Here is a 57671-nt window from a genome sequence, read left to right as displayed (position 1 = left end):
CACCTGAGCGAAACCCTTCAGAATAAGATGCATATACCATTAGCTCATCATTAGCTTCGTAAGCAACGTTAATCATTGGAGTTATTTCTTGGGTATCTGCCTTATTTAAACCAAGGGGCAGAAGAAGCGTACCTGGAGTGAGACCAATATTGCTGCTTATTACTACTTGAGTTGGATCAAACGTTTTTTCTTCATCTGAATATCTCAGACCTACGGTCGCGTCTAATTTTTCAGTAACGCTATAGGTAGCTTGTGCATAAATGGCTGAACTAGTCGTGGTAAAATCATTATCACTGTCAAAGTTAGCAATCGCAAAATTAAGATTATTTCGGTTATTACCTTTTTCATCAAAATAGTATATCCCTGCAACCCAATTCAATTTTTCATCTTTTGTTGCGCCCAAGAGTTGGATTTCTTGAGTAAACTGAGACGCTTCAAAAGAATCAAAGAAATGCACAATTGTTAACGGTGAACCATCAGAGTCTTTAGCAAACTCTGCGTCTAAATCGCGGTAAGCTGTGATAGATTTTAACTGCAAATTGTCGTGAATATCCCAAGTAATCTGCAAATTAGAACCCCAAGCGGTAGTATCAGAATATGTAGGGGCAGTGCCTAAATTCTCGCCTTCGCTCACGTATTGGTTGTTGTAACAAATAGGATCAGTAGAAGTAAAACCACCCGGGAAACCGCATGTTGCGCCTTGTAATACATTGTCATAAAATCCGGCAAACGATCCAGCAACCATCGTACCTGAGTCAGTCAATTGAAATGCTGGGCCATTCTCATTTTCGGTACTGTGGTCAAGCGTTAGCATTACTTCTACGTCATCGGACGCTTCCCACAGAAGTGAACCCCGCAAAGCCACCTTGTCATCATCACCTAAATCACCTCCAGCAGGGCGCTTGACATAACCATCTTGGGTTGCGGTTAGAGCAGAGAAGTTACCAAATAAAGTATCGCTAAGAGCACCATTTACAGATACCTTGAGCTTAGCCAATGAATCAGTACCGACCGTGGCGTCAATATAGCCCTCAAATGAATCTGTTGGTTTTTTGCTATAAATCGCAACTGCTCCACCTACACTATTTCGACCAAATAACGTGCCTTGAGGACCTCGTAATACTTCAACACGATCAACATCAAGTAAATCAACAAGGGCACCAACAGTTCTGGCAATGTATACACCATCGATATAAAAGCCAACACCGTTGTCGATTGTGCCTAAAAAGTCACGCTGACCAACACCGCGAATGTACACCGACGCTACAGATGATGAGCCTCCAGCGCCAGGACTATTTTGATAAGTAAGGTTAGGTGTTACGCTGCCCACTTCTGAAATATTTTCAATTCCTCTGGCCTCGAGACCATCTCCAGAAAAAGCGGTCACCGACAAAGGAGCTTCTTGCAAACTCTCCTCTCTTTTCCTTGCTGTTACTTGTATTCTTTCCATCATCGCATCAATTCCAGATTTCTTTTCTGCACTGGCAGTATCTGAAGTACTTTCTTGAGCATGAACAGGTGCCAATGCAATAGCAGACATTACTGCTATTATTGCAGTGTAACGCATATTAAATATGGTTCGATTTATTATGTTTGGTTTACCATTGTTATTCATATTCTATGCTCCGTTTATTATGTTTTTTTATTATGTTTCTGGTGCTCCCAGACAATTTGTATGATTTTTTACGTTATCTGTCAAGTAATATTTCACTAATACTTTGCTATATTTTTGAACAACAGAGCTTTTTAAATTCATTTCATTACATTTATAAAATATTCAAAAAGGTAATGAAGGTGTCTAATCACCGTCAGATATAATATGGAAATAAATGAAGAAGTACTGGTAGACCAAATGAGTCCAAACCAGCTGCAAAAAATTTTGGATTCCAGCATTATCTGTTTAATGGTTGCCGAAAATATAAACTGTCAAATTAACTAATAGCGGTGAAAAAGCGATTATTAAAGTAACCAAAACTTCCAAAGATTTGTTGACAGTCTATAGACTGATTTTTAGATGAAGCGTTTACGCGTTCTCAATTGAACATTGCAAAATGTTTTTTAAATCTAGCTGGGTTTTCATCTTTACTGGGACTATAAACTAAAAATACTAACATCGATTTTATTGATAAAGCACACAAAAAAATGCGCTGCCGACAGCAGGAAATCTGATTCTTTATTCGTTATGGAAAATTCGGAAACATGTCTAATGACGTTATTAAAGAATCAATAATGGCTGAATTGTGAAATACAATTCGGCCTATCAGCGGCCATATGAATCCTCTTAATTGCTACCAATTTTAACTAATTTATCATGTTCTCTTTTTATGACATAACTTCTTATATCTTCGGAATCATTTTCACTAAACACCGGCTTAAATGACACCATTCCCTTAGAAGATAAAACACCATCGATCACAACCTGATGCCAAGCACCTGTATATAAATTGAAAGGACTGTAACGGAGGTCAGGTAGAACAGCTCCTGAAACAGCTGTGTCGCCGTGACAGTTAAAACAAAATTGTTGATATAAAACGCGACTATGAGCCACTGCTGCTAACGAAACAACTTGTGGTGGTTGATTTAAAGTACGCTTTACTGAGAGATGTTTTTTCAGCGCCGCTGAATACGCCCTTCGATAGGGCCAACACGAAATTAATCGAGTACCTCTTAGAAGACAAAGTATGCTAGGTAAGGCTGACAATGACATAGCGATGTTAAACTATGTATCAATCAGCAAATTTTAGCCTAAATCGTTTTGCATTTCTGCATGCTGCATCATACGCGACCAACATATTCTAAATATCGTGTTCAGCTACAAATCGGGCAACGAAGTAAACGTGAAAGAGACCAGTCGGAAGACACAGGGAAAAAGGAATAGTAAAAACACTTTATCAACCTTGTGTTTTCTGATCCTAGTCATTTGCGTGATAAATTATTAGAAGCAGCCACTTGGCTTACCGCAGAGGAAGTCAGTAGACGTGCTGGTTCAACGAATATAAATGCCTCAGCCCTGCCTAACCGGTGGTAAAAAAGTAAGAGGATTTTTGCTATTACCAATGGTAATAAAGATCTATTCCCAAAATATATTTTCGGGGACGATGGCAAACCTCTACAGATAGTTTCAAGCGTACTAAAATGCTTTCATGATAAAAAATCAAAACGGCATTATGGTTTGCTAGTAAAAATATATGGTTGGGCGGCAACGCGCCGCAAGATATGTTGCTTAATAACGCTTCGGCTGTAACCAACGCAGCTGAAAAAGAAGTGGCTGATAATGTCTTAGGGTAACTTCACTTCATCGTTTATAACTCTGGCTGCGGCCCCTCGTCCATTAAATGAACAAATATATTGATGCGCACTGTGCTGTTATCAGAATCAGCTTTTTGATATTCCTAGGGCCTATTTTATAAACCCTTGGTCAAAAAGGTTTCACCATTATGTGCATCGAGGTTGCAGACATTTCTGCAACGTTAATATTCTTTTAATCGTCTAATGTTCTGAATTTTTAAACGCAGCTTCATCCACAGTAGCCGCGTAATCAGAACCACACCATGCAAGACCGTCACTCAATAATAAAGATTTTTGGTCATACTGAAAATTAATTACGCATTGCGCCCATCCTCTTGGGATTGTTCGGCTTGAGTTTTTTTAACTTCTGCAGCTCTAGTGTTTTGCGACCCCTTCAAAATCCCATCTAATGAGACACTAAATTGTTTAGATTTGATAATATAATTCAGAGTGCCTTTAAAAAATAGCACGCCATTGCTTTTAGTGCGCCTCAATATTTAGTCCGCTCTAATAAAGTTATCATCTCGTCTCGCCTACTACTAAAGATTCCCGGAAACGCAGCAGAAGTGCAAGCTATAACGCTTCAAACCTCTTGAGCATAAGCATGAAATGCTTGTTCAAATTTTCGTTCCCAAACTTGCCAGCGCGATAATCAAGCCTCGTGAAATAGTCTCTACCAAGATCGCCAAGATAAACTTATGGGCCATGGCCTCAGCTAAAAGTTGCTCAACCCATGCCTGAGCAAATAACTACGTTTTCTCAGTATTTAGCGCTTGTTAATATTCGGTTTGCATTAGGCGCAAAAATTCACGTAGGGTTATGTAGAAAGCGGTTAATTAACAGCGTTATTCATGCTCTATCAGCCACAACTGGACTTGATACTTTTGAACTCACTCACAATCACACCTTTGCCGTCATGCCACTAAAGACGATGCCAAAAAGCACTGCCGCAGCGCTTCATGATGGTACAGTGTTAACTCAGTAAGATATTGATTACTCGTTTGACCTTATTAAAAACTTTACACCAAGCAAAACGTCTATGTTAATAGATAAAGATAGAGTAATTGAGCTAGACGCGATTGTGGGGTCAGTGAAGCGCAGCTATCAAAAACAAAATTTGATGTTCCTCACGTTCGTGAATTTTAGCAAGGTCTTAATGATGCTGTTTGGTAAAAAATAAAAATGACTGTCTCGGATGGTGCCTATAGATTTTCAAGGCTAGCAACATTTGCATTTCAGTCAATAACAATTTAGGCCCTGAGTATTCACTTCTTCAATTTAAACGAACTACACAGCTTAAAATCGGTCAAATCTATACACCGAAGGGTTGACGAGCGGTGAAGCGTTAGTCACAAGATCTGCAGCAAGTGCTCCTGCGGCAGGGCCTGTACCAAAACCATGCCCAGAGAACCCAATAGCTACTGTTAAGCCGTCTACCGCATCTATTCTATCAATCACAGGGTTTGAGTCGGGCGTAATGTCCATAAGACCTGCCCATGTTTCTGCTATTTCTACCTCTTCAAACAATGGCCATACTTCCCGAAGGTTGGTCAATGCTTCGTCAACGATGCTTTGATTTGCATCGGGGTTAAGCGTTCTTACTTTTTCAAATGGTGAAATTTGATCATTTCTCCACTTTCGCTTAAGAGCCAGATCATCCAAAAAGTATCGACTTAAAGACACATCTAAGGCACCACCTTGGGTACGTAACTGCTTCAGGTAGCGGTGTCCCACTAATAAATGGTCTAACGATAATGGAGCCTCTAGCCTAGCACGCTGAGTAATAATATAACCACCATCATCGTGTTTTCTAAATGAGAAGTTAGGCCCGCCAATTGCTATATCTGTTGGGCCGTCGAGAGGTTTTGTGCGAAGTGCCGAGCAAATTAGCGGCAGCGTAGGATAACTTATGCCTAAGTTGCCTAAAAAGCGGCGTGACCATACTCCCCCTGCAAGCAGCACTTGTTCACAACGAATTTCACCTTGCTCGGTCATTACGCCACTCACTTTGCCACCGGCGGTAATTACGCTCCTTACCGCACAATTTTGAATTATTTTAGCGCCTCTATTAATTGCTGCATTAGCAATAGCGGTTGCAGCCAAATGAGGCTCCGCTTTTCCATCAGATGGGGTATAAACACCCCCAGCCCAGCTGCCTGCCCCGCGCGGTGCATACTCATTTATTTCTTGAGCACTGAGCATTTTTGAACCCAATGATAATGATTTAACCGATTCTAACCATGCTTCATGCGTTGCCAGCTGTGCTTCATTTTGCGCTAAAAACATTATGCCTGTCTGCTTATAGCCGACGTCTTTGCCTACTCGTTTAGCCATGTCAGCCCAAAGTTGATCAGCCGCTATAGCCAACGGAATATCATCAATGTGACGACTAGTTTTGCGTATCCAGCCTAAGTTTCGTGAAGATTGTTCACCTGCAATATGCCCTTTTTCAAGCAGTACTACAGGAATATTGCGCTCTGCTAAACTTAAGGCTGCCGACACACCCACAATGCCACCACCAATGATAACAACTGTTGTGGCCGCAGGTAGTGTGCTTTCGGTGTTGATTAACTGTAGTGTTTTAGTCATAGCATTCCTAATCTATTTACAAAGATATGTCTTTAGCGTTTCAAGCTCGTTCTATGCTTTTGTTGTGTTTATATATGTTGTTTTTGCTTGCGCCGCTCCACGATAAGCCGTGACTTCAATTTCTACTTTGTAAACCGTTGAACCAAGCGGCGGACAGATAACTGTGCTCGCAGGGTCAATGCCCTTAAACTTGTGCCCAACAAAAGTCATAACCGCATGCACATCATCTGGTGATTGTATAAAAACACGAGACACTATTACGTCTGACAACGAGGAATCTACTGCCGCTAGCGCCTTTTCACAATTTCTAAACACTTGTTCGGTTTGCTCTAATGCGTCTTCTGGAATTTCACCGGTGTCTGGATTACGGCCTGCCGTGTTAGAAACATAAATCCAGTTATCAACCGCTACCGCTCTCGAATAGCTGCCAATCTCTTCAAACTTAGAACCTGTTTTTAATTTTAATAGTTGAGTCACTGTATGTTACCTCGTGTTGACTATTGATAATAACGCGCCTAACAAAATGCGGGGTCATCCCAAAGGTTTAACTTTACGCCAATCCCTTTTTCAAGCGCATTTCTATATACAACGGTTGCCCATGCTACATCTTCGACCGGCATGCCACCCACTGATAGCATAATAATTTCTTCATCATTTTGACGACCGAGTGTCGCACCCGCTACAATTTCACCAAGGTCTTCTAGACTGCTCAAACTCAGTAGATTTTCATCTACCATGTCCATGAACCGTATCCCAATTAATGGAATATGATTGTGCGCGGGCTTGGGCACTTCTTCATGCCACGCTTCATATAGGCCTGTATTGTCTAGTACTTTGCGTATATCCGCTTGTTCCATGCCCTCATCTAAGCGGCATGATGCAGGCATTGCCAAGTATGCGCCTGGTTTTACCCACGCCCTTTCCACTATTGGATAAGTGTTAGCGTCGCCCGTTTCACCAGAGTTACAATAAGTAACAATATCTGAACCGCGAACCACCTCTTCAATGGTGTCGACTATATGGACATTACAGATTTGTGGAAACGTCTTGCCCAACCAATTAGTAAAATCATCCAGACTTCTTTGCCCACGACCTTTAATTTGTATCGTATCAATTTTAGAGCAGACTGCCATAAATGCGGCAACCGACGTTTTGGCCATGACACCAGGCCCCAACAGGCCTATTACTTTAGAGTCTTTGCGCGCAAGATAACGCGCCCCTACCCCAGGAATGGCACCTGTACGGTAGGCCGACAGCAAATTAGCCGACATATAGGCTAATGGCGCAGCAGTGTCTGGATCACTCAAAGTAAACATTAAAATAGAGCGCGGTAGTCCTTTTTCGCGGTTTGCTACATTTGAGCCATACCACTTAACACCGCAGGTTTGAAAGCTTCCTCCAAGATAAGCAGGCATCGCCATTAAACGTCTATCAGCGGTAGGCTTTGGCATTTTAGGAAAAGGTGACACTTCAGGGAACGTAATCATTGCTCCATGAGAATCGCTGTTTGGACCTGCCATGCGGTAATCACCTTTTTCCAAAAGAATAAACATTTCTTCCATAGTATCGATACACTGATGCATATCGGTAACGCCTGCTTTTATCATGTCTTGTTCAGACAAATAAATGAAGTCTATCTTATTGTTATTTGACATAGTTTTACCTATTACTTGGTTCTTAAATATTGTTGTAACGGATGCGTTTAAACGAACTTTTTAGTGCTTAAAAAAAGCGATTCTTGCTCGTGATTTTAAAAATATTAGAACACTTCATAGTCCGATGTATTGAACTTTTGCGACATATGTTAAAATTCGAGTGAGTTATTTAGTTGAATGTAACGTATTAAATGGTAATTCTCCCTCAAACGAGAGGCCGTACATTGGTCACCCTCTCTGTCAGACTACTTCTCGTGTTTAAAATTTAACCTCTAAAGTTAATGCGAGGCTGAGGAGTAACAATGCAACATTATCCATCCGAAAGAAAAAAGTCGGCGCTGAAGAAGATGCGGCCACCTAGTAATATATCTATTACAAAACTTTCATAAGATATGGGGGGAAGTCGAGAACGAATGATCCTCGGCGCATTGTGCTAGTGGGCCAAATGAGTTGTGGAGTTAGGATATTAGATGGCTGCCAAGCCCTGCAAAGGGTTTCTACTTTCACTTATATTTAATATTGGATGTGTTTAGTTGAGAAATTGTGGGCTGGGAAATACATGTTTAAGAGTCGGCAGCTCACGCCGCCACACTTATTCGGCGTACCCATTTACGTAAAAATATACGGTACAAACTCTTGTTATTACATTCGGATAACGGTCGACCAATGAAAGGCTCTTTGATGCTGGAAACGTTATGTCAAATAGGCATTGCAACGTCATTTAGTCGCCCTAGGGTCAGCAAGGAAAATGCTTATTTTGAGTCGATATTTAAACGTGTAAATACAGACCTGATTACCCTTACAAACGTTTTTTAAACATAGGTGAGGCATGTGTTTCTATGCCTAACTCTGTCACCACGGCTTCGCCTATCTCTTGATACAACTTCTATACACCATAGTAATATAGTGTGTCTAGGCATCGACCTAATGCATCATCATTAATGTGGCCTCTGAAAAGAGAGCAATAGATCGAAGTTGGGGATCTGTGTCAAGATATTTTTAAAAAATAGATAAACCGCTTATTTAATAAGCGAATTCAATTAAAAATAGGGGGGCGAAATGACAGATGAAGAACCACCTACAACTGGATTATTATTATGGCTAAAGTTACGTGTAATAATGACTGCTTCAGAAATATTGTCAATGCCTCTTGCCTCAGGGCCAACGCCAGAAAATGCGGCGAGTGATAAAGGTGCATCTTGTAGACTCTCTTCCCTTTTTTTTGCTGTTACCTCAATAACCTCCATCATTACGCTCACCCCCTAATTTCTTTTTCTCTGAAGTTCCCGCGTTCTCTTCAGTCTCTTGAGCATAACTAAGGAATGGTAATATCTTATAAATAACAACAAGTTATGATAATAATTATATAGTGACCAACCGCCTTTTATTTGTTTTTTCTGACCGACGTATTCATCTGCTAGATCCAATAGTGAATGTGACAGTTCCTCCTAAATTTACATGATATTTCACATAATTAGTCAATTAAGTGTTTTTGGATATTATTCCTAATAACTGATATAAAAATTCACCAAACGAAATAACTTTGACAAATAAACCCAATTATAGGTATATTATATTTAAATGATTTATTACGTAATTAATTAAATATTAATACTATATTACTCGGCACGCTTGCATGCAATGACAAGTAATATATACAGAATACGAATGTTCTTGTACATGTTATAAAAGTGGGGGAATAAAAATGACAGATACTGAGTTTGATTTCATTATTGCAGGTGCGGGATCAGCCGGATGCGCTGTTGCTGCACGTCTTATCCAAGCAAATGCAGGTACAGTTCTTCTTTTAGAAGCAGGTCCGAAAGACAGTAGCTTGTTCCATAAGATTCCGGCAACCGTTCTTCAGGTTTTTCAAAAGAAATCTTGGGCATACAAAACATTGCCTCAAACCGAATGTGGAAATCGTGAAATGCTTGTTTCTCAAGGTAAAGTCCTTGGCGGAGGAAGCTCAGTAAACGGGATGATTTATTTGCGTGGTCAAAAACAAGACTATGACGATTGGAAAAACGATTGGGGTTGCAATGGTTGGAGTTACGACGATGTTTTGCCTTTCTTTAAACGCGGCGAAGCAAACGAAAGCATGGGTGATAAGTTTCATGGTGAAACGGGCGCCGTTCCTGTTAGTGAAAATAGGTATCGCCACCCGTTAACATCTGCCTGCATTCGAGCCTGTCAACAAATGGGTCTGACTTATACGAACGACTTTAATGGTGCTTCTCAGGAAGGTGTAGGGTTTTATCAGACCACAACTAAAAATGGGGCTCGCGCTAGCTCATCAAAAACGTATTTAGAATCTGTCATAAAAAGCCCAAAGTTAACGGTGTTAACCGATACGCTTGTACACAAGGTTACGATGGATGATAACGTTGCTAGTGGTGTTGAGTTCTCGGTCAAAGGTGGAAATTTCACCAGAGCTAAAGCACGAAAAGAGGTGATTGTTTCTTCGGGCACATTTGGTAGTCCGAAAGTATTGATGCTCTCGGGCATAGGACCTAAAAAACACCTTGACGAAATGGGTATTAAGATACTTGTTGATCTTCCTGTAGGCGAGAATTTACACGACCATATGCACATGTCAATAAATGCGACAACAAAAGAAGACATCAGTATTTTTGGCGAAGACAAAGGTTTCTCCGCTATAAAGCACATGATTCAGTGGCTAGGGTTTAGATCGGGCTTAATGACCAGTAATATTCTAGAAGGGGGTGCGTTTATTGACAGCGAAAATGTTGGGCGCCCTGATGTTCAGTTTCATTTTTTACCGTTATTAGATAATTTTGATAATACGCCCGGAGAAAAGCCAGCAGCTGAAGGACATGGCGTTTCGATAAAGGTAGGTCATCTACGATCAAAATCACGAGGCGCTGTTCGTTTGAAATCAACAAATCCTGAAGATTTGGTTGAAATTGATGCGAAAATACTGTCACATCCCGATGACTTAAAAAATCAAATACGTGCGGTACAAACTGCTTTAAAAGCAATGGAACAACCGGCGTTAAAGCGAATTATTAAGAAAGTAGTTGAACCTTGTAATGTGTCCATTGATGATTATAAAGGATTAGAGAGTTTTGTTCGAAAAAACATCAAAACAGTTTACCACCCAGGCGGCACATGTAAAATGGGCACCAACCCCAAGGATTCGGTAACAGATCTTGAGCTTAGAGTACACGGTGCTAAAAACCTGAGGGTAATTGATTTATCTATTTGCCCACAAATTCCAAGTGGTAACACTAATGCGGTTGCTATGATGATTGGAGAACGTGGCGCTGACCTTATTATCAACTCACTTTCTTAAGGTAATTGGCCGTATATTTATTTTCATGCCTATGCAGATAAACCGTTAAGTCAATACCCGATTGTAGTGAATGTACAGAGGTTGCGTGCCTAGTCGAATGCGGAGTGATTTTTCTTCCTTTTAATAATGTGTAAGTTTCTTTTGCTCCATTTACCGCACATTTGAGCCGCTGCGCAACTCCGAAACGTGAAATGTGCCCACCATCATGATTCCAGAATAGCTAACACTCTTTGGTGTTAGCTATTTGGCTAGGATCCTCTACCGCGACATAATTTAAGAAGGCACGTATCGCTGACTTTTTTGTGACCAACATAGTGTGACAGTCCTGCTATACGACAATCTATATCGACTTCAGTATGATACTGGGCAACGACGCGGCGGCAAATAAAGGTATATCTAAAATCATATAATGTGGGATAGCGGCCATTAGATTTGATTGACAGCCCTACAACTTTTTGTATCCGTCCAAAAGCGTATGCCGCTGTACGCATGTCAAGAGCACGATCGTTATTCAATTGAAAAAGGATACCGCCGAACCTTTTACATTAATATTGTCGTGATAAACGACATAGGATTTCAATGCATTGACTGTTCATATAGACAACGGCACTAAGCAGTGTCGCCAACCTTTACTTTTTTGGATAACAATTTCGCCAAGGTCCAATCTTACTTCTTGATTTTGTGAGCGAACGGCTTCGCCGGGTCGCAAACCCGTTGATACAAGCAGTCCAAAAAGAACTTGAACTGTGACGGATGTCAAGCCACCTTTAGGGCAAAGTTCAAGCGCACCATTCATTAATTCATCAATTTCGATGTCATAAAAGATATAAAGTGGCAACCGTTTCTGACATGCTCCAAGAAAGCGAGTAGGAAGTGCAATCATGTCATGTCCGCGCATAACTAAATAACGCGAAAATGGTCTCAAGGTTTCAAAGCGTTCAGCAACTGGTGTTTTCGACGTTGATTTCGACGTTGATTTCGTAAAATCAACCCATCGCAGTGCAAGGCTCATGTTCAGGGAAGTACTAGATACTGAGATATTGATGTATTGATTAATCATGGGGCACTCCTGCTTAGTGAAAGAATAACCATTACGTTGAGCGCTTTTAGTCTAAATTGCAGGGTTATTGAGGGTTGTAGGAGAGCAATACAGGGGCACTTAACATAACGGGGAAGTGCACATAATTCCTATTATGTTGTTATCAACATAATAGGAAGAACGCCATGTTCCACAACACCCTGCATGTTGGGGTTATCGGAGATGTCGTTACGTCCTTGATTGCCACGGCAAGTGAAGCCGGTATTAATATTTCAGGTTACATAAGATAAGGAATATTTAATTGCTTACCCATTTTGCTTAGATTTAAATTTCGAACCAAGCTGACACTACTAATAAACATCAGCTTGGATCTATAGCTTACTCAATACCAGATATACTTTTAAGACCATTTTTAAGCGTTCTAATTTCATCTTCTGAGAGCTTACTCAGTAAACCTTTTTCATGATGTTTCGCGATGGTAACGAGCTTTGACTGTAAAGCCCCACCCTTCGTCGTTAACGTAACGGTATCGTTGCTATATTTTACTACACCCGCTTCGCTCAGCATTTCCAAAGATTGCTTCAATTCTTCAATAGGTTGCATCACTAACTTACTTAAATCCACGAAAGGAAGTGACAATGATTTATCCAACAACGTGAGTATTCGCCAGTCTTCAGGCGTCACATTACACCCTTCTATTAGCGCAGGATAAAGCTCTTTTCTATAAAGCGAGATGGTTGAATTAAGTTGATACAACAGAAAGTCATTTAAAAACTCGCTTCCCGTACTCACACTCGAATATGAATCTAAGTTTGGATGCTGAGACGCAATCGAATAGCTACCACGTGAGAAAACGAGGGGGGTCTTAGATTGGTTATGAGAATAACTAATCACTTCACCCACTATAATAAGATGGTCGCCACCCTCATAAACGTTCCACGTCTTACACTCAAATTGAGCGCCGCAACCTTCTAGTAAAGGCACGCCGCCTGTTCCAGCTATATACGACACATCTTTAAATTTATCTTCTCCACGTCCTGCAAATCGGTTCGAAGTAGCAACCTGAGATTCGCTTAACACGTTAACCGCAAAATATTCGGCGTTTTCGAATATTTCTGCACTGTATGCGTTTTTATCAACGCTCCATAGTATTAAAGCGGGATCCATAGACACACTGTTAAAACTGCTTGCTGTGCATCCTATAGGGTCGCCATCATCGTCGAGTGTTGTGATAACAGTCACACCAGTAGGAAAGTGGCCTAAGGCATTTCTAAAATCTCTCACATCAAATTCAGCATTCTTTTTCATAATATTGTCCTAATAATTTTTAACGTCCTGCCTTGTTAGCAGGCAAAGTGCCAATACCCCAGTGTGCTTTGGGATATTCGGTAATTAACACACGAATATTTTGTTCCGGTGCCCCTATAGACACTGTTACCGCTTCAGAAACCGCTTTAATTAGTGCTTCTTTTTGCTCTACTGTGCGCCCTTCCATCATATTTACATTAATAATCGGCATGGTGTGTTCCTTATTATTTTATTAAACAAATTTGCCTGACAACGTGCCTAAATCTTGATAACGAACGGTAAAATTGTCGCCTTTTTTAACCGGTACAGCCGCTGTGATAGCACCGATCATGACGAAAGAGCCCGCCGGTAATTCTTCACCGCGTTCGCCAAGCATATTAGCTAACATAGCTACAGATGCGGCTGGGTGTCCTAATACAGCAGCGCCTGCGCCGACTTCAACTACAGTGCCGTTTATTTCCATTACCACACCTAGATTTTTCAGATCTAACTGCGACGCTTGCTTCATTTGGCCTCCAGTTACAAAGCGAGTAGAAGAGCTGTTGTCAGCAATTACGCTTTTCAAATCAAATTTGAAATCTTTATATCGTGAATCAATGACCTCTATTGCGGGCATTACAAAATCGGTTGCCGCAAGCACATCTGCAATATGAACACCGGGTCCTTTTAGCGCTTTTTTAGTCACAAAAGCCAATTCAGCTTCAATTTTAGGGTGAATTAATTCATCAATTCTTATTTCACCGCCATCAGGCACACTGAAATAGTCTGCTAGAAATCCGTAACATGGGTTTTCAACACCCATTTGTTTCATTTTGGCCCACGATGTCAGCCCCATTTTCATACCGACTATTTTTGTACCGCGGGCTTCTTTACGACGTCTAATTTCCCATTGAATGTCAAACGCATCTTCATACGTCATATCAGGATAATCATCCGTGATTTTGGTTACTTCATATGCTTGTAACTCTGCATTTTCCAAATGTTCAGCAAGCTCGTTGACTTGCTCTTTCGTTAAATTACCCATTTCTACAATCCTATTTATTTGCTGCTAGTTGCTTGCTTAACGTTATAGCTACATCTTCAATCATGTCTTCTTGACCACCAACGGTCCCAAGTCTGCCAAGCTCCACTAAAATGTCTCTGGCTGATACACCATACTTTTTTGCTGCACGTTGGGCGAATAGTAAGAATGAGCTGTAAACGCCAGCGTAGCCTAACGTTAAAGCTTCGCGGTCGACCCTAATTGGATGATCCATCATGGGCACAACAAGATCTTCTGCTACATCCATGATGCTGAATAAATCTACGTCACTTTTTACGTTCATACGCTCTAATACGGCAACGAACACTTCCAATGGTGTATTGCCTGCGCCAGCACCTAAACCGGCAACAGAGCCATCTATGCGAGACGCGCCGGCTTCAATGGCGGCCAGAGAGTTTGCAATAGCCATGCCCATGTTGTGATGACCATGAAAACCAATTTCAACATCCTTTGGCAGTTCACGGCGCAATAAGCCAATCTTCTGTGTTACTTCAGTGGGTAACATATAGCCAGCTGAATCAGTGCAATAAACACAGTTCGCGCCATAGCTAACCATTTTCTTAGCTTGTTCAAGTATGGTTGATGCAGAGGTCATGTGAGCCATCATCAAAAACCCCACCGTATCCATGTTAAGTTTGCGAGCTAAGCCTATATGTTGTTCAGCCACATCAGCTTCGGTACAGTGAGTCGCTACGCGTATAGTAGATACACCTAAATCTTTTGCCATGCGCAGATGATCTACCGTCCCAATACCGGGAATAAGTAAAGCAGACACTTTGGCTTGTTTCATGTTTGGGATTACAGCGTTTAAATAGTCTTCATCAGAATGAGCGGGAAAACCATAGTTCACAGAAGAACCGCCTAATCCATCCCCATGTGTTACCTCAATTAAAGGAATACCAGCTTGGTCTAGTCCCTGTGCTATAGAAACCATTTGATCAATACTGATTTGATGTTGCTTGGCATGCATGCCATCTCTAAGACTCATGTCATGTAAAATCACTCTTTTTCCAGATAAATTCATTTTGTGATTCTCCTTTTAAGCGCGCGATGGCAATTGAAGACTGCCAGATGCCGACTCTTCAGCAAACATTTCAGCTGTTCGTAAGGCCGCGGCTGTCATGATATCTAAGTTACCTGAGTACTTAGGCAGAAAATCGCCAAGCCCTTCTACTTCTAAAAAAACTGAAACTCGATTGCCATCAAATACCGGGCCATTCTTAATCCGATAACCAGGAACGTACTTCTGCACTTCCTTAACCATGTTAAGAATCGATTCAGTGATCGCTTTTTCATCAGGCTTATCTTTAGTCAAACAATGCACAGTATCTCGCATCATTAAAGGAGGCTCCGCTGGGTTGATGATAATAATGGCTTTGCCTTTGTCAGCCCCGCCAATTTCTTCAACGGCATTTGCAGTTGTACGTGTAAACTCATCAATGTTTTTACGAGTCCCCGGTCCTGCTGATTTAGACGAAACAGTAGCAATGATTTCACCATATGCGACATCTTGTATTTGTGATACCGCGGCAACAATGGGAATGGTCGCTTGACCGCCACAGGTAACCATATTCACGTTCATCTCTAGCTTTTTAACATGTTCTTTTAAGTTCACTGGCGGAATACAAAATGGTCCAATTGCTGCTGGTGTTAAATCAATCATGAGCACACCTAGTGCATTTAGTTTGCGGCTATTTTCTGCGTGTATGTATGCAGATGTAGCGTCAAAAGCGATACGAATATCGTCAGCTATAATATGTGCTAACACCCCATCGACGCCAGTTGAGCAGGTTTTAACACCCATTTCTCTGGCGCGTTTTAAACCTTCTGAGGTTTCATCTATTCCTACCATCCAAACTGGTTCAATCCACTCTGAGCGCTTCATTTTCATTAACAAGTCGGTACCGATATTACCCGGCCCGATGATGGCGGCTTTTAATTTATTGTTCATAATTTAATTTACCTATAGTCATTTGAAAACGCTCGGTTATACGAACCGTGCCGAAACACTGCCAATTCCGCCAATAGAGACACGCATGGAGTCCCCGGCTTTTACCGGTTCCAATGGGACAAGCGAGCCTGACATTATGACTTCACCCGCTTTTAAGGCAATACCATATTTACCTAGGGTGTTTGCCAGCCAAACTACACAATTCACTGGACTATTTAATGCCGCTGCACCTGCCCCGGTTGATATAATGGCGCCATTTTTTTCTACCACCATTCCACAAGTAGCAAGGTCTACGTCACGCGGGTTAACCGCACGATCTCCAAGTACAAACACACCGCAAGATGCATTGTCTGCTATCGTATCCTGAATTTTTATTCTCCAATCCTCGATACGGGAATCGACCACCTCAATTGCTGCCATAACGAAGTCTGTGGCAGCCAATACATCAGCAGCCGTTACGCCAGGGCCTAATAGATCCTGCTTTAAGATAAAGGCGACTTCACCCTCGGCTTTGGGCTGAATTAATTGGCCAGTAATAGGCACATCTCCGCCTTCACTAAAGACCATTTTGTCTGTTAAAAAACCGAAATCCGGCTGTCCAACTTTCAACATGTCCATAACCGCTTTTGAGGTCACGCCAATTTTTTTACCAATAACTCGTTCGCCATCCGCAAGACGTAACTTATTTAAATATTGTGACACTTTATAAGCGTCATCGATCGTTATTTCAGGGTATGTTTCTGTCAGTGGTTTAATGCACTGGCGCGTGCGTAAAGCCTTGTATAGCTGTTCACCACATTTTTTTATAATTTCGTCATTCATAGTTAATTCTCTACATTTTAATACATATGTTTTTTAGTTCGGTATAAAACTCAAGGGAATGAAGGCCACCTTCACGACCGATCCCCGACTGCTTTGCTCCGCCAAAAGCCGTGCGTAAATCTCGCAAAAACCAAGAGTTGACCCATACAATCCCCACATCTAATTGTTGAGAAACACGAATAGCTTTAGACGTAGTTTCAGTCCATACCGCTGCGGCTAAGCCGTAAACGGTTGCATTAGCCATGTCAATAACTTCATGTTCAGTATCAAAAACTTGTATGTGACAACAGGGGCCAAAAATCTCCTCTTTTACCGTTCGAGAGTTTTCGTTCAATCCAGTCCAAATTGTAGGTTCAATCCATGCTCCTTGGTTTAACGCATCACCCATATCAGGCACACCGCCTCCAAGTATGACATTCGCACCTTCGTCTACCGCCAACTTATAATAACTAAGAACTTTGTCTTTATGTTCTAAGCTAACTAAGGGCCCCATGTTAACGCCGTCGTCGTCGGGTACCCCTATCTTAAGTCCCTCGACATTATCTTTAAGGCGACGAACAAATTCGTCAAAAATAGGACGTTCAACATAAACACGTTCAGTACCTAAGCAGACTTGCCCACAATTGGCAAAAGCTGAACGCATGGTACCCTCAATGGCTTTGTCCATATCACAATCAGCAAAAACGATTGCGGGATTTTTACCTCCACATTCAAGCGAAATATTACGTAAGCCAACAGACGCAGCACGCATGATGGCTTCGCCTGTGCTGGTTTCTCCTGTAAAGGTAATACCATTTACATCAGGATGCTGGGTTAGATATTCTCCTGCAGAATCTTGACCAAAACCATGTACCACATTGAATACGCCTGGTGGAACACCACATTCATTCATTACTTCGCCCAATAACGTGGTCGTTGCGGGCGTTTCTTCGGAAGGCTTAACAACAACAGTATTACCACAAGCCAACGCCGGTCCTACTTTCCAGGTCATCAGTAACAGCGGCAGATTCCAAGGGGATATAACCGCTATTACACCTTTCGGTTTACGATAGCCAAGATTTAACGCACCTGTCCCGTCGGGCGTATCCATATTAAATGATTCGGTTGCCTCATTTATTAAGGTATCTGACAGAGTTTTGAAATTCGCTGCACCTCTAGGAATATCAATATGTGACGCTAGCGATCGAGGCTTGCCAGTATCTAAACACTCAGCCACAAGAAACTCTTCAAACCTTTCATTGATACGATCAGCAACTTTATGTAATAACGCCAATCGACTAGCTTGGGTTAATTTAGCCCAAGGCCCCGTCAACGCTGCCTTAGCAGCACTAACTGCTGCGTTGATTTCAGGTTTGCCCCCCTCATGTACCAAACCCAGTAGACTATTGTCTACGGGATTGCGGTTTTCGAAGGTTTTTCCGCTCTCGGAACCACAATAGACACCATTAATAAAGTGTTTGAATTCAGTCACATTACAACTCCATAAATTAAGTTAGTACTTCTAGATATGTAGGGTGAATTACCAGTTCGTGGTAAAAAATAGCCTTACCTAAATCTTCAGCTTTCCAGGTAACTGGGGGATGATCGGGATAATGATAATCGCCGCCACAAAACACTTCATTGCGGTTTCCTGAGCGGTCAAAGAAGTAAACTGTTTGTCCGCTCGTTAATCCATGACGCGTTGGACCAATATCCTTTTTAGTTTCAGTCATGGTAAGTAAATCTGCCGCCTTGAGCAGGTCTTGCCATGTTTCTAAGTGAAAAGATACATGATGAAGTTTTCCAAAATCAGGACATTCAACAAAAGCGATGTCATGCGCTTTCATACTGCAACTCATAAACGCACCAGCGATCGTGTTGTCAGGTGTCACAACTTGCTCAGATAAATCAAAACCGAGTACCTCACTGAATAACATTTTTGTTGCGGGCACATTTGGACCCATTAATAAACAGTGATCGAATCGCTCAGCTTTCATTCCCGTTAAGTTTAGAGGCCAAGGATCTGGGTTTATTTTGGCTAAACCCCACTTTCCAGTTTGTTCTTTTTCAGCATATAATTCGAAAGTATGACCTGTGGGTGTAACGAAACATACACGCCGTCCACAAGAATCAAGCTCTCCAGCTTCATGTTCAAATACTTCACAACCGTAGTCTATTAGGTCGTTTTTTAAGCCATTAAGTACTTTTTCATTCAATACCTTGAAGCCTATAAAATCCAAACCGGGAGTGTCAGACTCAACTAATACTACCGAATATTTATCTACTTCTGTCCAACCCTTTAAATAAACACGTCCTTTATCATCACGATCAACTTCAATTAAACCGATCAGATCTCGATAATGTTTTAATGCTTCTTCCATATCCATTACTCTAAGTTGAATATGTCCTGGTCTTATTACACCTTTACGCATTTTTGTCTCTCCCAAGTACTGTTTTTTGGTTAGGGTCGACTAAACACATTAGGCGACCAGACGTTGTGGTTAATTGCTTTACGTTAAGCTTTAACTCGGCATATAGTTAAGTCACTCGCGGGTAAAATCCGACACGCTAAAGCGATCCCCTTAGCCTCTTCTTCTATTGAAACTTTTGCCCGGCTCATGACTTTCGTTTCGTAGTCACCCTTAAGCACGATTACTTTACAAACTCCGCAACCTCCAGAACAACAACCTACCGGTAAGAAAGTGTTACCAGTTCTTGTCATCGCTATAAGAACGGTCTGCCCTTCAGGGCAGTTAAAACTTTTTCCGTCTATATTTATGCGATAAATCATCATTCTTTCTTTTATGCAATGCCTTAAAGGTCAATGACCAAGCGGCTGGATTTAGCGCGTGAGCAACATAGCGCCATTTGATCATTGTCTGCTTTTTCTTCGTCTGTTAGAAAGTGATCTCGGTGTTCTGGCTCACCTTCCAACACGTCGGTAATACAGGTGCCGCAGACCCCTTCTTCACACGACATATTAACTTTTATGCCAGCCTTGCGTAACGCTCTGGCTATCGTTTCATCACTTCCAACCATCACTGTTACATCGCTTTGTTCGCAATAGACCTCAAAACTTTCGCCTGTTTTATCTACCTGAGCATTAAAGTACTCAGAGTGAATTTGCGCAGGTAAATAACCCATTTCACTTGCACTACTGATTACCCAATCCATAAAACCTGTCGGGCCACAGACATAGATGTGTGTATTCACGTCAACAGGTTTGAATGTTGTTTGCGGAGAAAACAACTGTGACTTACCTTCATCGTCATGATGAAACACAACACGCTTACCGAACGTGTCAACTAATTCTTGTTCAAAAGCGCCAGCTCCTTTGGTACGAGTACAATAATGAAGTTCAAAGTCTTCATTTTTCCGTAACAGCGTATATGCCATTGCTATCATCGGTGTAATACCGATGCCGCCGCCTGCAAGTATGCTTTTTTGTGCGTTTTCATTAAGAGGAAAATGGTTACGTGGAAAACTAATACTGATGATTTGTTGTTCGGAAAATTCTGCATGAAGTTTTACCGATCCCCCTCTTGATTTGGGATCACGAAGCACACCAATTCTATATATATCGCTTGATACTGGATCGCTACACAATGAATATTGACGTATAAGATCATCACCTATATGCACGTCAATATGCGCACCAGCAGAAAAGGGGGGTAAAGGTTTACCGTCTGCTGAGACCAATTCGATTACCGCAACGCCAGCACCCTGCTCTGTGCGCGATTTAACAATAACGTCAACTAGTTCATTGTTCATATATATCTCCTAACCATGCTTAACGCATGTATATTCCGCCATTAATATCCCAAGTAGCACCCGTTACGGTATTAGCTTCTTCTGCAGCAAGCATCACAACCATAGAGCCAATAAACGTGGGGTTACTCATCGCCTTCACGGGGATCATGTTATTAATAATATTTTCGAGTTTGTCTGCAGGAACCTTTTCTCTAATAGATGGCACATCAACAGGCCCAGGGGCTATTGCGTTAACGGTTACCCCAGCATCGGCAAACTGTCTAGCGAATATTTTGGTCAGCGTCATAATGCCGGCCTTTGAGGATGCATAATGCGCTCCTGAAGCAGTCCCGCCCATTTGTCCAGCTAGCGATGCTAGGTTCACAATCCGTCCAAAACCCTTATCTGCAAAGTATTGTCCAAATACCTGGCAGCCTAGAAAATTACCTCTTAAGTTTATGTCTAATACTTGGCTAAATTCTTCAGGCATGATTTCCATCACTGGAGTAGTAGGTGTAATCGCAGCATTATTGACTAATAAATCACAATGCCCGAAGGTTTCGATCGTAAAAGCAAGTGCTGCAGTGAAGTCATCTTTGCTCATAACATCAAGCTTGATACTTTCGACGTTTTCAGCACTATTATCAAGGCACTGAGCCGCTTGTTTGGCTGCAGTAGCATCGATATCGCTGACCACTACCGAATAACCAGCTTTGAGTAACGATTCACAGATCACATAGCCCAATCCTTGCGCTGCCCCAGTAACCAATGCTACTTTTGTCTTATCAATTCTCATATCTGCACCTAGAATAAGTAGCTAACAGTTGTTAGGTACTGACTGGAGTTCATTATTTTGACTATTTTTTCAGCAATTTTAAAACTGTCTCCGTCCCTAACTAATTTAAACTGCAGGTTTGCTGGATAGCAGCGAATACCGTTTTTATTGTTTTCATACAGACTATATGCACAACGAACGCGCACCAATCCGTCTACGTCGTCAAGGATGCGAAATCTGGACGTTGTCCTCACCGTTTTTTCACTTAATTGAGTTGAAACTGCATATCCACTAGTTAAACGCTCTATGCGTAATATCCGCATCTCGTGGTCGTCATAAGCCACGTTCAAACTATTTGCATAGTCAGTCGCATTATGGTCAACAGGAACGATATATAAACCTGATTCGAGCCAAAGCTCTAACCATTGGAGGTAATCCTTATTATCAAGGATATCCGCTTCGATATTCAAAAAGGCGGTCACGTCGGCTAGCAATTGAGTATCTAGTTTCATTTCTCTGACTCCTTAGTGTTCACTTGGCGTAGCCATTAACTTTTTATATTGCTGATAAGCAGCACGCATACCCGTCTCGGAACATACAGCCCCTCTGACATTACCATCCGCTGAAGTAGAAAGTTTTGACATACCGCGATTAAGCATTATCCAACCATCGGAACCAGCCATCGAACCCGCCTGAACACGCTCCCATGCCTCGCCATCATCTGGAGTACCGAAGCCCATAGGTCCTTGAAAATGTTCGTGTATACGAATCCGCTTTTGATTGAATACTTCTGGTGCACCTTCGCCTCCAAGCGCGATATGATGGATCTCTGTTTCATTAGCACTAATGGGTACTAAATTTCTAAAAAATGCCATTGAACAAGCTATATTGGGAAAAATATTTAAGTTAAATCCACCACCACCAACCGCTCTTACCAGTCGTCGTACTTCAAGATCTGAGTGCCCTTCATTGGCCAACTGCTTTGCTAAATCCGAATAACGTGCTGGAATTGGCTCGTCTAGATTGTCCTCTAAATCGACCAACTCTGGAATCATCACCATCACACTGTGCCCATGACCAAGATCTTCAACGAAACCGTCACCATCTAAAAAATCAAATACTTCGGCAGCTTGTTCATCAACTGAGGCGATGAATGACTTGTGTACAATAGGGAAATGATATGAGTCAGTTGTATTTTCTAATTGAATCTTCCAGTTTCCAGGAAATCTAAATCTCTGGTCACCCAACGCTTTCAAAGGATAGCCGCCTCCCTGCTTAACAAAAAGGTCAATCCATTTTTTCGCGCCTCCTAAAAAATCATCTAAGGGCTCAAGATCTTTTTTCAAAGTCGCAAAAATCATTCCTTTATATGATTCAGTCCGTACCTTAATCAAACCAAATTCTGCTTTATCAAGAATGTTTTCATATTCTTCTGGCTTAGGTACTGCACGCAAACTTCCGTCAAGCCCGTATCCCCAGCCATGATAAGGGCATGTAAACGCTTTTGTTTTACCGCTTTTGCCTTCGCACACAGTAGCCCCGCGATGACGACATCGGTTAAGCATCACATGAATTTTTTTCTTGCGATCGCGCACAACGATCACAGGCTGTCGTCCGATAGTGGCTGTTTTGTATGAACCAGCATCTGGCAACTCACTTTCATGGGCTAACCAAACCCATGTGTTGTTGAATATTTTTTCTAACTCTTCTTCGAATATATTTTTATCTGAATACAGTGACTTATGAACACGATCGTCTAGCACCAAGTCCGCGATGCTGTTTATACTTTTTACTTTAGTTTCAGTTTTCATTCTAAATCCTATTTAGGTATCGGCAATGCTGCACTGTTATCCCAAGGTACGCTCATTGGTCGGCTAAACTTATTTTCGGTTTTAAAGTGGGTAATTTGCCAAAATTTGCCCGACAGCCTAAATTTGGCCGTAATTAGAGCGCAACTTAACTGTGACCTACCGTCAATAAAATCCGATGGTTGCATTAGAATCCAACTTCCTTTAGCTTCATTTCCATCTACTGTTATAACTTCATTACTCAACAAATGTACATTGAGCGAAAAGTGACCAGGCGCTTTAATGTATTTGGCAAACATCTCTTCAATCGCATTAAAGCCCACATGGCGACCAAAGGTCTTAGAATAGCGTTTACCCTTGCCTTCCCAGATAGCATCTTCAGTGAACAACTGCATGAGAGATTCAAGTTCAAAGCCGGGTCCTAAATCGTTACAAAGGCCCATGTAATTGCTCATACATGCGCTTACGTGCTTTTCAGTTTCTAGCGCGCTCAGACGTTCTTGTAATACTTCTAAATTGAGTAGTGAAGTCATATGTATTTCCTTAAATTAACTAGGCACAACCAGCTCACGGCCTATACGTGCTTCAACTTTCGCGTATTTCCATAAAGAATAGGTACCATCACCAACAGGCGTTGAGCGGAAGAAATCACAACTTGCAATGACTGTTTCAATGTCGGGAACATCGGCCATAATGTAGGCTGTCCACGGCGCGGCTGCTGAAGGGCCAACCATAATTCGATCATCGTCCATGATGCCTAATACATTTACCCCTGGTAGATCTGAAATGCCTTTCATCATGGCACTGAATGCTTGCCAAACATCCTTCATGACATCTTTAGGTGAATCCATAAAATTTTGATTAATACCAATACAAAACAGCACACGATGGGTCGTTAATTTGGTCATTTTTTTTCCTTAATATGTTCAATTAATATTTACAAATAGCCAGGGAAAGGTTGATGTCCAAACATCATTGCCCCTGCATTTTGGTATGTGACTTCGCCCATGAAAGCATGTTGAGTTACTAAATTTGCGTCACGGAAACAGCGAGAAAGTGGATGATTTAAATAGGCCCCTTCCATGCCTGACAATTGGTATGCAATGCGAGTAGCGTCAGAGCACTCTCTGGCTACATTAGTAGTCGCTAATCTAACCATACTAATTTGGTGACGAGTGGGCACTGAACCTTCCATAATCGCAGCCCACACCTCATCAGTTGCTTCATAAAAGAAGGCTCGGGCAGAACGCAATTTTGCTTCTGCCTTTGCTATTTCAATTTGAGCGTAATGTCGTTCACCTAAGTTTGGTGCACCTGTAACAGATTTTCTCCCTTTGGCTGAATTGACCACTACATTAATAGCTTCACGTGCAACCCCCAATGCAGTTACAGAAAGTACCTGCGCAGCAAACGATAGTGCAGGATATTTAAAGAATGGTGAATCAATAGTAGGTGCTCCCCCTCTTAAAAAAGTCCATTCTTCAGGTACAAAGGTATCTTTAACCACTAAGTCAAAGCTCCCAGTACCCACCATTCCGTGCACTTTCCATGTTTGTTCTATTGTTACTTTGTCAGCCGGAAGAACAGCCATTTTGGGTAACTTTGTGCCATCATCAGGCATAATTCCAACACCTAAAAGTGACGCGCCCATGCAGCCACTACCCCACTGCCAGCGACCATTGACTATATATCCACCTTCGACTTTTTCTGCCTTTTGTGGCGGAAAGACGCCTCCGGCAAAAACAATATCAGGTGATTTGCCCCATACTTTATTTAGTGTTTCTTTAGGCAAAGCTGCAAGATAAGCAGGATTCATTCCAAAACTAGCAACCCAACCAGCAGAGCCATCTGCTGCTGCAATAGCTTCAATTACCTTTAAAAATTGACTCGGTGTTTTACCACCACCACCAAAACTTTCAGGAACAAAAGAACGGTAAATACCGATTTCTTTAAATTTTTCAATAATGTCTTGCGAGATGTACCGCTGCTCTTCAAACTCAGTCCTACGTTTTCTTATGTCAACAAGCAAATTGTCGAACTTGATTTCGCCTCCCCAAAGACTTTTATCTACTGCATTTATATTCATAGTTATTCTCCAATCCTAGGCGTAAATTTTATGTGCATCGCTAATTCTTTTGGCGATATAGCAAATGGTTTCGTCGCTTCCCTTGGCGCCAACAATCTGGATAGCAGAAGGTTTCCCGAGACTATTAGAAAGGGGAATTGTTATCGCTGGGTGGCCAGATAGGTTAAATGGACGAGTTAGTGAGCTGATTTGCAAATCAGTTTTACCATCAAGAGCATCTTGTCTCTTAAGAGGAAAAGAAGGTAATGTTGGCAGCGCAAGTGCATCGACATCGTTTAGTGCTGAATCCACTTCATGGCTAAATGTTTTACGAACAGCTTTAGCTTCAGAAACAATATTTGGATGAATACCATGGGCTGCACGTAATCTATTTACTATATCGGCGCCAAGCATGTCACTATCTATTAAATGTCCATAAGCTTGCCACATTTCAAAATTCATCAGTTTTAGTGCTGCATCAAAGGCTTTAGTAAAGCTTGGTAGCGTTATATGCGTTAGCTCAATAAAGTCTTTCTCTAGTGCAGCATTGACCACGTTTTGAATAGGCTGCGCCGCATCAACCGATATACTCGCTAGTTTTATTGTTTTCAGAGCCGCAATAGGGCTAAAGCTTTTGTCTAATCTGCACATGGCCTCTATTAAGGTATCAGCTGAGCGAGTCAAAGGACCGACACAATCCAAGCTTGACTCTTCAGGCATAACACCTTTACGGCTTATGCGTCCAAATGTAGGTTTCAGCCCAAATACGCCGCAACACGCCGCCGGTACGCGTATAGAGCCGCCGGTATCAGTCCCTATGCTAAAATCAACGCTGCCTTGCGCAACTGCGACAGCACAACCACTTGACGAGCCGCCCGTGATATAATCAGGGAAGAGACTATTAATTGGCGTTCCCTGATATTCATTAACACCAGTCATTCCAAACGCTAGCTCATGCATCGTTAGTTTGCCAACAATCGTTACATTTGAATCCAACAGCGTTTTTATAAAATCAGCATGACATTGAGCAACAGGATTTAACCTAAAAGCTTTACTTCCCGCTTGTGTTACGAATCCAGCAACGTCGATGTTATCCTTTACACCCGCTATTAAATCTCCATCACCCAATTTGAATTGTTCTGTAAAAATCGTCATGTATACGTATAACCTAGTAACCACTACCTAAGATTCTAGTTTAATTGCTTTTACATGATTTATCAAGTTAATTGTAAAGTTAAGGCGCTTTTTTTCGAAGGGCAATTGTATTTCGATAACACTTAAAAGAAATTACCCAATTAACATTAAGCTTTATTCTCTTGAAAACTTAAAAATAAAAGTGAAGCTGGTGCGTTGTATAACTTAGTTTGCACGCATGCTTTTGATTTTCGTTTTTATACATTAGATTTATTAAAGCAAGTAGTAATGAACTTAATAAATTAAGACCTTAATCGAGCGATTTCGAATTCCAGCAATTTTCTTTTTATTGGTTAATGAGGGTTTGGTAGTAATTATTCTGTTAGGATTGCGTAAACATTTAGAAAGGCGGTAGAAAGATTATTGCATGGCGAACTTTAATGACACCTTGAGAAAATCTTACTCTGAGTGACAGTGACATTGCTACTCATGCCTTAGCAAAAAAACCACTATTACAATAGCAACATACAAGATGCAGTTGTTAAAGCGGTCGAGCAATCAATGCGACTTTTTAATAATAGTTAGAAGATTTAAGCGTCGAGCAAATAGAAATCTTAAACAATACTTTGCAACACCTCTTCCATAATTTGTCTAAACATTACATATCACACTTTTCTTGCTAGAATCCAAGCGAGAAGCGCGACTCAAATTTATTGGAGCGCTGTTCAGCCAAATTGAATAAAACCTTGATTACACCAACATTTGCCTTGCTAGCAGCTTTTGGCTTTGATTTCTTGATTCAAAATCATGCGTTGCAATAACTATCTCTTAAATCTATCAATATTCTGAAAATTTTTTAATTGACTGGCGCATTCATGAAGTGTTCCAAAGGTCACCGCATTAATTAAACTTTGATAGTAGCTTTGATCTGATACTGATACTGATACTGACAATTACTTAACTTTTCTCAATGCTTTTTCAGAGCTAAGCCTAGGCTGTCGAGTTCCATGGCTAAAAGCCATAACCTTCCAATTGTCACCGCCAATATAAAACTGACCGACTAACGATAGAGTAAAATTGACCTACCTGAGGTGCTGTTAATAAAAGAAAAGTTGATTTTGAGCGAACTGCCGGCGCCACTAAGGTTAACTAATATAGTTGCACCAATAAACCATTGCGCATTGCCAATTGAAATCTTCCAACATCCTTTAAGCACGCGGGACCAGCTCATTGAGGTGGCGTTATGAACTTGCAAATGGACAGAATACACAGTGCCTGTGAAACACATCGAAGAATATGACTTTACGTTCGCCACCAGTGCACCTAAAAAGCAGGTTCAAGAACTCAACCGGTTGGCTTTTATCGAACGTACTGAAAATATCGTACGGCTTGGGCCAAGTGGTTTGGGTAAGTCACATAGCCTGAAGTTATGCTTACCAAGCAATACAAAGAGGGATAAAGAGAGGGATAAAGAGAGGGATAAAGAGAGGGATAAAGACACACTTCATCACTGCTACTGATTTGATGCTGCAACTGGCAACGGTGAAGAAACAGGAACGCTTGGAAAACTAAATTAAACGCAGTTTACTGGGTCCTAAGTTATTAGTTATTACTGAAATCGGCTACTTACCCTTCGGGCGTTAAGAGGCCAATCTGTTCTTTAATGTGATGTTCAGATAACCAATATCGAGAGGAGCCCCATTGGCCGCAAGTTTGTGCCAACTGTTGACTTAATAAACCCGCCTGCTGCGGCACTACTGTGGCCAGTTACACTCGGGACTAATCAACCACAGTCAGTTTGAATGTCCTTTTTATTTCCTGATGCGAGCACGTTTAACTATTTCAAATTCAAGCTCAAAACGTGATATTTACTGCCTTGGATACTTGAATTTCTCCACTCAACTTTATGTTTTCTAACATGCACCCAAAGTTAATATTAGCTTATAAAACTTAGGCTCAAGTAAGCAAGAACTATTGTATAGGAATAGCTTATGTATTACTTTACTTGTTACGTGATTTATTAAATTTGGCTAACGCCTTTAAAATAAGTGGAATTGTATGTCTGAAGTTAATGTAAACAGCCGTTCGGCTATTGTTTCAGCGATGATTTTAGGAACCGTAGGCGTTCTATCTTTCATTGTTCAGCCAGGGCTTGTTCAAGGTTTCGTCACAGAATTAGGCCTATCCGAGGCACAAGCGAATGGCTTAGCTTTCTCGGAAATGATCGGGGTAGCATTAGCGACAGTCGTTATTGTTGTGTTAGGCCGATTTGTGAACTGGCGATTGCTCTTAACGATCGGACTTTTGCTTTCCACGTTTGGAAACTTAGTCTCTTCTCTTATGGGAACGGAAAGTGAACTCAACGTCGTTCGATTTGTGACGGGGTTAGGTGAGGGAGTTATAATATCACTCAGTTTTACTTTTATTGGCCTCACCACAAGAACAGATCGAAACTTAGCTTTGTATTTAGTTTTACTCTTGTCTTATGGTGCACTTGGGCTTTGGGTAATGCCGTCAATTTTATCAGACTTTGGAATTAGTGCTATTTTTGCAGCTTGGGCCGTCATTAGTGGTCTGGCCCTGCTCATAGTGAAATATGTGCCGAAGTCGTCAAACGATTCTGTCAAGGTGTCACCTGAAAGCGTTCAAATGCATTGGGGACTAATTGCGGTTGCAGTTTTTGGATGCCTTGTCTTTAATACCGCGATTGGTCTTGCTTGGGCCAATTTGTTTCTGATAGGCATGGAAATCCGTGCTGACGAACAATCCATCGCAAATGCTCTATTAGTTTCACAATTTGTGGCCATTCCCGGTGCCTTACTGGCATTTTTACTTGCAGGGAAAATTTCTCGTTGGGTCCTTATGACATTTGGTATACTCGCTGCAGCAGCTTCGATTGCCATGCTCCTTGGGAAACCAGAATACATCATATTCTTGGTAGCGATAAGTGCCTTCAATTTTATATGGAATTTGGTTCTTCCTTTTATCATCAGCGCTATCAGCGATATGGATATGAAAGGACGTGCCATGTCTGTTGCTATTGCATGTCAACTTATCGGTATCGGCTTTGGCCCCGGCATAGCATCTATAATACTTGAAGACCGTGCTGGATTTGAAGGTGTAAAAATACTCACGGTTCTACTGCTACTTTCCAGCTTAGTCATTTTTGCTATTCCAGTATCCGTTCATTATAAAGTATTGAAGGAGTTAAAAGCAAAAAGCATCTAGATAAATCTGAAACAATTTTAGTATGTGCGTCGCGATTAATTCGGTAATTAGTGCCGATATAATTGAAGCGACCCATCATCTAAATTACAATCATTTTTTAGAGCCTGTCAGAACAAGAAGCCAATAATGTCATAAAGCAAACTCAATACCAATTGTACTCTTAATGTTATAGCAACTGGCTTCGATCAATTTATCTTTAACTAACAAAAATTGGTTTGCTGAGCTTTGCCAATGAAAAACTGAAGACAATGTGCCTTAATTTGCGAATAGCATCCAAAATAAAGAATCGGACATCTTGGAAAAAGTATAAATTGTACAGGAAACTTTATTAAAGCAATTTCTGGAACATCAATAATCGCTTGTTATATTTAATGTAGTGCAATCTCATAATTCTGCTAATGGTGTGCCGGAGAGGGTCAACGAGTTAGAGCCGACCAATAGTGATTCAATCTAACAAGCAACCAGCATTAATAAATTAGTCGAGTTATTCTGCGATTTTGATGATTTTTTGCAACGTATTTATTCCTCAGTTACACTCGGTTTCTTATTGTCATGCTTAGAGTAATTCTGCCTGTGTGTGCATATTTCACCGCACTTGAGGGTTAGCCTACAGGTATCGAATTAATTGACTCTACATGCATAAAAGGGTGCCACAAAATTCGTATCCCAAGACATCGCAACATGAACAGCTTTATACCTTATCTACTCGCTGGATTGGTGACTTATTGCTTAAAACAAAAAAAGCCTCGCCTTAATTTAACTGATGTAAAGCGTAACGCTATGGTAGTTGTTTAAGCAGATCTCAGGTTACTTATACTTGTAGTTGCCTTAAATCACTGAGTAACAAAATCAGCGGTTATTTTATTCGAAAATAAAAAAGGTAAAAGAGAGTAATTAAATTTCGTTTTACATGAATTATCACGTATAGTCCGCAACTTGATTTTATTATATGAGCAACGTTATGAGTAAAACCAACAATCAATTCGATAAATTCAAACCTGCATCGGCCGATTTTGAATTCCAACAATTCCCATTCTATTGGTTAATGAGAGTAGGAAGTGTCTACTCACTAAGAATGGAGAAATCACTTAAAAAAGGCAGTATTAATATTACAGCATGGCGTATTTTAATGATTTTGAGAGAGAACGGCACCTTAAGTGTAAGTGACATTGCCACCCATGCTGTGGCAAAAACACCCACCATTACTAGAGCTACCTATAAACTTCAAAAGGAAGGTCATGTAACTATTTCAACTAGCGAAAAAGATGGCAGAATATCAATGGTTCAATTGACAGAAAGTGGACAAGAAACTATTGCTAAAGTTACAGAGCAATCAGAAAGACTTTTTGAAAGTATTTATGTTGATTTTACCACCGAAGAAATAGATACCTTAAATGATACCTTGCAAAGACTATTTTATAATTTAGCAGAATATTAACCTCAAAATGCTGCAACAAGAATCTACAACGAATGCTTATCTTTTTATCTAGTGAAAACCGATGTATTTTTAATAAAATAGAAGAATCATTGAAAAATAGAACAGGCAAGCACTTGATAAAAAACCTAACGCTTTGAGCATTACTTTAGGTGCTCTTTGACACGCTCAATTAAAAACTGAGAGTCCTTACTTTTTTTATCTTTTGCATAGAAATAAAAAGTATAAATTTTCATTCCCTGCGATTTGCAAAATATTAAGGCTCACCTTGTTATAAGTTAGGTTGTGCATTTGTAGCATATCAAACTCTCTGAACTTGATGGCAAATTAGTTGATATTTTAATACCAGCATACTTGTGAGTGCTTAGTGAATAATGGGATAAACCGCACTGTCAAATTATTGAAAGCCCTTTATCGCTCTCCATCGCGGGTCATTACTGATGCAATTTGGCCGCACCATCGATTTACACTTAGCTTGTAAAATATTGAAGACTTATTACCTACCAGAGGGATCTGTCTATGTTACGAAAACCCGTAATTACAGGATAATCCGGGAGTGGGCATTTAATGAATAGACTGAGCCTAAATATAATTTATCAACTCGGTAAGTATGTCCAAGGTTATGCCAGACTTACTGCACCATATTGCCTGTTAATTCGTGTACGCAATAGCAATATTTCAGCCCATAGATGCGGGTATCGCCATCAGGCTTCTATCGTCCGTTGGTTTTGTTATTTTAGGCGACGTTGAGTCTTTTAGAAACGTAATCGTCGCTCTGTAGGAATAGTAAATCTACCCTGCTATACGATAAACCCACTTTTGGAGAATTATGAACATTTTTCGATGGTATCAACCCATCTTAACAGCTCCGTAGCGCCTAATATGAGAATGACTTTGTCTGACAAATAAACAAAATGTAATTTAGCGTTACTTGCCATACCATCGTCCTTAACTTTGATTGACTATGATGCAAGCATAATTTTTATGCATGGTTTCGAACAATAAGATTGATAAAAACATGCTGTCCCAACTGTTAGAAATATCATAAAACACTCCAGTAGACTGTATTTGAACTCCTGCAAAATTTGTTGAATTTTCAAGTGAATTATGTAATTATTTTCACGCATGTTTTGGAAGTAGGAGTCAAGTACTTGCCGATTGTTTCAGACGCTGAAAAAAGCTTTAATGTTTATGCTAATCAACCTTGGTTTGTTGTTTGCGCTGCTAAAAAGTTCTCAATGATGGCATCAGACGACTCTTCTATCTCGCACTTCTACAGTTTCGAAGTTGACCCTAGCAAATCGCTAACCTTAGCTATTCCTGATGGTTGCATTGATATTTTTTTTGACTGTGACGCCACTAACCCATCGGCGGCAGTCTATGGTTCACTACTGGAGGTGAATTCTGTCAACTTGTCGAAAGGACACTTATATGTGGGTGTGCGATTCGCGAGCGGTCTAGTGCCTGACTTCCTAAACGTTTCTGCTAATGAGTTAGTTAACCACAATTTTAATTTCCTTGACATTGTCCCAAATGCAGAAAAGTTCCTTGAACAGATGGCATGCAATGACAATTCAACAACCAAAATGGCATTAATTAAGCAATTTTTACGAAGAAAAACGACTCCCCGCGTGTCGTCACAATTAACTATGCCGATAATTAACAAAATTTGCCAAGAAAAAGGAAATGTTCGTGTTAAAGATTTAGAAGCACTAACAGGTTTCACGACTAGGACGTTACAACGAGCATTTTTAGGCGATGTTGGCATGTCACCAAAAGTTTTCAGCAGAATAGTGAGGTGCCAGTCCGCTGCTTACAGAATTAAGCAAGATAAAATTAGTTTATCTGATCTGGCATTTGAATTAGGTTTCAGTGATCAATCGCATTTTCTTCGGGAATTTAAGCGGCTTGTAAACGCCACACCATTAGAATACCAGAAATTCGTTCGAGAAGAGTCTTACTTCAATAAAATACGCTTGTATTGACCGAGATTTAATTTCCGCTCCCCTATTATAAATTAGATAATTTAAAAAAGTTTGGATATCCCGACTGTTTTAAACTTTGTACACCTTTATCGCTACCACATTTTTGATACCTTCGAGAGCACGTTTTTGGCTGTAGTAATCTAACTATTTTAAACTACTTTGATTTCGTGACCTGCGCTATTGTGGTACGCGACAGAAAACGAGTCGTGCATTAAGCTAAATTTTGCCCACAACTCGACAAATACTGCTAAGCCATTTTAGCGACCCGTTGGCGAGTTATAAAACCTCCATAGCAAGAGAATATGTGGCCATTACATAACTTGTATGGCCGTGAAGTAAACTTTTTGTCAGTCTAAGGAACTGCTACAGGTCATTACAAGTCGGCCTGTAGGCTCATAAATACCTGCATCAAAACTATTAGAAACGATAATTAGCTTTGAGTTACAGTGCTCTTTAGCAAAAATTACTATTACGTCAAAACAGTCAAGATAACCGCTTAGACAGTTTCTGAAGGCAACTAAGCATTTAGATTACTGCCTCTGTCAGTTTCTTAGTCAATAATCGACACATCCTCAGTATTTACAAGCAAGTAGCGTTATTGATGCAATGTAATTGTTACAACTTTAGTACCATTATAAAAGATTGGTGCAGCACGATTACCACTGTGTACATACCAATCTACAAATACAATTTCATTTCATGAAGGTTATCTATTGGGTGCTCTGCACCAATTACTGCGTTATTAAGTGAACACAAGCCCACCCGCGCATGAGCAAATGCGAAGTGCCCTTGCGACATAACTAAAGCGTATCCGCTGTATTTTTATCGACGTTACTACAGTCGGTTGCAAAATCAAACGTAAGAGACTGTTGCGGACTATCTAGCGCTTGAACGGGCTAAGAATTTATTTTCTCCGTCCAACGATTCGTAGCCTATTAATTAGCAGCAGCATTCGTCTTTTTAATTTTGAAGAGGAAAATTCGAGTAAACAAACTTTTAGAGAAAGTGAGGCTTACTTAAGCTCGAAGTCGTCTATAATTCGACTCTCCAAGCCTTAATTCTGCGCAACCTCTAAATTTTTAGTCAGGCTTGCCGTTGTCACACTTGTTGCCTCGCCGATTGTATTTTACCAAATACAGTTCTTTGTAGTCCGGGCAAGACCCGCCCCCTTGAATATTAATAGAGTCAAGCACTGTGCATTTAGACGATATTGGCGACCACTCGATTGCTTAATCTTACAGCCGAGAAAGCGGCCACGGATATTGGAGATTATTGAGTACTTTGTGCTTTCTTCCTCGCATTAATTTTCCAATCTAGCGGTTTGTATTAAAGATCCTATACAAACATTAACTTTATTTACTAATCTAGAAAATCAATATCAATCAGCAGAAACCCGATGCGTAAAAGCCCTCCAAAAACCCAGCCCTGTTGAGTCATTCATTGAATATACGATATTTTACTCACAGATTTTTAGCGAAAAGCTTTGACAATTCGGCACAAGTGTAGATATATTATTATATTCACGTGATTTGTAAAGCAAGTAACAAACCAAAATTCAGATTGAATTTCATACGTGATGTATAAAAATTTTGATGTCAGTTAACTATTAATAAAAACCTAAAAGTTTAGTTCTCAAAGTAAAGGATAAACATGAAACACAATAAATTAGGGCTCGCAGTAGTCGCGGCGATATCTGTAGGAACATCCTGCGAATCATTGGCTCAAGTAAAAGAAGAATCCGTTTTTGAAATTATTAGTGTTACGGCAAAGAAGAAGTTGCAAAATGTACAGGATATTAGTGTCTCTGTAACCGCGTTTTCCGGTAATGCACTACGCGAATTGAACATGACTGACAGTGTAGACATTGCTTCTCAAACCCCCGGATTAAATATTGGCACTCCCGTCGGGGAAGGCAATAACCCTTCAATTTCACTTCGCGGTGTCGGCCTTAATGACTTTAATGATAACAACGAAGGACCAATAGCTATTTATCGCGATGAAGTTTATCAATCAGCAATGCCAGGTTTAACGTTCCAATTATTTGATTTGGAGCGCGTAGAGGTATTGCGCGGTCCACAAGGTACTTTGTATGGACGAAACGCAACAGGTGGCTTAGTACACTTTATTTCCAATACACCTTCTGGAGATACGGAAATTTTAGCCGACTTAACATTGGGACAGTATGGTCAGGTTAAGACAGAAGCTGCAATAGGTGGCAGCTTGTCTGATTCTATACAAGGCAGAGTATCAGTTGCTACGAACAATCATGACGGTTATGTGGAAAATAGAATAGGTCCTGATGCAAACGAAGCGAACAGCAAAGCATACAGGTTACAGTTGAATTTCGACCTTAATAGCGATTTTTCTGCCTTGGTCAATTTTCATGGTGGTAAATCTGACACCAATGCACCTCAATATCAGCATCGAGCAAGTGATGACGGCATGGGAGGCACAAGTTCCGATTTTTACGGTTACGCAGACAATGACGGCGATAATTTTGCAGGCGCATATAATAGAGAAGGCTTGCTAAAAATAGATTCTACTGGCGCATCATTAAAATTGAATTGGGAGCAAGATAGTTTTACATTTGCATCGATCACTGCATTTGAAAATGTTGAAAAAACGCATGAAGAAGACGCTGATGTAGGTCCGTTTAATGGTTTAATTCCTATTTTTGCATCAGAAAATAAGCAGCTTAGCCAAGAATTAAGATTAAGTGGCACAACTGATTCATTCAATTGGATCGCGGGTGTATATTACTTTGAAAATGAGGTAATCGGTCGCTTAGATTTAGATATTAATTACCCTGGACCACTCATCGATGCAATCACAGGGGCACCGGAAGGGAGTTTTGGTACTGAGCTTGTGCCATTTGTTAACTATGATATCGATTATGTTCAAGACACAAAATCATATGGACTATTTGGGCAAGTTGAAAAACCACTTAATAATAAACTGACCTTAACTGCCGGATTACGCTACACCACAGAAGAACGAACCATGCAATATCAAAACCTTGCCACCACCAAGCCTGATGCTGTCGTTAACTCTTGCCTAATACCTGCTGGTGATGTTTGCGGATTGGTCGGTGATGCAAGTTACCCAGGCTCAAATTTCTATTTTGATTTTACTAATCAAAATCCTGCAGCCGCAGAGCTAACGACCATTGACGATGATAATATATCTGGACAAATTGGAGTCGATTATAAATTCAATAAGGAAACGTTAGTATTCTTTAATATATCAAATGGTTTCAAAAGCGGTGGTTTTAACGGCGGCTTTCTCGATTACACCGATGGTGTTACAGAAGCAGACGTGCCCTTTGAATCAGAAGAACTTACAAGTTACGAAGGCGGTATAAAAGCAACTTTGGCAGATGGCGATGTGAGAATAAACACAAGCATTTTTTATTATGATTATGACAATTATCAAGCTTTAACATTCGCTGGCTTAAGTCAATTTATCAATAACTCCGATGCCAAGCTGAAGGGCATTGATGCTGAAGTAACATGGAGCGATGGCGACAAATGGGACATTAAATTGGGTGCTAGTCTACTCGACACAGAAATTGATAGTGTTGTTGTTCGAGGTGTTGGCAATGTGGAAGGAACTGAAATGGTACTTGCACCTAAATATACCCTTAATGGCATATTTAGATATCAAGCTACCGAATCAATATCCATTCAATTAGATTTTAACCATCAAGGCGAACAATTTTTCGACATAACTAACAGCGAAGTATCAACGGAAGAATCTTATACCGTTTTTAACGCACGCTTAGGTTACCGAGTAGATGACAATTGGAAAGTATCCGCTTTTGTAAAAAACTTAAGCGACGAGGAGTATCGCGTGTACTCTTTCGATTTTACTCAAAATGCAGGTTTTATTCAGGAATTTTATGCTAGACCTAGATGGGTAGGTATTAACGTTCAGTATAATTTTTATTAATGATCAAAGATTGAATATCTAATTTAGAGGTATATATGCAACAGTTTACAATGATGATTGATGGTCAAAAAATAACGTCAGAAAAAACGTTTGAAGTAATTAACCCTGCACTTGGATTGCCCTTTGCAAAATGCGCCGAAGGTAGCCCCGAAAGTGTAGATATGGCCGTAAAGTCTGCTAGAAAGGCATTCCCTGAATGGAGTCAATCATCGCAGCAAAGCAGAATAGAAAAAATGCTGGAAATAGCCTCATTGCTTGAGCAGAATATGCCAGAGCTGATGCAGTTAATTACCCAAGAAAATGGTAAGCCCCTAAATGGCTATAAAGGTATTGGATCGGGTATGGAAGTTGGTGGATCAATTGCGTGGACGCAAGCAACCACTAGTTTTTCATTACCTCCCAAAATTATTCAAGATAATGACGAAGCAAAAATTGAAGTACACCGCAAACCTTTAGGTGTTGTAGCCTCAATTACACCTTGGAATTGGCCATTATTGATCGCAATCTGGCACATTATGCCGGCGCTACGAACAGGCAACACAGTAATCGTCAAACCCTCTCCTTACACACCTCTTGCGACAATCCGATTTGTTGAGTTGGCTAACACGGTTCTGCCACCCGGTGTGTTGAACTTAGTGACCGGTGGTGCCGACGTAGGAAATGCCATATCATCTCATCCTGATATAAATAAAATCGTATTTACTGGTTCAACCGCTACCGGCAAGCAAATTATGAGCTTAGCGTCAGGTAACCTAAAGCGGTTGACGCTTGAGTTAGGCGGCAATGACGCAGGCATCGTTTTACCCGATGTAGATGTTAAAAAGATAGCTGATGAGTTATTTTTATCTTGTTTTCACAATAATGGGCAAACATGCGCATGTTTAAAACGGCTATACGTGCATGAATCAGTTTATAGCGACGTTTGCGAAGCACTCGTTAAAATAGCCAAAAGCATTGTCGTAGGCAATGGTATGGTTGAAGGTGTTGAAATTGGGCCTTTACAAAATAAAGCACAATTGAATAAAGTTATTGAACTCACTAATGATGCCATTGCTAGTGGTGGTAAATTATTGGTCGGTGGAAAACAGCGTGAGGGTGAGGGTTACTTTTTCCCACCAACCATCATTTCAGATATCGCAGACGGCGTTCGTTTGGTCGATGAAGAGCAATTTGGGCCAGTTCTTCCTATTATTAAGTATTCTAATGTTGACGAAGTCATCGCTATAGCGAATAAAAATCAAAATGGATTAGGTGGTTCAATTTGGTCGTCAAACATTCCATTAGCAACTGAATTGGCTAGCAAAATGGAGACAGGATCTGTATGGATAAACGAGCATGGCACTGTTCAGCCTGATGCACCATTTGGCGGCGTTAAGCAATCAGGAATTGGCGTTGAATTCGGTACACTTGGGCTGGAAGAATACACTTCGGTTCAAACTATAAAAACAAGCCGCCGCTAGGATAGCGATATTATACTCGTCAAAATCAAGCGTCGTAGAATACTTTTGAGTCGTGTTCTGCTCCGCTCTTTTTTTAGGTGTTCAGCACAGTTAATTATGCTCAGCGTTGACCAACGTGACATGGCGGGTCCAATAACATGTTCGTTTGTACCCGTGTCAAAGCCAAATCCGTCATTACCGCCAATGTCGATGAGAACGACTAAAACCTTCCATGAGTCGTCGCGGGAATTGCCATGATAATGCGGTCGCTGAAAGCTTCTTTGCGACATTTAAAAAGCGCGTGACAACAAAAAAGATATATTCGACTGGGGAGGAAGCGACGACAGAGATATTTTACTTTATAGAAATGTTTTACAATCCTAAAAAACGCCATTCGCATACAGGCGGAGCATCACCTGCTAAATTCGAGGAAGCGTATTTTCTGGAACAATAAACTGTCTAGTAAATGCTGGGAAGTCCATACGTTGGCTGAATAAGTTGGTGGGGCTAATAAATCGCCGTGATCTATTTTGACGAATTTGCTAATGTAAAAGTACCGGGTCTCATTAATTTTTGCTGTCTGTTTTATCTCGCGACTTAAACGCTTTCTTATTAATTTCAGCAATATCAAAGAAAGCTTCGTTAGCTACTAATACACTCATCGAATAATGTGTGATTTTCCAGTTATCTTGCTCCTTTACAACCACACCTGTTCCTCTGAAGCGGCCCCACTTTTCGGATACAATAATTTCATCAAACCACGCAAAGTCTTGGCTTTGTGTCATATTAATATGACGCTCTACTGATTTGTATGTCCAACCAACACCTTCCTTAAAACGCTCTTTGACATAGGCATCTAGGGTTTTCGGACGAGTCCATCGCTCCCAGTCATCAGTACCCATAAACACGCCACTTTGTGTAAACGCACCTAAATAACCGGTTAAATCTGCTCGGCGAGCAGAGTCATGCAGACCATCAACTAATTCACCAATCATTTGTTTTTCGGAACTCAAATTAGCCTTGTCATTATCTATCGAACTTAAGACACTGCTCGCCCATGATGCAAGAAATAGTGTAAAAAGAAGCCCAATCATAAAACGCTGCATAAAATTAAATCCTATTGTTGAATAACAAGATTGCTAACGCTAGTCCGTCTAGCTAATCCATAAAAAAAGTAATGTCTAGTCTGTATCCCCTAAAGGCAACTGGTTGCTTAGCGGTAAAATAATACACGAATTATTTTAGTGAAACGCCCTCTGTTTCATTTAAAAATAAGGTCGCAATTAAGGTTAAAATAAAGAACATTGAAATGAAAGCGACGGTAAAGTTAAAAGTACTGCTGGCTAAAATAGAGCCTATAGCTATTGGTGCAATAGAATTAGCTATCCTTTGAGATACTATACCTACTGCAGTGCCATTTCCTCTATTTCGAGTGTCGTATACTTCACCTAGCCAAGTATTCCATACTCCCCATGCGCCGAGGCTGAAAAATGACAAGGTGAAATTCCAAATGTACAGTTCATTTACACTAACGGACCTAGCTAAGCCGAAACCTGCCACAGCAGCCATAAATACATAAATTACCATTATTTTTTTTCTACCATACTTACCTGTTAAGTAACTTGCAGACATATAACCGGGGAACATAAATAACGCAGATATTGCTAAAAAACCTAAGCCTTCTGGTGTACTGAGTCCTTTTTTACTGAGTAAGACTGGCATCCAACTTGCCATGGCCCAATACCCCCAAGAAAAGCAAAAGTTAATGGTTATTTGCAGAAACGTAGTTTTAGCAACAGTCCCTTTAAATAAGTCAAACAAACTACCAGCGGAATTTGCGTGTTGTTGCTCTAATTTAACTTTAGGTTGATTAAATTGTCCGTTACAAAGGATGTTGATAGATTGAGATGCGCCATTAACGTCATTCTTTTCTGCCAACCAGTAAGGAGATTCCGGAACAAATTTCCAAATAATAATGGACCAAAGTGAGGTCAGTGCGCCCATACCAATAATGACTCTCCAGCCCATGGAGTCTAGTGCATAGGTAATTCCAATAGCAATTAACACACCCACCGGCCAACCAGCTGATAAATAAACGGTTGCCTTTCCTCTGGATGCTACTGGTACTAACTCTTCAAAATAAGGAAAAGTGATCACTAGACTGCCAACCATCACCATGCCGCACAAAAAGCGGGTAGCCCATAACATTTCATATGAAGTCGCAAATGCACTGATAAGCGGAAATATCCCATATAGCCCGATGCTTAATATTAACGCTTTTTTACGCCCTATCTGTCCCATTAACCTACCCCAAAATAACGCACCGGGTATCATGCCTAAAAATAAAGCAGAGATAAGCGATCCAATTTGGGTGGGCGACAGCCCAAATTCCTTTGCTATAGCGCCACTGTTATATATTAAAATCATCATTTCCCATGATTCCATGGCAAAGGCCATAAATAGGCAAATGCCTATCTGCAAGTGCACACGGTTAAAACGTATTTTTGTGAACCACTCTCCAACCGTATACTGTATTTTACTGTCAGTGATTTCTGCTAACATATTACCTTCTTGTTGGTGTCACTCTTCTTGGAGCGTGCACAAAGAGTTAAGCCTAATTAACTAAATCGAACGATTCAATACTTATAGCGGGATTAAGCATCTCTTGATTCCCAGCCATTTCGTATAATTTTTTCACGACTTCAACGCCTCTTACCACTTCGCCAAAACAAGCAAAGCCCTGTTTATCTGGGTGTCTGTTACCAGTGTAATCAAGGGTTGGTTCGTCGCGCATGCAAATGAAAAAGCTTTTATACACTTCTCCCGGTTTGAACCTAGCTACTGATACACACCACTTCTTATGCGTTAACCCACTAATAGAGGTGTTTTCATGTTTAATATAACTGCGTAACTCGTCTAATTTTTTGTTGCTACCTAGTTGTATAACCTTTATCCGGGGTTCAGCTTTTTGGTTTTTATCTGTTAAAACACGAAAAAGTTTGCCATCTGCTAATTCTCCATTGGATACAAGCTGAATAAAGTAGGCACAAGTTATTGGTGCCTGTTTTATTTTTAACTTAATGGAGAAGCTTCCAGCACAGGTTTTTACTTCTAAGTATTGGAAAATTGACATGCTTAGCCAATTCCATATACTTCTTTAGCGCGTTCAGCGCTAATGTAGCCATTTTTAATATCTTGCAATACAGTCTGAACTGGCCGTTCATTGGGGTTGCCATAACCTCCCCCATTGGCGGTGAATACCTCAATGACGTCACCTTTATTTAAAGCTAGTGCAGTACAAATCCTAAATCGTGTCTTTTTACCGTCTTTTTTAACCACATTAATATAATTATGGGAACCTCTTAATCCCCCTTCCATGCCCCATGGTCCTACACAAGATCTAACGTAGGCCATTGTGATCCACCAATTGTCAGCAAGAATTCTATAGTATAATTTGATACCTTTTCCGCCGATTAACTTCCCTTCACCGCCCGATTCATCGTTCAGTTCCATACGTTCAATCATTATGCCGTTTCTTTGCTCAGACACTTCTGCAGGCACATTGAAGGTATCACCATGATAACCAGTATAAAGTGCATTCACGCCATCTCTGCTATTACTGGCACCCCAACCGCCGATTTGAGGTTCAACTATACTCAATGCGACGCCTGTGTCTGGGTGTGGTCCACCAAGAAAAGTACCACATATAGACGCATAATGACCTGCTGGTAAGGATTCAGGCACAGCCGCAGCCAATGCTTTCCACAACAGATCAAAGACCATAATACTGGTTTCATAGTAAACACTCATCGCTGACGGATATTTTGCGGCGAACATAGAATTTTCATCTACCAGTAGCCTGACCGGTTTAAAAGTACCCGCATTTGCAAACGTTTGTGGACTGGCAATAGCTTTAAATATCATTTGCACATCAACCATGGTTGCGTCAAATGACGCGTTTAGTGCGTTAGCTTGTTGTGGTGGATTACCAGTCAAATCCACTAGAAATTCATCTTTGGATATAGTTATTGTGACTTGAATATCTAACTCGTCGTCAGTCACTTCACTGGCATAGTAAACCCCTTCAGGGAGTCTATGTAAGGCATCTCTGGATATTTTCTCGGCTAGTTCAATATAGTCAGCAATGGCATAACTTAAGGTATCTGCACCATATTTCTTTGCTAAGCCAAGGAACCTCTTTTCACCAGCACGCATCGAGGCTATGCCAGCCCAGAAGTCACCAAGCGTTATCTCTGGTTGGCGGCTGTTAATCTGCATGATGTCGACCACAGCCTGATTTATATTCCCTTTTTCCATCACTTTGATACAAGGTAACTGCAATCCCTCTTGATAAATCTCCGTGGCTTCTGCGCTAATACTGCCAGGGAATGCGCCACCCACATCGACCCAGTGCGCCTTATTGGCTAACCATCCGATACGTGCACCTTCAAAAAATACAGGTAATATTAAGACCACATCGTTCAAATGGCTGACCCCGCCTTTATGCGGAATGTTAGTAATGAAGATATCACCCTGATGTACAACCGAATCATCAAATTTAGCCATCACTGATTGTACTCCGGGTTCTAACATACCAATAAATCCTGGAATACCCGACCCTGAACTGGCAAGTTGACCATGGTGATCAAACATAGCCACACCAAAGTCTAGCACTTCATAAATTACTGAACTCATCGCCGTTTTTCGCATGGTAATGAACATTTCATCAGTGATCGCCTTCATTGAACTTTGGATGATTTCAATAGTAATAGGGTCAATTTTTTTACTGTTTATTTTAGTCATGGTTGACGGCCTCTTTTTCTATATGCAAGTTTCCGTAGTCATCAACAAGAACCTGCTGATGCGGCAGCACGACTGTCGTACTGCCAGACTCTTCAATGATCGCTGGACCAGAAAAAGTCGCCCCAGCGAATAACACATCTCTATTGTAGATGGGTGTATTGAGTATGCCGGCACTATCAAAATCAACTTTTCGTATGTCTTTAATAGCGTCATCGATGTTGCCTGTTGACGTAATTTTAGCCAATGAAGGGCGATCTACTTTTGCATAGGCTGTCACTTTATAACTCACCAATTCGATAGCGTTAGTTAATTCATAGGTATATTTTTTGTTGTATTCATAATTAAAATCTGTTTTGAGTTTAAGCAGATATTCACTGGATACTTCGCTTCCTTCAACACTCACTTGCACCGTATGCTCTTGACCTGAGTAACGCATTTCTAATAGTTGTTCGAAGTAAATATCTTGCTTTACAATTCCCTCTTTCTGATAAGCTTCCATGGCTTCTTGTTGCATCGCGCTTAACGTATTTGAAATTGAATCAGCATGTTCAATACTAAATGTGACTGGTTGGGTGCGTATGTAGTCACGGCGTAAATCCGACATCAACATACCCCAAGCAGAAAAAACCGATGCATTGGCAGGAATGATCACTTTAGGTATATTTAGCTCAACTGCTAACGTACTAGCATGCATTGAACCTCCACCTCCAAAAGCAAGAAGTGCGAAGTCTCTAGGATCATATCCTTTATTAATTGAAATTAATTTGAGCGCATTGCACATATTATGATTAGCTAGCTTAATAACTCCTCTGGCTGCTTCCATTGCAGTTAAACTGAGTTTATTGCCCAACTGTTCAAATGCATCATGTACCGCTTTCATGTCGGCGGTAATTTCACCACCAATAAAGTAGTTAGGATTAATCCTACCGAGCATCAAGTTTGCGTCTGTCGTAGTGGGTTCGGTGCCGCCATTACCATAGGCAACAGGGCCAGGAAATGCGCCAGCACTTTGTGGACCTACATGCATCTTCCCATACTCATCCACCCAACCGATGGACCCCCCGCCATTACCAATTTCAACAATATCGACAACCGGCGTCATGACAGGATAACCCGCTGAAAAACCGTCTTTTTCGATCATATATTGGTTAGTAATATTGACTCGTCCTTGATCGATCAGTGAGCATTTAGCCGTGGTACCACCGATATCAAAAGCAATGATGTTATTTTCATTGATCAGTTTACCCAATGCTGCAGCACCTAAGACGCCGCTAGCAGGGCCTGATTCGACGATTGATATGGGGGTTTTTTTAACTGAGTCTACGGTGTCTATTCCACCGTTTGATTGCATCACGTAAAAGGAACCACTGAATTCACGCTCATGCAAAGCGGCTTGCATTTTTGATAGGTACTTTTCAGCAATTGGTTGAACGTAAGCGCAAAGCGCCGCTGTATTAGTTCGTTCGTATTCTCTCCATTCTCTGGATATTTGGTGAGAGGCAACTAAAGCGACTTCCGGCCAAATCTCGTTGATAAATGACACTACTAATTCTTCATGCTTAGGATTAATGTAGCTGTGTAAAAAGCACACTGCTATCGCTTCCACGCCTTCTTCTTTGAACGCTTCCAATATTGGATATAAGTCCTGTACATCAATTGCCGTCAGCACATTTCCTTTATAATCCATGCGTTCTTTGATTTCGTGACGCAAATATCTGGGAATAAAAGGAGTGGGTTTCTGATATTGTAAATTGAAGAAATCAGGCCTATTGCCTCGGGCTATTTCCAATATATCTCGAAAACCATGGGTCGTAATTAATCCTGTTTTTACTCCCTTGCGCTCGGTTAAAGCATTAATCACCACCGTTGAACCATGTGCAAAAAATGCCAACTCACTTAAGTTTACATTAGCTTTGTCAAAGGAATTCATTACCCCCTTTTGATACTCAGACGGGGTCGTATGAACTTTGACTGCTTTGATATTTGTGGCTAAGCCATTTTTTTCGTCTACTGTGTAATAAACGAGGTCTGTAAAGGTTCCACCAATGTCACTTGCCGCGCGTATTGACTTCATATATGTACCTGTTTTAAAACGTGGATTAAGTATAAATGCTCAAAAGGGCTATTTGAGTTGAATAGCCCCAAGCAAATTAATCTATAAAGTTGTATCTGAAGTCCAAGCGCCATATCGCAGGAGGCGCAGCGAATGCGAAGCCACCAGAAACATATTCAGCGTTATACTCTTCATCAAACAAGTTGTTTACTGAGGCTTTGAGTGTCCATTGACCTTCAACGTCTTCGAGTCCGACTTGAAGGTTGACTAGATTAACGGTATCTCTTTCGGTTAGATTGGTAGGGTCCCAGAATTGTTTACCACGTGATTCATAGTCTAAGCGGGTAAAGAAATCTAAATTAGACGTCGCATTGGTACGATATTGTAATCCAGCATTTAGAGTTGAATCAGGCACATAAGGTGCCTTATTGCCAACAGCTGTTGTGTCAAGAGTGTATTTTTTGACTTCACTGTCAGCAAACGCGTAGCCAACATACCCGGTAAGCTCATCTGTGAAAGCGTAAGTTGCTTCTAGTTCACCACCCGCAATATCAACTTCTTCTATGCCAACCAATACCTGTGCCCCCAAGGCACCTACAAATACAAAGAAGGGTGCATTTTCAACATCAGTGTTAAATAATGCACCCGCTGTTTTTAAATCACCAGCTAAAAAGTCTGCTTTAAAGCCAATCTCTATCGTCTCCGTTATTTCTTTGTCAAGCACATCTGGAATCCCGCTTAAGCCCAGCGTTTCTGCGGCAATACCTACGCCGTTTTGATTGAACTGACCACTTCTAAAACCCTCACCCCAAGAGGTATAAACAGCCGCATCGTTGCTTAACATATAACGCAGGGTAACTTTTGGTTGGAAGTGAGAAAACGTCGCCTTGTTAACAACACCCGCTTGACCAATAGCGAATGCAAGATTGCCGTTTGTGTCATAGCCACCTTGTTGCGGGTCTACCGTTTGTTCTCTTTCATCGTGGTCATATCTGCCAGCAAACGCAAATTCAAGCTCTTGGGTTATATCGTATGCAAAGTTAAAATACCCAGCGTAGGCTGTATTTTGATTATCATCAGCAGCATAAGTGCCCGTTGGATTTACTCCTCCGCCTAAAACGGGTGTGGTAAGAATGGGTATGATGCCATTGCCGAAATCAAGACCGGTGCTGGAAGCAATAAAACGATCGGTCGTTAGGTAATAAGCACCAACCATCCATCTGAAGGCCTGATCATCATTGGATACAAAACGGACATCTTGACTAACGCTAGACACATCGATACTTTGTGTTTGCGTTCCATCAAAAAAAGACATACCCGGATTTGATGTGGTATTGGCAGTGTAAGGGAACTGATCACCCCCATTTGATTGTTCGATAGTATCGTAGGCTGATACAGTTTTTAAGGTCCCTAAATCAGTTACGTAGTTTACTCGTAGAGATAATTGACTCATTTCCCGTTCATCAAAACCTAGGTTATTAGCCGACAATCTTCTTTGTACTACGTTTGAATCATTTGGCCCGGTAAAGCCGTTTACTTCGCCTGTGTTAGGATCGGTGGTGACGCCTTGAAAAGTATATTGTAAGGCATCAGCCGTGGTATCTGTATAGCTGGCGCGAAGATCAATTTGCAAATCATCACTGGCGATGAAGCTGAGATGACCGCGAAGATTCAACTCTTTCTTATAACCAACCTTTTGGCCTGTAGCCACATTGTCAAAGATACCATCACTATCATAGTGGCGACCAGATACCCGAAATAATATATCCTCACTGATAGGGCCAGTTAACGAACCTTCAACTTTATATTCATTGCCCCTGCCTATGCCTGCCTCTAAATAACCTTCCATAACATCAGTTGGCTTTGCCGTATTAATAATAATGGCACCTTGCGTAGCATTTCGTCCATAAAGTGCACCTTGTGGTCCACGCAGTACTTCAATACTGGCAAGGTCAAATAAGCCTTGGTCAAAACTACGAGCATTGGTTTGTAATACGCCATCCACAATAACTGCGACCGGAGGCTCGCCATTACGCACTTGTGACACACCGCGAATAGTAATGAAGTTTGTACCTGAATCTTGTGAGTTAGCCATCGTTATACCGGGTGTCAAGCCAATAAAGTCATCAACGACCTTAATTCCAGCATCAGAAATTTCTTGTGCTGAAAAATACTTGGTGGAAAGTGGTATTTCGATAATCGTCTCTTTTCTACCCCTACCCTCCACAATAATTCGTTCAATAACCTCGTCCTCAGCTTCTGGGCTCATGTCTTGATTTTGCTCTTGTGCCACGGCACTAGCCGATAACGCAATGAATGAAGCAGTTACTGCGAGAAATATTAATGTTTTACGCCTGAGGAAATGTAGATTAGTTAGCATGCCTTTTCTCTCTTTTATAATTTATTATATTTAGTTGTTCGAACTCTATGACGTATGATCGACTTAAAGCAGTGTGTCGGATATTCAGAGTATTACAATCAAGGCTAGGTCAATACAACTACCCTTATGGGGGGGTAGTAAAAGGTAGGGGTAATTAATGAATGACAAAAGGTTTGCTAAAAGACCTCTATTGATGTGTAATAAATCCTAAAAACAAAAGGCTCTAACGCAAATTTCATGATTAAAAAGGCCAATCTTAATTCTAGCCCTGCTCCTTGGTTTTTTGCGACAAAGTTGTCCCCGCCAAAAACTAATAGCACGCTAATGCAAAGAGAATTCGCATTGTCCCGCGTGGAAGAAGCCAGCGAATATCCCTTAGGGTTGATAACCGCTCCCGCTGGATTTGGTAAATCTTCAGTGCTGACCCAATGGTATCAGTCATCTTTGAGTAAGGGGAATATTGTCGGTTGGGTGTCTCTGGATTATGCTGATTCAGACATACGACGATTTGCCAGTTACTTTATTATGGCACTCGATAGAGCAGGTGTGGAGATGGGTGCACTTACCTTTGCTGCTGAACAATGTTTAGTCGAACTTTCAATCAATTCAGTGCTATCAAAAATTATTCACGCACTGGCGAATATCAACCAAAATATCTTCCTCATCTTTGATGATTATTATCAAGCTGAAAGTAGTGAGGTCAATAATTTTGTTTCTTCATTATTAGAATACGCCCCTGACAAACTTCATATCATTCTCAGTTCTCGCTCTCAACCTGATATACAAGTGGGCTCTAAAGTAGTCAATGGCACCGCATTTGAGGTGGAAAAGCAGTCTTTGTGTTTTAGTTTAGAAGAAATAAAAGATTATGTTGGTGATGAATATGGTGATAACTGCGCTGAGAAATTACTAGCTCAGACAGAAGGATGGGCGGTAGCTATTCAATTAGCAATAGTTGCAAATAAAGGAAATAAGGAAATTATTAACCTCTTTAGTGGTAAGCAACAGTATATTGTGAACTACTTTACTGAGCAAATTCTCGACCAGTCAACAGATTTAGAGAGAAGGTTTTTACTTTATACTTCCATATTAGACAAGTTCAATGTGAGCTTAGCCAAAGCCGTCTGTGATATTGATGATGTACCCAAACTTATTTATGATTCAAAAAACATTCAATCACTGGTTGTAACTTTAGATAAAGAAGAGACATGGTTTCGGTATCATCATTTATTTTCTGACCTATTGTTTAAGAAATTAAAGAGAGACAGTGAGGCAACGGTTTACGCTTTGCATCGCAAAGCGTCATTATGGTTTGAACATGCCAACCAAATTGATGAAGCAGTTAAACATGCGAGACTTTCTGGAGATGTCGATCGCGCCGTGGCACTTTTTCTTAAGGCCGGAGGATGGGAGCTCGTATTGTATGGTGGTGTCAGCCTAATGCGTACCTTGTTGCGTAACTTTTCAGTTAACGATTTTGAGCGTCATCCACAAGTCAGATTGGCCTACATTTATCTAATGATGAAAGATGGAGATATTCAGGGAGCAGATGCACAACTACAGAAGATCCATATAATTGATGAAAAGGTCGGTTTAGATGCTGCGCTGCAAAGGGATTTTTATGTTATTCATTCACTTTTAAGAATATATAAAGATGATAACAAGTCAGCCGATTCAATCGCTAAATTGGAAAGCTTGGCTAACAACTTAAATACAACCGACGTTTTAGGGCGTGCAGTATTGAGAGCATCCTTGACCTTGGCTGCGCTTGCTTGTGGTAAATTTTCAATCGCAAAAATCGCTGCTAAAGCGGGACTTAATGAGATGCGCCAAGCTGACTCTATTCTCGGTGTAAATTACCTTTTTATTCATTTAGGCCAAATTGAATTGCACCAAGCCAATTTAGATGTAGCGCAAGCTTATTTAACCGAGGCTGGTAACATGGCAGAAATTAACTTTGGTATCGATAGCCGCTTAAAAACTAATTGTGATATTAACTTACAAGCATTAAATTTTTGGCAGGAACCCAATCAGTTAAATGCAGATAAAATGCTAGAGTTGCTCTCCAATGCATGTGATACAGATGGCTGGTTTGAAATTTATGCTTCTGGATTCACCTCTATCCTTGAGTTTTTGAGGATTTACCAAGGAAAAGAACTTGCTTGGAAAGCGATTAGCTTGATTACATTAACTGTGCGCAAGAGGCAAATCCAAAGATTAGCCCAACTCGAATTATCACTGCGTCTAACCGCAGCGCTTATCAGTCGTGATGCCAATAAGATAATGTTAGTAATGGAAACAATTTCTGAAGGCGATATATTTTTAGAAAATGAAGATCATAGTTATAGTTGGCTACCCTTTTGTGAGACAACGCTTGCCTTAGGCATAGCATACTTAGATGGCTATAAGAGCAAAAATATTGAAGACCGAATAGAAACGTCGATAAAAATAGCACGTCGTATTGGCGCCATTCTTTATTTAATAAGACTACTGGTTTTAAAAGGTACGTTAGCCTATTCAAAAAACGCGGTTGAAGCCGGTGTTAAATGTATTTTAGAAGCAGCACAGCTTGCAGCTAATCAATCAATTAAGACGCCCTTTTTTATGTCACCTATTGCCGTGGAACTCATGCAGACTAGCATTGAGTTAAATGCAGCTAATCCAAGCAAATTACTTGAAACAAACTTTCTTAAAAACTGTTTTGAGTCGAGGAAAAATCTTAATGTAACTATCACTGCGGTGCCTCAACACAGTTTATTAAGCAAAAGAGAAATGGAAGTAATGAGCCAGCTTGCTGCGGGCAAAGCAAATAAAGAAATTGCTAGAAATCTTGATATGACAGGCAACACAGTTAAATTCCATCTAAAGAACATCTTTGCAAAGCTCGCGGTAGATAAACGAATTAATGCGGTTAATAGAGCGCGTTATTTGAATTTGATTTGATTGCCTTTGTGTCAGCGGTATAACTTAGCCCGGTACTGTCAAGTCACCGAATTTCTGGCACCAGTGTCTGATGATTTCGTAACTGACGGCAATCTCTCTTGCTGCCAGCAATTCTTCGATGTCACGAAAGCTAAGTGTAAATCGATGATATAGCCAAACGGCGTGACTGATAATTTGGGATGGATAGCGATATCCGACATAAATAGTAGTAATTTCATGCCCTGATTATCGCATGTTTCTGAGACTACTCGTTAACTTGACAGTACCAGAATTATGTATGAACGACTTTGAACGTAAACAATTGATCGAAAAAAGTTGGAATTTGCACAATATTGTTAAAAGTAGTTACTTAAGCAATACATGCCGCGCAAATAAGTGGCTATTTGTGAGAGTCGCCACTTAGACTGTCACTAAACTTAGGGGATACTTTAACGAAATTTTTCGATCAGAAAATCGACCATTGCACGCACCTTTCTGGGCACAAACTTGCGATGAGGGTATATGGCAAACATACCAAATTCTAGGGTTTTATGGCTGCCCATAACTCGCACTAGCTCGCCGGACCGAAGTTGCTCTTCAATAACAAATTCGGGTATCAAGCCAATTCCGCCGCTTGCCAATACCACTTCTTTAACTGCTCTTGGACTGTTTGCTGAAATGTGTGATTTAACATGTGCAACCGACGGCTCTCCATCTTTATTCATTAATGGCCAGTTAAACCCAATTCTAAAGTTACTATCGATAATGGTGGTGTGTTGCTCCAACTCTTGCGCATTAGTTGGATGTCCATGGGCTTCAAGATAAGCTGGTGAAGCGCACATGATTAAAGGAAACGATGTGATTTTGCGGGCAATAAGATTTGAATCGTCAACGCCACCGATCCTGATCACCAGATCAATGCCTTCCTCAAGCATATCAATAATTTTATCGGACAAATGCAAATCAACACTCAAATCAGGATACCGATTGATTAATTCAGGTAATAAAGGAGCAAGGTTAGATTCGCCAAAGGTCACCGGCGCGCTAATCCTCAATTGACCACGAGGTGAGGTTTCATGTTCTGCTAAGTTATCGACTAATTCAGAATAGTCATCAAATAACGGTACGACTCGCTCATAGTAATTTTTACCGGCCTCAGTAATAGATATTTTTCTTGTTGAGCGATTGAATAAACGCACGCCAAGCTGCTCTTCCACGATCCCCACATACTTACTGACCAGCGCTTTTGAAATAGACAGCCGGTCGCCTGCTGCAGTAAAAGAGCCCGCTTCTACCACTGCAATAATCGTTTTAATACCCAGAATCGTATCCATAATTGTCAATGTATCATTGACATTAATTCTATATCAACCCTCTTTTTCAATAAATTTAGAAGCGTAATATGCATTCCGTACTCGGGACAATGTTGAAACGAGTTAATTGGAGGCCACATGCACCCTGTGGAAATATATACCGGACCCGGCTGCGGGTACTGCGAACATACACTCGCTTTGTTGACCAGCCGACACATACCGTTTGTCGAATACGACGTCTATCAAGACTCTAGTGCGCTGCAAGAACTGCACACTCATACGGCAAACCAAACTTACCCACAAGTTTTTATTAATAATCGCTCAGTGAGTGGTTTTGAAGAACTTTTAAACATTGATTTTAACAACCTTAAATAAACAAAAGGACAACACTATGAACACTATTAAATTGCACGGTTTTCCACTTTCTGGCCATTCTCACCGCGCCGAATTATTTGCCTCTGTATTAGGGCTAAATATCGAAGTGATTGAAGTCGCTCTAAAACAAGGCGCCCATAAACAACCTGAATTTTTAGCGAAAAACATATTTGGTCAAGTGCCCGTTCTAGAGATCGATGGCAGGTTCATCAATGATTCAAATGGTATTTTAGTATACCTAGCAGGCAAATTTGATAGCACGACCCAATGGTATCCAAATGATGCTGTCATCCAAGCTGAAATTCAGCGCTGGTTATCTGTCGCAGCAGGGGCAGTTGCTTTTGGCCCAGCGGCAGCGAGACTTGTAAATGTATTTGGTGCGGGCCTTGACCATGAAAATGCCAAACAAACGGCGTATAGATTGTTCGATACCATGGATCAACATTTAGCGCAGCGGGATTGGTTAGTAGGTGATTCAGCCACAATAGCCGATATTGCAAACTTCACTTATATCGAACATGCTCCTGAAGGTGACGTGTCATTAGAAAACTACCCTAATATCAAGAAGTGGCTTGACAATGTTCGCTCCTTAAAAGGTTTTGTGCCTATGCAAGTAACTCATGTTGGGTTACGCGCTTAACTCATTTATTTTTATAGACTCTGCGGCACTGCAACATGCCCGGGGTCGAGTTCACTTTCTGCGCAATGTGCACTTTGACCTTAGCTTGCACTATATCAAACGTCGCTTCGCCCTCTATCATATCAAGAGTAATACTCTGGCGTTACTCTGCTGGCGCTTCCAAGTAAAGTTTATCTACTTCATTTAGTGGTTCATTGGCAAAATAGCGCGGTTTCGCTACTGGGTATTGACACTATAGGCTTTAGACACAGCATTAGCGTTGCGGCTATTCCAACCGTCTTCGGCCAAACGGACCTTTTGTGATGCACTAGCAAAATCAAAAGGAGGAATGGGGGGCGTGTTTGCATTAGAATCCCCAAGTTATTTAAAATAAAACTAAAGGGCGAGCTCGAGTGTCTTTGTGCCTTTAGCCGGAACCGCGCAACAAATCAGTACCTCTCCGGAATTGACCGATGCAGTGGGTTGAGTTCGATATGCAACCTCCCCCGATTCCACTTTCACCGCGCATGACCCACAAACCCCGTTTCGACAGCTAAATTCAGGTTCCAGACCATGTGCTTCAGCGACTTCCAACAATACATCTTCGCCTTTGCTCCAGCGCTGCTCGAAGCCAGATACCTTGAACTTAACGATAACATCATCGCCTTCTTCGATTGGCGTCTTTGCAGCAACGTTATTTTGGCCAATGTGTCGGCGTATCGTTGAAGGACCAAAGGCCTCAGCAAAGATCCGTTCATCACGGATCCCCAGCGTCATAAGCTCATCGTACATAGATTGCATAAAACCTGAGGGGCCACATAAGTAGAAATCATAATCGTCTAAAGGCAGAATTTGCCTAAACACATCAGCACTTAAACGGCCTGAGCCGTTGTAGTCTTGACCAGGTTTGTCGTCGGCTGTGGGTTGTGAAAGAAACGAATAAAATTGGATGTTGCCTGCGGAGGCAGATGCTAATGATGTAAGCTCCTGATAGAAAACTCTTTCTTCGCTGGTTCGTGACGAATGAAAGATATAAGTAGGTCGGGTATAACGTGTGCGCAAACCCTCTCTGGCAATATGCTCACCCATAGACTTCATTGGCGTGATACCAATTCCACCAGCGAGTAGTACAGCAGGGCGCTTGATTGACGCATCAATGAAAAAATCTCCTTTGGGATATGTTGCCTCAATCAGGTCACCCACTTTTAGCGTTTCGTGTAAATATTTAGAGATGTAACCGGCATCTTCACGTTTTACCGATAAACGATAGTTTTCATCGTGGGGCGCAGAAGACACGGTGTAAGTGCGAATTACCGACTTGTTACTTCCATCTGGCGTGACTTTAATCGTTAAATGTTGCCCAGCTTCAAATGGCAATAATGCACGTCCTGCGCTGTGTTGCAGGTAAAATGACTTTATCATTGCGCTTTCTTCAACAATTTTAGATACTCGTAAAGGCTGCCACTGCTGCCGTTGTCTCTGTGCCTTAATCAACCGCTGAGCCTCAGACCACGAACCGGTAATAACTGAGTTTGGTGAATATTGATCTAGGCTCGCAGTAAAAGGTAAGGCTTTTTTAAGCCAAAGTGCCTTTTTCATAGTAAATCGCCAAGCTCTCTCGGCACCATTAAATGCTTGAACCTCAGGATGATCTTCCCAAAGTATCTCAACACTGCCGGTAAGCATTAATACGTCACCACTTTGAAAATCGGTAAACACCAAACCCGCTTTCGGGTTAAGTAGGAAGTTACCCAACGTATTGAAATGAAAATTGCCTACGTAATCTGGGATCGTTAATGTGTTGTTTTGTCTTTTGACAAAACCGGGCAGACCTCCGCGGTGGGACACATCGACTCCCTCAACTTGCGGGTTGTTTTTTGCTGAGATAAAGCTAGAAACAAAAAAAGTATCGGCGTTATCAATTAATCGATTGGCATCATCGTCTAGCTCGGTCAATTGGAGCGGTTCTTCACCAATCTCTTGTATGCTCGGTTCGCGATAAAAGTGAAGCGCTCGGGTTTGAATATATTGTGGACAGTTTCCAAATGCCTGGTCGACTGCCAATTGAACTGGCTGGCCACTAACAGGTTTTTGAACACGAGCATTGACCCTATTCCTGCGTCGACTGCTTAATTCGATTCCCAACAAACCAATCGGCGCACCATCGGATGCTAGAGCCTTATTGATTGGATCACCCTTAATAGGTGAATGCTGCACAGACAGCAGTGTTGCCTCCGGCGATTGAATAAATCCGGGCTTGCCAGCTAGCAGTGAAGCCCATGTATCTCCTTTTTCATCAACACAACCAGCGACGATAAAAGGCAACTGGGCATAAAATTCACGATGCTGCTGTGGTAAGTAATTGCGTATAACTCGGCGACCAAACTTTTCCATTGCATCACGCTTCCCTGCCCTTGATTGCAATTTCTGTTCACCACTGTGAAAGGGTGATGAGCTATTGTTTTGTTCATTTTCCATCATGTTTCTCCGTTTGATCGCTTTTTAACGATTTAACGCTATGTTGAGTCTTTGGCAAATCACAAGACTTTGTGACAAACTTAACTGATAAACAGCCGTGCTATCCATCTATAATGGATTCACTGCTAGGAACAGAGCGCGGTGTAAACGCTCATATCGAAAATTGCGTAAGGTGTTTGCCAGCCTGAATCAAATTCGGTGAGCATCGGGCAGTCGGATGACTTAAAACTAATAGTGTACTGTCCAGATGCAGCCAAAGTGGAGACAGCCTTTGTGTTTAAACTGAATATTGCTTTTAACTTTGTTAGTAAATGATACACCTTAATCTTTCCCTTAATTGATGGTAGAGTTGAAGTATTAATGAATAGATGTCGCAGATAAATAGAGGTTTTGCAGAAAGATTGTATTCACTATGTTGACAATTGTTTGAAGTGCCATTGGGAATTGGCGATTCTATTCAAATATCGTTCACTCTGCGATCATATTTTGTATCAAAAGCTCATGCGATTTTACGGTTGCTTATTTTGTAACAGAGTCTCGAAAAGCAATAATCAAACCTGTTTTCCAGAACAGTTGAAGGCGCTTTTTTTGAGCGCCTAAGTATATGAAAAAATTGAGTAATAGACTAAAATCGGCTGCTTTCACCCCCCTGGTAATCCCCCATAAATTAATAGAGGGTACTGTCAACTTATTGGTATTAGACGGTGACTATCCTGATTTGACTACAATACATTTGACCAGATTTTTCACACCAATTTCTGAGTCAGCTTGTTAACTTGACTGTACCGAAGCGGAGCAAATTAGACGCATTTTTGCGTCGTTTTTCTTTGCCAAAAGTCGCCTCATTTGCAGAGTCTGACTTTATGCGCTTGTTATGTTGCAGGTTGTCCACTGCTTTCCAATACTGGACTATAAACGCCCCAAATAGCAAACGGCACTAATAATAATGACAACACAAATAAACCAAAGTAAAGCGTTGAAACTGTGGCGGCTATGATTTGAAAATTACTCTTGACCTGACCCATGAACTACATCTCTTTTTGCAACATAACGCCGTTTTAAGCGGCCAATTGCAGTTGGCTAAAATAAGTGAGGCACGAACAAAAAGCCAACTGTAATTTGTCCGACTTGAAAACCCTTGTTATGTTTTTTCTAGTTGAGAGCATATTTTGGGTACTGCTGCATACAAACATGTGTAATGAGATAAACCAGTTATTAACTCTAAGTGTGTGGAAGTGGTTATAGTCTCTTTTAAGTACCGAGCCATACCTACAGGAGACCAATTGTCACTGGTACCATGCCAAATGTGAGTGTTAGCACTGCATTTGACAATTGAGTTCCCCCATGGAGTTACATATTGTTTTATTTCTCTGATATAACCTTTAACGTTGCTCTTAAAGCAATGTATTAAAATTGGGTTAATAAATCCTTTAAAGTCAGCCGTTTTTGACAAAATTTTATCTTCCCCCATAGCACTAGCAAATAACATTTTGAATAAAACGTTGGGAGCTATTTTGGCTAAAATAGTTTGCCAATACGATAAAAGAGTGAAAATAGTTGGATATTTCATTGCCATAGAAAATACCATCTTCCCTGCCATGGAATTTATAAATTCAGCAGCGTCTAATGGTGCTGCGGCAGATATAAGGTGTAGTTCGCGAACAGTGCCTTTTAGGTAAAGGCTAGTTTCAATGGCTGCATGGCAACCGATTGAAAAACCAATTATATCAACCATCCCTCCATTCGCTTTATCGATAATAACGCTAGCTAAATATTTATAGTAAGCCTCATTCTGTAATGATGAGTCTATAGAAAAACGATCATAACAAATAATATGTAAATTGTGCTTTTTGGCGTGTTCGTCAAAGATTGAAATTTCTTCAGGTGAGCCAGGCGCTCCGTGAAAATAAATAACGGTTCTACCGTCAATATTTCCAGATTCTACGAATTTCAATTGATTCTCCAAAAACATAACGAGGCTTTAGAAAAAGTCGGTTTTGACTATTCACAGCATCGCCTTTCTTTAAATTTTCATTGTCCAGAACTTTGCCTTGAGCCGAGACGTTTTGCAAAGTTTTTTACTCCTAGTTTTGATTTTCCAGTTTTTGGCCTTTATCTGGCTGGAGAAGTCTGTTTTGATGGGCTTGTAGGGGATGATTTTGAGGTGTGAGC

Annotated in this window: 46 protein-coding genes and 3 pseudogenes (1 of these 49 running past the window's edge); 13 read left to right on the top strand and 36 right to left on the bottom strand. The window is 40.9% G+C overall.

Annotated elements, in window-relative coordinates:
- Both CXF81_RS03620 and CXF81_RS03615 read right to left on the bottom strand, forming a co-directional pair.
- On the bottom strand, nt 1-1615 hold the 5' portion of the coding sequence (locus CXF81_RS03620) for a TonB-dependent receptor (RefSeq protein ID WP_101180019.1). The gene continues 698 nt to the left of window position 1, outside the view; 1615 of the gene's 2313 nt are visible here — the first part of the coding sequence; its start codon is at nt 1613-1615; the stop codon falls past the left edge of the window.
- A gap of 666 nt (nt 1616-2281) precedes the next feature.
- Nucleotides 2282-2707, bottom strand: a complete 426-nt coding sequence (locus tag CXF81_RS03615) for a cytochrome c (RefSeq protein ID WP_101180018.1) — start codon at nt 2705-2707, stop codon at nt 2282-2284.
- 1314 nt (nt 2708-4021) lie between these two features.
- On the opposite strand from CXF81_RS03615, the gene CXF81_RS03605 reads away from it, so the two are divergent.
- Entirely contained in the window at nt 4022-4273 is a 252-nt protein-coding gene (locus tag CXF81_RS03605) for a hypothetical protein (RefSeq protein WP_101180016.1), read from the top strand.
- Between the two features lie 311 nt (nt 4274-4584).
- On the opposite strand, the gene CXF81_RS03600 is transcribed toward CXF81_RS03605, so the two are convergent.
- From CXF81_RS03600 to CXF81_RS03585, 4 genes are all read right to left on the bottom strand, one after another.
- Nucleotides 4585-5877: an FAD-binding oxidoreductase gene (locus CXF81_RS03600; protein ID WP_101180015.1), complete on the bottom strand. Its 1293-nt coding sequence runs from the start codon at nt 5875-5877 to the stop codon at nt 4585-4587.
- A 51-nt stretch (nt 5878-5928) separates the two neighbouring features.
- Complete coding sequence (locus tag CXF81_RS03595) at nt 5929-6354, bottom strand: RidA family protein (RefSeq protein ID WP_101180014.1); 426 nt, start codon at nt 6352-6354, stop codon at nt 5929-5931.
- A 38-nt stretch (nt 6355-6392) separates the two neighbouring features.
- The gene (locus CXF81_RS03590; protein WP_101180013.1) at nt 6393-7532 is read right to left on the bottom strand and encodes a tyramine oxidase subunit B; all 1140 of its coding nucleotides are present in this window, start codon (nt 7530-7532) and stop codon (nt 6393-6395) included.
- A 1040-nt stretch (nt 7533-8572) separates the two neighbouring features.
- A complete protein-coding gene (locus CXF81_RS03585; RefSeq protein WP_101180012.1) occupies nt 8573-8782 on the bottom strand; it encodes a hypothetical protein in 210 nt (69 codons plus the stop codon).
- Nucleotides 8783-9237: 455 nt separating this feature from the next.
- On the opposite strand from CXF81_RS03585, the gene CXF81_RS03580 reads away from it, so the two are divergent.
- Entirely contained in the window at nt 9238-10848 is a 1611-nt protein-coding gene (locus CXF81_RS03580) for a GMC family oxidoreductase (protein WP_101180011.1), read from the top strand.
- Nucleotides 10849-11440: 592 nt separating this feature from the next.
- Here the strand turns inward: CXF81_RS03580 and CXF81_RS03575 are convergent.
- From CXF81_RS03575 to CXF81_RS03490, 18 genes are all read right to left on the bottom strand, one after another.
- Nucleotides 11441-11908, bottom strand: coding sequence for a hypothetical protein (locus CXF81_RS03575; RefSeq protein ID WP_101180010.1), 468 nt, complete (start codon nt 11906-11908; stop codon nt 11441-11443).
- A 357-nt stretch (nt 11909-12265) separates the two neighbouring features.
- Nucleotides 12266-13195 (bottom strand): flavin reductase, encoded by a 930-nt coding sequence (locus CXF81_RS03570; protein ID WP_101180009.1) that lies wholly within the window; start codon nt 13193-13195, stop codon nt 12266-12268.
- 19 nt (nt 13196-13214) lie between these two features.
- Complete coding sequence (locus CXF81_RS03565; RefSeq protein ID WP_101180008.1) at nt 13215-13406, bottom strand: 2-hydroxymuconate tautomerase; 192 nt, start codon at nt 13404-13406, stop codon at nt 13215-13217.
- A 21-nt stretch (nt 13407-13427) separates the two neighbouring features.
- Entirely contained in the window at nt 13428-14219 is a 792-nt protein-coding gene (gene dmpH / locus CXF81_RS03560; RefSeq protein WP_101180007.1) for a 2-oxo-3-hexenedioate decarboxylase, read from the bottom strand.
- A 10-nt stretch (nt 14220-14229) separates the two neighbouring features.
- Entirely contained in the window at nt 14230-15261 is a 1032-nt protein-coding gene (dmpG, locus tag CXF81_RS03555) for a 4-hydroxy-2-oxovalerate aldolase (protein ID WP_101180006.1), read from the bottom strand.
- 15 nt (nt 15262-15276) lie between these two features.
- A complete protein-coding gene (locus CXF81_RS03550) occupies nt 15277-16188 on the bottom strand; it encodes an acetaldehyde dehydrogenase (acetylating) (RefSeq protein ID WP_101180005.1) in 912 nt (303 codons plus the stop codon).
- A 36-nt stretch (nt 16189-16224) separates the two neighbouring features.
- Nucleotides 16225-17010, bottom strand: a complete 786-nt coding sequence (dmpE, locus tag CXF81_RS03545) for a 2-oxopent-4-enoate hydratase (RefSeq protein ID WP_101180004.1) — start codon at nt 17008-17010, stop codon at nt 16225-16227.
- Between the two features lie 10 nt (nt 17011-17020).
- Nucleotides 17021-18481, bottom strand: coding sequence for a 2-hydroxymuconic semialdehyde dehydrogenase (locus CXF81_RS03540; protein WP_101180003.1), 1461 nt, complete (start codon nt 18479-18481; stop codon nt 17021-17023).
- Between the two features lie 16 nt (nt 18482-18497).
- Nucleotides 18498-19421 carry a catechol 2,3-dioxygenase gene (locus CXF81_RS03535; RefSeq protein ID WP_101180002.1) on the bottom strand — a complete coding sequence of 308 codons (924 nt, stop codon included), beginning with the start codon at nt 19419-19421 and terminating at the stop codon, nt 18498-18500.
- A gap of 83 nt (nt 19422-19504) precedes the next feature.
- On the bottom strand, nt 19505-19780 hold the full coding sequence (locus tag CXF81_RS20585; protein WP_101180001.1) for a 2Fe-2S iron-sulfur cluster-binding protein: 276 nt from the start codon (nt 19778-19780) through the stop codon (nt 19505-19507).
- A gap of 23 nt (nt 19781-19803) precedes the next feature.
- Nucleotides 19804-20760 carry a PDR/VanB family oxidoreductase gene (locus CXF81_RS03525; RefSeq protein ID WP_101180000.1) on the bottom strand — a complete coding sequence of 319 codons (957 nt, stop codon included), beginning with the start codon at nt 20758-20760 and terminating at the stop codon, nt 19804-19806.
- A gap of 19 nt (nt 20761-20779) precedes the next feature.
- On the bottom strand, nt 20780-21535 hold the full coding sequence (locus CXF81_RS03520; protein WP_101179999.1) for an SDR family NAD(P)-dependent oxidoreductase: 756 nt from the start codon (nt 21533-21535) through the stop codon (nt 20780-20782).
- Nucleotides 21536-21543: 8 nt separating this feature from the next.
- A complete protein-coding gene (locus CXF81_RS03515; protein ID WP_101179998.1) occupies nt 21544-22026 on the bottom strand; it encodes an aromatic-ring-hydroxylating dioxygenase subunit beta in 483 nt (160 codons plus the stop codon).
- A gap of 12 nt (nt 22027-22038) precedes the next feature.
- Entirely contained in the window at nt 22039-23325 is a 1287-nt protein-coding gene (locus CXF81_RS03510) for a Rieske 2Fe-2S domain-containing protein (protein ID WP_101179997.1), read from the bottom strand.
- 8 nt (nt 23326-23333) lie between these two features.
- Entirely contained in the window at nt 23334-23855 is a 522-nt protein-coding gene (locus tag CXF81_RS03505; RefSeq protein ID WP_101179996.1) for a nuclear transport factor 2 family protein, read from the bottom strand.
- Nucleotides 23856-23870: 15 nt separating this feature from the next.
- Nucleotides 23871-24230 (bottom strand): IacB protein, encoded by a 360-nt coding sequence (locus CXF81_RS03500; protein ID WP_101179995.1) that lies wholly within the window; start codon nt 24228-24230, stop codon nt 23871-23873.
- A 29-nt stretch (nt 24231-24259) separates the two neighbouring features.
- Nucleotides 24260-25408, bottom strand: coding sequence for an acyl-CoA dehydrogenase family protein (locus CXF81_RS03495; protein ID WP_101179994.1), 1149 nt, complete (start codon nt 25406-25408; stop codon nt 24260-24262).
- Between the two features lie 15 nt (nt 25409-25423).
- A complete protein-coding gene (locus CXF81_RS03490) occupies nt 25424-26542 on the bottom strand; it encodes an amidase (RefSeq protein WP_101179993.1) in 1119 nt (372 codons plus the stop codon).
- Between the two features lie 1247 nt (nt 26543-27789).
- Between CXF81_RS03490 and CXF81_RS03480 the strand changes: the two are divergent.
- The 7 genes and pseudogenes from CXF81_RS03480 to CXF81_RS03445 all read left to right on the top strand — a co-directional run.
- A pseudogene (locus tag CXF81_RS03480) lies at nt 27790-28162 on the top strand (ATP-binding protein); the annotation flags it as partial.
- A gap of 417 nt (nt 28163-28579) precedes the next feature.
- The gene (locus tag CXF81_RS03475; RefSeq protein ID WP_101179991.1) at nt 28580-29749 is read left to right on the top strand and encodes an MFS transporter; all 1170 of its coding nucleotides are present in this window, start codon (nt 28580-28582) and stop codon (nt 29747-29749) included.
- A gap of 961 nt (nt 29750-30710) precedes the next feature.
- Nucleotides 30711-31187, top strand: coding sequence for a MarR family winged helix-turn-helix transcriptional regulator (locus CXF81_RS03465; protein ID WP_101179990.1), 477 nt, complete (start codon nt 30711-30713; stop codon nt 31185-31187).
- A gap of 1148 nt (nt 31188-32335) precedes the next feature.
- On the top strand, nt 32336-33169 hold the full coding sequence (locus tag CXF81_RS03460; protein ID WP_198556313.1) for an AraC family transcriptional regulator: 834 nt from the start codon (nt 32336-32338) through the stop codon (nt 33167-33169).
- Between the two features lie 1650 nt (nt 33170-34819).
- Nucleotides 34820-37117 carry a TonB-dependent receptor gene (locus CXF81_RS03455; RefSeq protein WP_101179989.1) on the top strand — a complete coding sequence of 766 codons (2298 nt, stop codon included), beginning with the start codon at nt 34820-34822 and terminating at the stop codon, nt 37115-37117.
- A 35-nt stretch (nt 37118-37152) separates the two neighbouring features.
- On the top strand, nt 37153-38577 hold the full coding sequence (locus CXF81_RS03450) for an aldehyde dehydrogenase family protein (RefSeq protein ID WP_101179988.1): 1425 nt from the start codon (nt 37153-37155) through the stop codon (nt 38575-38577).
- Between the two features lie 199 nt (nt 38578-38776).
- Nucleotides 38777-39010, top strand: a pseudogene (locus tag CXF81_RS03445) (integrase core domain-containing protein); the annotation flags it as partial.
- Nucleotides 39011-39122: 112 nt separating this feature from the next.
- On the opposite strand, the gene CXF81_RS03440 reads toward CXF81_RS03445, so the two are convergent.
- From CXF81_RS03440 to CXF81_RS03415, 6 genes are all read right to left on the bottom strand, one after another.
- A complete protein-coding gene (locus CXF81_RS03440) occupies nt 39123-39662 on the bottom strand; it encodes a nuclear transport factor 2 family protein (RefSeq protein ID WP_101179986.1) in 540 nt (179 codons plus the stop codon).
- A gap of 130 nt (nt 39663-39792) precedes the next feature.
- Nucleotides 39793-41118, bottom strand: coding sequence for an MFS transporter (locus tag CXF81_RS03435; protein ID WP_232771764.1), 1326 nt, complete (start codon nt 41116-41118; stop codon nt 39793-39795).
- A 52-nt stretch (nt 41119-41170) separates the two neighbouring features.
- Nucleotides 41171-41689, bottom strand: a complete 519-nt coding sequence (locus tag CXF81_RS03430; RefSeq protein WP_101179985.1) for a peptidylprolyl isomerase — start codon at nt 41687-41689, stop codon at nt 41171-41173.
- A gap of 2 nt (nt 41690-41691) precedes the next feature.
- Nucleotides 41692-43359, bottom strand: coding sequence for a hydantoinase B/oxoprolinase family protein (locus tag CXF81_RS03425; RefSeq protein ID WP_101179984.1), 1668 nt, complete (start codon nt 43357-43359; stop codon nt 41692-41694).
- Nucleotides 43352-45433, bottom strand: coding sequence for a hydantoinase/oxoprolinase family protein (locus CXF81_RS03420; RefSeq protein WP_101179983.1), 2082 nt, complete (start codon nt 45431-45433; stop codon nt 43352-43354). Before CXF81_RS03420 ends, CXF81_RS03425 begins: the two co-directional genes overlap by 8 nt.
- Nucleotides 45434-45509: 76 nt before the next feature.
- Entirely contained in the window at nt 45510-47792 is a 2283-nt protein-coding gene (locus CXF81_RS03415; RefSeq protein WP_101179982.1) for a TonB-dependent receptor, read from the bottom strand.
- A 324-nt stretch (nt 47793-48116) separates the two neighbouring features.
- On the opposite strand from CXF81_RS03415, the gene CXF81_RS03410 reads away from it, so the two are divergent.
- Nucleotides 48117-50735: a LuxR C-terminal-related transcriptional regulator gene (locus CXF81_RS03410; RefSeq protein ID WP_157825484.1), complete on the top strand. Its 2619-nt coding sequence runs from the start codon at nt 48117-48119 to the stop codon at nt 50733-50735.
- A 45-nt stretch (nt 50736-50780) separates the two neighbouring features.
- Here CXF81_RS03410 and CXF81_RS20210 read toward each other — a convergent pair.
- A pseudogene (locus CXF81_RS20210) lies at nt 50781-50948 on the bottom strand (IS6 family transposase); the annotation flags it as partial.
- Between the two features lie 215 nt (nt 50949-51163).
- Complete coding sequence (locus tag CXF81_RS03400) at nt 51164-52048, bottom strand: LysR family transcriptional regulator (protein WP_101179980.1); 885 nt, start codon at nt 52046-52048, stop codon at nt 51164-51166.
- Nucleotides 52049-52165: 117 nt separating this feature from the next.
- Between CXF81_RS03400 and CXF81_RS03395 the strand changes: the two genes are divergently transcribed.
- Both CXF81_RS03395 and CXF81_RS03390 read left to right on the top strand, forming a co-directional pair.
- Nucleotides 52166-52402 (top strand): glutaredoxin, encoded by a 237-nt coding sequence (locus CXF81_RS03395; protein ID WP_101179979.1) that lies wholly within the window; start codon nt 52166-52168, stop codon nt 52400-52402.
- A gap of 16 nt (nt 52403-52418) precedes the next feature.
- Entirely contained in the window at nt 52419-53042 is a 624-nt protein-coding gene (locus tag CXF81_RS03390; RefSeq protein ID WP_101179978.1) for a glutathione S-transferase, read from the top strand.
- Between the two features lie 216 nt (nt 53043-53258).
- Here the strand turns inward: CXF81_RS03390 and CXF81_RS20470 are convergent, their stop codons facing one another.
- From CXF81_RS20470 to CXF81_RS03375, 4 genes are all read right to left on the bottom strand, one after another.
- A complete protein-coding gene (locus tag CXF81_RS20470) occupies nt 53259-53372 on the bottom strand; it encodes a DUF1348 family protein (protein WP_101180053.1) in 114 nt (37 codons plus the stop codon).
- Between the two features lie 45 nt (nt 53373-53417).
- Nucleotides 53418-55502 (bottom strand): FAD-binding oxidoreductase, encoded by a 2085-nt coding sequence (locus CXF81_RS03380; protein WP_101179977.1) that lies wholly within the window; start codon nt 55500-55502, stop codon nt 53418-53420.
- An 869-nt stretch (nt 55503-56371) separates the two neighbouring features.
- Nucleotides 56372-56524, bottom strand: a complete 153-nt coding sequence (locus tag CXF81_RS19775) for a hypothetical protein (RefSeq protein WP_157825483.1) — start codon at nt 56522-56524, stop codon at nt 56372-56374.
- Nucleotides 56525-56640: 116 nt separating this feature from the next.
- Complete coding sequence (locus tag CXF81_RS03375) at nt 56641-57453, bottom strand: alpha/beta fold hydrolase (protein ID WP_198556312.1); 813 nt, start codon at nt 57451-57453, stop codon at nt 56641-56643.
- On the opposite strand from CXF81_RS03375, the gene CXF81_RS20015 reads away from it, so the two are divergent.
- Nucleotides 57454-57669 (top strand): hypothetical protein, encoded by a 216-nt coding sequence (locus CXF81_RS20015; RefSeq protein WP_198556311.1) that lies wholly within the window; start codon nt 57454-57456, stop codon nt 57667-57669.
- Nucleotides 57670-57671: the final 2 nt, after the last annotated feature.

The organism is Glaciecola sp. 33A (assembly GCF_002836745.1).
Lineage (GTDB): Bacteria > Pseudomonadota > Gammaproteobacteria > Enterobacterales > Alteromonadaceae > Glaciecola.
Note: the sequence above shows the minus strand (reverse complement) of the source record. Positions and strands in the feature narration are given on the sequence as shown.

Coding starts and splice junctions, on each gene's coding strand:
- CXF81_RS19775 (WP_157825483.1), bottom strand. CDS start 56,524: ATGGGTCAGGTCAAGAGTAATTTTCAAATCATAGCCGCCACAGTTTCA.
- CXF81_RS03520 (WP_101179999.1), bottom strand. CDS start 21,535: ATGAGAATTGATAAGACAAAAGTAGCATTGGTTACTGGGGCAGCGCAA.
- CXF81_RS03565 (WP_101180008.1), bottom strand. CDS start 13,406: ATGCCGATTATTAATGTAAATATGATGGAAGGGCGCACAGTAGAGCAA.
- CXF81_RS03575 (WP_101180010.1), bottom strand. CDS start 11,908: ATGATTAATCAATACATCAATATCTCAGTATCTAGTACTTCCCTGAAC.
- CXF81_RS03615 (WP_101180018.1), bottom strand. CDS start 2,707: ATGTCATTGTCAGCCTTACCTAGCATACTTTGTCTTCTAAGAGGTACT.
- CXF81_RS03515 (WP_101179998.1), bottom strand. CDS start 22,026: ATGAAACTAGATACTCAATTGCTAGCCGACGTGACCGCCTTTTTGAAT.
- CXF81_RS03415 (WP_101179982.1), bottom strand. CDS start 47,792: ATGCTAACTAATCTACATTTCCTCAGGCGTAAAACATTAATATTTCTC.
- CXF81_RS03400 (WP_101179980.1), bottom strand. CDS start 52,048: ATGGATACGATTCTGGGTATTAAAACGATTATTGCAGTGGTAGAAGCG.
- CXF81_RS03430 (WP_101179985.1), bottom strand. CDS start 41,689: ATGTCAATTTTCCAATACTTAGAAGTAAAAACCTGTGCTGGAAGCTTC.
- CXF81_RS03435 (WP_232771764.1), bottom strand. CDS start 41,118: ATGTTAGCAGAAATCACTGACAGTAAAATACAGTATACGGTTGGAGAG.
- CXF81_RS03505 (WP_101179996.1), bottom strand. CDS start 23,855: ATGACTTCACTACTCAATTTAGAAGTATTACAAGAACGTCTGAGCGCG.
- CXF81_RS03410 (WP_157825484.1), top strand. CDS start 48,117: ATGCAAAGAGAATTCGCATTGTCCCGCGTGGAAGAAGCCAGCGAATAT.
- dmpH (WP_101180007.1), bottom strand. CDS start 14,219: ATGGGTAATTTAACGAAAGAGCAAGTCAACGAGCTTGCTGAACATTTG.
- CXF81_RS03550 (WP_101180005.1), bottom strand. CDS start 16,188: ATGAACAATAAATTAAAAGCCGCCATCATCGGGCCGGGTAATATCGGT.
- CXF81_RS03425 (WP_101179984.1), bottom strand. CDS start 43,359: ATGACTAAAATAAACAGTAAAAAAATTGACCCTATTACTATTGAAATC.
- CXF81_RS03450 (WP_101179988.1), top strand. CDS start 37,153: ATGCAACAGTTTACAATGATGATTGATGGTCAAAAAATAACGTCAGAA.
- CXF81_RS03495 (WP_101179994.1), bottom strand. CDS start 25,408: ATGAATATAAATGCAGTAGATAAAAGTCTTTGGGGAGGCGAAATCAAG.
- CXF81_RS03455 (WP_101179989.1), top strand. CDS start 34,820: ATGAAACACAATAAATTAGGGCTCGCAGTAGTCGCGGCGATATCTGTA.
- CXF81_RS03490 (WP_101179993.1), bottom strand. CDS start 26,542: ATGACGATTTTTACAGAACAATTCAAATTGGGTGATGGAGATTTAATA.
- CXF81_RS03570 (WP_101180009.1), bottom strand. CDS start 13,195: ATGAAAAAGAATGCTGAATTTGATGTGAGAGATTTTAGAAATGCCTTA.
- CXF81_RS03475 (WP_101179991.1), top strand. CDS start 28,580: ATGTCTGAAGTTAATGTAAACAGCCGTTCGGCTATTGTTTCAGCGATG.
- CXF81_RS03440 (WP_101179986.1), bottom strand. CDS start 39,662: ATGCAGCGTTTTATGATTGGGCTTCTTTTTACACTATTTCTTGCATCA.
- CXF81_RS03585 (WP_101180012.1), bottom strand. CDS start 8,782: ATGATGGAGGTTATTGAGGTAACAGCAAAAAAAAGGGAAGAGAGTCTA.
- dmpE (WP_101180004.1), bottom strand. CDS start 17,010: ATGAATGACGAAATTATAAAAAAATGTGGTGAACAGCTATACAAGGCT.
- CXF81_RS03380 (WP_101179977.1), bottom strand. CDS start 55,502: ATGATGGAAAATGAACAAAACAATAGCTCATCACCCTTTCACAGTGGT.
- dmpG (WP_101180006.1), bottom strand. CDS start 15,261: ATGAATTTATCTGGAAAAAGAGTGATTTTACATGACATGAGTCTTAGA.
- CXF81_RS03390 (WP_101179978.1), top strand. CDS start 52,419: ATGAACACTATTAAATTGCACGGTTTTCCACTTTCTGGCCATTCTCAC.
- CXF81_RS20585 (WP_101180001.1), bottom strand. CDS start 19,780: ATGATTTATCGCATAAATATAGACGGAAAAAGTTTTAACTGCCCTGAA.
- CXF81_RS03580 (WP_101180011.1), top strand. CDS start 9,238: ATGACAGATACTGAGTTTGATTTCATTATTGCAGGTGCGGGATCAGCC.
- CXF81_RS03465 (WP_101179990.1), top strand. CDS start 30,711: ATGAGTAAAACCAACAATCAATTCGATAAATTCAAACCTGCATCGGCC.
- CXF81_RS03605 (WP_101180016.1), top strand. CDS start 4,022: ATGCCTGAGCAAATAACTACGTTTTCTCAGTATTTAGCGCTTGTTAAT.
- CXF81_RS03600 (WP_101180015.1), bottom strand. CDS start 5,877: ATGACTAAAACACTACAGTTAATCAACACCGAAAGCACACTACCTGCG.
- CXF81_RS03420 (WP_101179983.1), bottom strand. CDS start 45,433: ATGAAGTCAATACGCGCGGCAAGTGACATTGGTGGAACCTTTACAGAC.
- CXF81_RS03500 (WP_101179995.1), bottom strand. CDS start 24,230: ATGACCAAATTAACGACCCATCGTGTGCTGTTTTGTATTGGTATTAAT.
- CXF81_RS03590 (WP_101180013.1), bottom strand. CDS start 7,532: ATGTCAAATAACAATAAGATAGACTTCATTTATTTGTCTGAACAAGAC.
- CXF81_RS03510 (WP_101179997.1), bottom strand. CDS start 23,325: ATGAAAACTGAAACTAAAGTAAAAAGTATAAACAGCATCGCGGACTTG.
- CXF81_RS03525 (WP_101180000.1), bottom strand. CDS start 20,760: ATGAACAATGAACTAGTTGACGTTATTGTTAAATCGCGCACAGAGCAG.
- CXF81_RS03535 (WP_101180002.1), bottom strand. CDS start 19,421: ATGCGTAAAGGTGTAATAAGACCAGGACATATTCAACTTAGAGTAATG.
- CXF81_RS03395 (WP_101179979.1), top strand. CDS start 52,166: ATGCACCCTGTGGAAATATATACCGGACCCGGCTGCGGGTACTGCGAA.